The 57,671-nt window shown below is 45.2% G+C and carries 52 protein-coding genes (2 of these 52 cut by a window edge); 26 read left to right on the forward strand and 26 right to left on the reverse strand.

Annotated features, from left to right (window positions below; all coding sequences use genetic code 11):
• The 3 genes from AB6D07_RS03050 to aspA all read right to left on the reverse strand — a co-directional run.
• Positions 1–145 carry the beginning of a YfcC family protein gene (locus AB6D07_RS03050; protein ID WP_017103635.1) on the reverse strand. Its footprint begins 1,304 nt before the window's first position, so only the first 145 of its 1,449 coding nucleotides appear in the window; the start codon lies at positions 143–145; the stop codon falls past the left edge of the window.
• A 510-nt stretch (positions 146–655) separates the two neighbouring features.
• The gene (locus tag AB6D07_RS03055) at positions 656–1,963 is read right to left on the reverse strand and encodes an anaerobic C4-dicarboxylate transporter (protein WP_009844713.1); all 1,308 of its coding nucleotides are present in this window, start codon (positions 1,961–1,963) and stop codon (positions 656–658) included.
• A gap of 181 nt (positions 1,964–2,144) precedes the next feature.
• Positions 2,145–3,596: an aspartate ammonia-lyase gene (aspA, locus tag AB6D07_RS03060; protein WP_009844714.1), complete on the reverse strand. Its 1,452-nt coding sequence runs from the start codon at positions 3,594–3,596 to the stop codon at positions 2,145–2,147.
• A 284-nt stretch (positions 3,597–3,880) separates the two neighbouring features.
• On the opposite strand from aspA, the gene AB6D07_RS03065 reads away from it, so the two are divergent.
• Positions 3,881–4,405: an FxsA family protein gene (locus tag AB6D07_RS03065; RefSeq protein ID WP_012604974.1), complete on the forward strand. Its 525-nt coding sequence runs from the start codon at positions 3,881–3,883 to the stop codon at positions 4,403–4,405.
• Positions 4,406–4,541: 136 nt separating this feature from the next.
• On the opposite strand, the gene trmL is transcribed toward AB6D07_RS03065, so the two are convergent.
• The 4 genes from trmL to AB6D07_RS03085 all read right to left on the reverse strand — a co-directional run bounded on the left by trmL (position 4,542) and on the right by AB6D07_RS03085 (position 7,861).
• A complete protein-coding gene (gene trmL / locus AB6D07_RS03070) occupies positions 4,542–5,021 on the reverse strand; it encodes a tRNA (uridine(34)/cytosine(34)/5-carboxymethylaminomethyluridine(34)-2'-O)-methyltransferase TrmL (RefSeq protein ID WP_009844716.1) in 480 nt (159 codons plus the stop codon).
• A 77-nt stretch (positions 5,022–5,098) separates the two neighbouring features.
• Positions 5,099–5,716 (reverse strand): superoxide dismutase, encoded by a 618-nt coding sequence (locus AB6D07_RS03075; RefSeq protein ID WP_372091280.1) that lies wholly within the window; start codon positions 5,714–5,716, stop codon positions 5,099–5,101.
• Positions 5,717–5,792: 76 nt separating this feature from the next.
• Positions 5,793–7,172: an envelope stress sensor histidine kinase CpxA gene (gene cpxA, locus AB6D07_RS03080; RefSeq protein WP_012604972.1), complete on the reverse strand. Its 1,380-nt coding sequence runs from the start codon at positions 7,170–7,172 to the stop codon at positions 5,793–5,795.
• Complete coding sequence (locus tag AB6D07_RS03085) at positions 7,172–7,861, reverse strand: response regulator (protein ID WP_372091282.1); 690 nt, start codon at positions 7,859–7,861, stop codon at positions 7,172–7,174. The genes cpxA and AB6D07_RS03085 overlap by 1 nt, the downstream gene beginning before the upstream one ends.
• A 179-nt stretch (positions 7,862–8,040) precedes the next feature.
• Between AB6D07_RS03085 and AB6D07_RS03090 the strand changes: the two genes are divergently transcribed.
• From AB6D07_RS03090 to pfkA, 3 genes are all read left to right on the forward strand, one after another.
• Positions 8,041–8,550, forward strand: a complete 510-nt coding sequence (locus AB6D07_RS03090; RefSeq protein ID WP_372140700.1) for a CpxP family protein — start codon at positions 8,041–8,043, stop codon at positions 8,548–8,550.
• A gap of 163 nt (positions 8,551–8,713) precedes the next feature.
• Entirely contained in the window at positions 8,714–9,622 is a 909-nt protein-coding gene (gene fieF, locus AB6D07_RS03095; RefSeq protein WP_009848870.1) for a CDF family cation-efflux transporter FieF, read from the forward strand.
• A 316-nt stretch (positions 9,623–9,938) separates the two neighbouring features.
• Positions 9,939–10,901 carry a 6-phosphofructokinase gene (gene pfkA / locus AB6D07_RS03100; protein WP_009848871.1) on the forward strand — a complete coding sequence of 321 codons (963 nt, stop codon included), beginning with the start codon at positions 9,939–9,941 and terminating at the stop codon, positions 10,899–10,901.
• Between the two features lie 150 nt (positions 10,902–11,051).
• Here the strand turns inward: pfkA and tpiA are convergent, their stop codons facing one another.
• The gene (tpiA, locus tag AB6D07_RS03105) at positions 11,052–11,822 is read right to left on the reverse strand and encodes a triose-phosphate isomerase (protein ID WP_012604968.1); all 771 of its coding nucleotides are present in this window, start codon (positions 11,820–11,822) and stop codon (positions 11,052–11,054) included.
• A gap of 249 nt (positions 11,823–12,071) precedes the next feature.
• Between tpiA and AB6D07_RS03110 the strand changes: the two genes are divergently transcribed.
• Both AB6D07_RS03110 and AB6D07_RS03115 read left to right on the forward strand, forming a co-directional pair.
• On the forward strand, positions 12,072–12,419 hold the full coding sequence (locus tag AB6D07_RS03110; protein WP_004729703.1) for a 5-carboxymethyl-2-hydroxymuconate Delta-isomerase: 348 nt from the start codon (positions 12,072–12,074) through the stop codon (positions 12,417–12,419).
• Between the two features lie 86 nt (positions 12,420–12,505).
• A complete protein-coding gene (locus AB6D07_RS03115) occupies positions 12,506–12,928 on the forward strand; it encodes a DUF805 domain-containing protein (protein WP_009848873.1) in 423 nt (140 codons plus the stop codon).
• A 101-nt stretch (positions 12,929–13,029) separates the two neighbouring features.
• On the opposite strand, the gene AB6D07_RS03120 is transcribed toward AB6D07_RS03115, so the two are convergent.
• From AB6D07_RS03120 to glpX, 3 genes are all read right to left on the reverse strand, one after another.
• Positions 13,030–13,377, reverse strand: a complete 348-nt coding sequence (locus tag AB6D07_RS03120; protein ID WP_012604966.1) for a DUF3135 domain-containing protein — start codon at positions 13,375–13,377, stop codon at positions 13,030–13,032.
• A gap of 136 nt (positions 13,378–13,513) precedes the next feature.
• Positions 13,514–14,140, reverse strand: a complete 627-nt coding sequence (locus tag AB6D07_RS03125; RefSeq protein WP_017103632.1) for a metalloregulator ArsR/SmtB family transcription factor — start codon at positions 14,138–14,140, stop codon at positions 13,514–13,516.
• A 200-nt stretch (positions 14,141–14,340) separates the two neighbouring features.
• Positions 14,341–15,348 (reverse strand): class II fructose-bisphosphatase, encoded by a 1,008-nt coding sequence (gene glpX / locus AB6D07_RS03130; protein ID WP_009848876.1) that lies wholly within the window; start codon positions 15,346–15,348, stop codon positions 14,341–14,343.
• Positions 15,349–15,672: 324 nt separating this feature from the next.
• Between glpX and zapB the strand changes: the two genes are divergently transcribed.
• On the forward strand, positions 15,673–15,915 hold the full coding sequence (zapB, locus tag AB6D07_RS03135; protein WP_009848877.1) for a cell division protein ZapB: 243 nt from the start codon (positions 15,673–15,675) through the stop codon (positions 15,913–15,915).
• 109 nt (positions 15,916–16,024) lie between these two features.
• Here zapB and rraA read toward each other — a convergent pair whose 3' ends face one another.
• From rraA to priA, 7 genes are all read right to left on the reverse strand, one after another.
• Complete coding sequence (rraA, locus tag AB6D07_RS03140) at positions 16,025–16,540, reverse strand: ribonuclease E activity regulator RraA (RefSeq protein ID WP_017103631.1); 516 nt, start codon at positions 16,538–16,540, stop codon at positions 16,025–16,027.
• A gap of 73 nt (positions 16,541–16,613) precedes the next feature.
• Positions 16,614–17,531 carry a 1,4-dihydroxy-2-naphthoate polyprenyltransferase gene (locus AB6D07_RS03145; protein WP_009848879.1) on the reverse strand — a complete coding sequence of 306 codons (918 nt, stop codon included), beginning with the start codon at positions 17,529–17,531 and terminating at the stop codon, positions 16,614–16,616.
• Between the two features lie 155 nt (positions 17,532–17,686).
• Positions 17,687–19,027, reverse strand: a complete 1,341-nt coding sequence (gene hslU, locus AB6D07_RS03150; RefSeq protein ID WP_009848880.1) for an HslU--HslV peptidase ATPase subunit — start codon at positions 19,025–19,027, stop codon at positions 17,687–17,689.
• Between the two features lie 58 nt (positions 19,028–19,085).
• On the reverse strand, positions 19,086–19,634 hold the full coding sequence (hslV, locus tag AB6D07_RS03155; protein WP_004729692.1) for an ATP-dependent protease subunit HslV: 549 nt from the start codon (positions 19,632–19,634) through the stop codon (positions 19,086–19,088).
• Positions 19,635–19,862: 228 nt separating this feature from the next.
• Positions 19,863–20,402: an SPOR domain-containing protein gene (locus AB6D07_RS03160; protein ID WP_029223037.1), complete on the reverse strand. Its 540-nt coding sequence runs from the start codon at positions 20,400–20,402 to the stop codon at positions 19,863–19,865.
• A 122-nt stretch (positions 20,403–20,524) separates the two neighbouring features.
• Positions 20,525–21,529 (reverse strand): DNA-binding transcriptional regulator CytR, encoded by a 1,005-nt coding sequence (gene cytR / locus AB6D07_RS03165; RefSeq protein WP_017103629.1) that lies wholly within the window; start codon positions 21,527–21,529, stop codon positions 20,525–20,527.
• Between the two features lie 240 nt (positions 21,530–21,769).
• Positions 21,770–23,971, reverse strand: a complete 2,202-nt coding sequence (gene priA / locus AB6D07_RS03170) for a primosomal protein N' (RefSeq protein WP_017103628.1) — start codon at positions 23,969–23,971, stop codon at positions 21,770–21,772.
• A 330-nt stretch (positions 23,972–24,301) separates the two neighbouring features.
• On the opposite strand from priA, the gene rpmE reads away from it, so the two are divergent.
• Positions 24,302–24,520: a 50S ribosomal protein L31 gene (gene rpmE, locus AB6D07_RS03175; RefSeq protein ID WP_009848884.1), complete on the forward strand. Its 219-nt coding sequence runs from the start codon at positions 24,302–24,304 to the stop codon at positions 24,518–24,520.
• A 320-nt stretch (positions 24,521–24,840) separates the two neighbouring features.
• Positions 24,841–26,130, forward strand: a complete 1,290-nt coding sequence (locus tag AB6D07_RS03180; RefSeq protein WP_009848885.1) for a malic enzyme-like NAD(P)-binding protein — start codon at positions 24,841–24,843, stop codon at positions 26,128–26,130.
• Positions 26,131–26,362: 232 nt separating this feature from the next.
• Here the strand turns inward: AB6D07_RS03180 and metJ are convergent, their stop codons facing one another.
• Positions 26,363–26,683, reverse strand: a complete 321-nt coding sequence (gene metJ / locus AB6D07_RS03185; protein ID WP_004729686.1) for a met regulon transcriptional regulator MetJ — start codon at positions 26,681–26,683, stop codon at positions 26,363–26,365.
• Positions 26,684–26,891: 208 nt separating this feature from the next.
• Here metJ and AB6D07_RS03190 point away from each other — a divergent pair, with 208 nt between their 5' ends.
• From AB6D07_RS03190 to metF, 3 genes are all read left to right on the forward strand, one after another.
• On the forward strand, positions 26,892–28,073 hold the full coding sequence (locus tag AB6D07_RS03190) for an O-succinylhomoserine (thiol)-lyase (protein ID WP_029223036.1): 1,182 nt from the start codon (positions 26,892–26,894) through the stop codon (positions 28,071–28,073).
• Between the two features lie 2 nt (positions 28,074–28,075).
• Positions 28,076–30,487: a bifunctional aspartate kinase/homoserine dehydrogenase II gene (locus AB6D07_RS03195; protein WP_017103626.1), complete on the forward strand. Its 2,412-nt coding sequence runs from the start codon at positions 28,076–28,078 to the stop codon at positions 30,485–30,487.
• A 339-nt stretch (positions 30,488–30,826) separates the two neighbouring features.
• Positions 30,827–31,726 carry a methylenetetrahydrofolate reductase gene (gene metF, locus AB6D07_RS03200; RefSeq protein WP_009848888.1) on the forward strand — a complete coding sequence of 300 codons (900 nt, stop codon included), beginning with the start codon at positions 30,827–30,829 and terminating at the stop codon, positions 31,724–31,726.
• Positions 31,727–31,849: 123 nt separating this feature from the next.
• On the opposite strand, the gene AB6D07_RS03205 is transcribed toward metF, so the two are convergent.
• The 3 genes from AB6D07_RS03205 to argE form a co-directional block, all read right to left on the reverse strand.
• Positions 31,850–32,389: a PadR family transcriptional regulator gene (locus AB6D07_RS03205; protein WP_009848889.1), complete on the reverse strand. Its 540-nt coding sequence runs from the start codon at positions 32,387–32,389 to the stop codon at positions 31,850–31,852.
• Positions 32,390–32,736: 347 nt separating this feature from the next.
• Positions 32,737–35,373, reverse strand: coding sequence for a phosphoenolpyruvate carboxylase (gene ppc, locus AB6D07_RS03210; protein WP_017103624.1), 2,637 nt, complete (start codon positions 35,371–35,373; stop codon positions 32,737–32,739).
• Between the two features lie 251 nt (positions 35,374–35,624).
• Positions 35,625–36,761 (reverse strand): acetylornithine deacetylase, encoded by a 1,137-nt coding sequence (gene argE / locus AB6D07_RS03215; RefSeq protein WP_009848891.1) that lies wholly within the window; start codon positions 36,759–36,761, stop codon positions 35,625–35,627.
• A gap of 153 nt (positions 36,762–36,914) precedes the next feature.
• Here argE and argC point away from each other — a divergent pair, with 153 nt between their 5' ends.
• The 4 genes from argC (at position 36,915) to argH (ending at position 42,267) form a co-directional block, all read left to right on the forward strand.
• Entirely contained in the window at positions 36,915–37,919 is a 1,005-nt protein-coding gene (argC, locus tag AB6D07_RS03220; RefSeq protein WP_017103623.1) for an N-acetyl-gamma-glutamyl-phosphate reductase, read from the forward strand.
• 12 nt (positions 37,920–37,931) lie between these two features.
• A complete protein-coding gene (argB, locus tag AB6D07_RS03225; protein WP_017061138.1) occupies positions 37,932–38,720 on the forward strand; it encodes an acetylglutamate kinase in 789 nt (262 codons plus the stop codon).
• Between the two features lie 113 nt (positions 38,721–38,833).
• A complete protein-coding gene (locus AB6D07_RS03230) occupies positions 38,834–40,045 on the forward strand; it encodes an argininosuccinate synthase (RefSeq protein WP_009848894.1) in 1,212 nt (403 codons plus the stop codon).
• Positions 40,046–40,392: 347 nt separating this feature from the next.
• The gene (gene argH / locus AB6D07_RS03235; protein ID WP_017103622.1) at positions 40,393–42,267 is read left to right on the forward strand and encodes an argininosuccinate lyase; all 1,875 of its coding nucleotides are present in this window, start codon (positions 40,393–40,395) and stop codon (positions 42,265–42,267) included.
• A 255-nt stretch (positions 42,268–42,522) separates the two neighbouring features.
• On the opposite strand, the gene AB6D07_RS03240 is transcribed toward argH, so the two are convergent.
• Positions 42,523–42,771: a DUF3624 domain-containing protein gene (locus tag AB6D07_RS03240; RefSeq protein ID WP_029223035.1), complete on the reverse strand. Its 249-nt coding sequence runs from the start codon at positions 42,769–42,771 to the stop codon at positions 42,523–42,525.
• A gap of 87 nt (positions 42,772–42,858) precedes the next feature.
• On the opposite strand from AB6D07_RS03240, the gene AB6D07_RS03245 reads away from it, so the two are divergent.
• Positions 42,859–43,206 (forward strand): RidA family protein, encoded by a 348-nt coding sequence (locus AB6D07_RS03245; RefSeq protein ID WP_017103620.1) that lies wholly within the window; start codon positions 42,859–42,861, stop codon positions 43,204–43,206.
• A 193-nt stretch (positions 43,207–43,399) separates the two neighbouring features.
• On the opposite strand, the gene AB6D07_RS03250 is transcribed toward AB6D07_RS03245, so the two are convergent.
• Positions 43,400–44,866 (reverse strand): dihydrolipoyl dehydrogenase, encoded by a 1,467-nt coding sequence (locus tag AB6D07_RS03250; RefSeq protein WP_017103619.1) that lies wholly within the window; start codon positions 44,864–44,866, stop codon positions 43,400–43,402.
• Positions 44,867–45,171: 305 nt separating this feature from the next.
• Positions 45,172–45,900 carry a glutathione peroxidase gene (locus tag AB6D07_RS03255; protein ID WP_010435300.1) on the reverse strand — a complete coding sequence of 243 codons (729 nt, stop codon included), beginning with the start codon at positions 45,898–45,900 and terminating at the stop codon, positions 45,172–45,174.
• Positions 45,901–46,121: 221 nt separating this feature from the next.
• Between AB6D07_RS03255 and oxyR the strand changes: the two genes are divergently transcribed.
• The gene (oxyR, locus tag AB6D07_RS03260; protein WP_017103618.1) at positions 46,122–47,015 is read left to right on the forward strand and encodes a DNA-binding transcriptional regulator OxyR; all 894 of its coding nucleotides are present in this window, start codon (positions 46,122–46,124) and stop codon (positions 47,013–47,015) included.
• A gap of 107 nt (positions 47,016–47,122) precedes the next feature.
• On the opposite strand, the gene AB6D07_RS03265 is transcribed toward oxyR, so the two are convergent.
• On the reverse strand, positions 47,123–49,681 hold the full coding sequence (locus AB6D07_RS03265) for a penicillin-binding protein 1A (RefSeq protein WP_017103617.1): 2,559 nt from the start codon (positions 49,679–49,681) through the stop codon (positions 47,123–47,125).
• 151 nt (positions 49,682–49,832) lie between these two features.
• Here AB6D07_RS03265 and pilM point away from each other — a divergent pair, with 151 nt between their 5' ends.
• The 8 genes from pilM to AB6D07_RS03305 form a co-directional block, all read left to right on the forward strand.
• Positions 49,833–50,858 carry a type IV pilus assembly protein PilM gene (gene pilM / locus AB6D07_RS03270; RefSeq protein ID WP_029223034.1) on the forward strand — a complete coding sequence of 342 codons (1,026 nt, stop codon included), beginning with the start codon at positions 49,833–49,835 and terminating at the stop codon, positions 50,856–50,858.
• Positions 50,842–51,456, forward strand: coding sequence for a PilN domain-containing protein (locus tag AB6D07_RS03275; RefSeq protein ID WP_017103615.1), 615 nt, complete (start codon positions 50,842–50,844; stop codon positions 51,454–51,456). The genes pilM and AB6D07_RS03275 overlap by 17 nt, the downstream gene beginning before the upstream one ends.
• A complete protein-coding gene (locus AB6D07_RS03280; protein ID WP_017103614.1) occupies positions 51,449–52,078 on the forward strand; it encodes a type 4a pilus biogenesis protein PilO in 630 nt (209 codons plus the stop codon). Before AB6D07_RS03275 ends, AB6D07_RS03280 begins: the two co-directional genes overlap by 8 nt.
• Positions 52,065–52,583 carry a pilus assembly protein PilP gene (locus tag AB6D07_RS03285; protein WP_029223033.1) on the forward strand — a complete coding sequence of 173 codons (519 nt, stop codon included), beginning with the start codon at positions 52,065–52,067 and terminating at the stop codon, positions 52,581–52,583. Before AB6D07_RS03280 ends, AB6D07_RS03285 begins: the two co-directional genes overlap by 14 nt.
• Positions 52,584–52,618: 35 nt before the next feature.
• Positions 52,619–54,337, forward strand: coding sequence for a type IV pilus secretin PilQ (locus AB6D07_RS03290; protein ID WP_017103612.1), 1,719 nt, complete (start codon positions 52,619–52,621; stop codon positions 54,335–54,337).
• 176 nt (positions 54,338–54,513) lie between these two features.
• A complete protein-coding gene (gene aroK, locus AB6D07_RS03295) occupies positions 54,514–55,032 on the forward strand; it encodes a shikimate kinase AroK (RefSeq protein WP_009848907.1) in 519 nt (172 codons plus the stop codon).
• A 24-nt stretch (positions 55,033–55,056) separates the two neighbouring features.
• Positions 55,057–56,145 carry a 3-dehydroquinate synthase gene (gene aroB, locus AB6D07_RS03300; RefSeq protein ID WP_017103611.1) on the forward strand — a complete coding sequence of 363 codons (1,089 nt, stop codon included), beginning with the start codon at positions 55,057–55,059 and terminating at the stop codon, positions 56,143–56,145.
• A 79-nt stretch (positions 56,146–56,224) separates the two neighbouring features.
• Positions 56,225–57,671, forward strand: partial view of an SPOR domain-containing protein gene (locus tag AB6D07_RS03305; RefSeq protein WP_012604943.1) — the 5' portion only. 71 nt of this gene lie beyond the right edge of the window; only the first 1,447 of its 1,518 coding nucleotides appear in the window; it begins with the start codon at positions 56,225–56,227; its stop codon lies off the right edge, out of view.

Below are 57,671 nucleotides of genomic sequence, written 5' to 3' on the forward strand. Positions count from 1 at the left end.
GGTCGTATTGGCCTGCTGGAACAATCCAGGTAAGCAGCGCGACGAACGCAATCAGAATAAATAGAATGGTGTAGGCAGAAGGAAATTTAAAGTTGGCAAAGAAGCCGCCCTTTTTTTTCTCGCTTGGTATCGTTTGAGTTGTCATGGCTATCTCCTTACATCATCTTAAATAGAAGTGATGTGAATTAGCGACTAATGATTTATAGATTGTAAATACACGGACACTTATAAAGCACTCAACGATATAAAGTTGCTGACTTTAAATTAAGGTTGTTTTTATATTTACCAATCCAAATGAAGTTAGATTTAATTTAGCTGCGGTTATTTTATTCCTTACGTCAGTATTTAAGTTTGGTGCTGTTCACAAAAATAATGGCTAATGAAAGGGCTGAAAAATGGCAGAAAATTGGCAAGGTTTTTTGGTTAGTTAGCTTGGATTAATATTCGATGGGGATGACGGTAAATCAAAGGGAGATTGACTGGGTAGGCATTCCTAATTAATGGCCTGAATAATCCTGGAATTTTATTCAAACTTTATTTTTGGTTGGTTTTTGAATTTTATAACGGTTATTTGACGTGTATCAAATAACACATTGAGCAGAAAACAAAAAAGGAAGCCGAAGCTTCCTTTTTTAGTTTAGAACATTAGTGATTACTAGATGAATAGGCCGCCAAATGCGAAGCCGAGTGCAACCGCTGTACTGATTGTTACCACACCAGGAATGAAGAATGGGTGATTAAATACGTACTTACCAATACGCGTTGAGCCTGTGTCATCCATCTCAACCGCTGCCAGTAGCGTAGGGTAAGTTGGAAGTACGAACAGTGCACTTACTGCAGCAAAAGAAGCCACGGCTGTTAGTGGTGCTACGCCAATCGCTAGAGCTGCTGGCATTAGTGCAACTGTTGTTGCGCCTTGAGAGTAAAGCAGCATAGAAGCGAAGAACAAAACAAGAGCCAGCATCCATGGGTAGTCAGCCAGTAGAGCACCTGCTACGTCTTTGATCTCAGCAACGTGTGCGTTTACAAACGTTGAACCTAACCAAGCTACACCAAGTACACAAACACACGCTGTCATACCAGAGCGGAATGTTGGCGCTGAAGAAATCTTCGCAGCATCAATCTTAGTGAACATCACGATAGCCGCTGCTGCTGCTAGCATCACAGACATGATCGCTTCGTTACGACCAAGCGCTGGGTTTTCAATTAGGCCAACAGAGCTAGAGATAGCCGCTGCGTAGCAAACCACGAAACCAATTGCTGCTAGGAAGATGTACGTTGCTCTCTTCGCTGTTGGTAGAATTTCACGTTTCTCTTCTGTCGCCAGTTTGATTAGGCCTTTCTCTAGACGTTCTTGGTAAACAGGATCGTCTTTCAGTTCGCTACCCATGTAGTTAGCAACAACCGCACCAACCATACAAGCGATGAAGGTTGTTGGGATACAAACCATCAATAGCGTTAGGTAATCAACACCAAAGGGTGCCAGCATTGCTGCGAAAGCAACAACTGCAGCCGAGATTGGCGAAGCTGTGATAGCAATTTGAGAGGCGACAACTGCGATAGACAGTGGACGAGAAGGACGAACACCTTGGCCTTTCGCTACTTCTGCTATTACAGGAAGCGTAGAGAATGCTGTGTGACCAGTACCGGCCATTAGTGTCATTACAAAGGTCACAATCGGCGCGTAAAAGGTGATGCGTTCAGGGTGTTTACGCAAAAAATTTTCTGCAATTTGTACCAACCAGTCCATACCGCCCGCAACCTGCATAGCAGCAATTGCGGTGATAACCGACATGATGATCAAGATTACGTCGATCGGGATGAAAGACTGGCTTGTTGGAACGCCAAGAATCAGTGAAAGGGCAATAACACCAGCACCACCGGCAAAACCAATACCGATACCGCCAATTCTGGCCCCCAAAAAGATAAAGAGCAGGACGACAAATAGTTCTACTGCAATCATAAGTAACACCTCATTTTAGATTTTATTATGTGAACATTCGCCGCTGGAATGTTCACATAATAGTTCTATGGTTTAGATTCTATTTCGCAAAAGTGCAACCAACAGAAACCCACAAAATTAACATGGTTAACCGTATTGGAGCCTAAAAAAGGGCTCCGTTTGGAGCCCTTTTTCGCTAACGTTATTCGTAGCGTTTTGCTTTATACTGAGGATGCATCAAATTTTCAACAGAGAAAATGTCATCAAGTTCTTCTTCGGTTAATAACCCGCGTTCTAGAACTACATCACGAACGCTTTTACCTGTTTCAGCACAGATCTTACCAACAACATCACCCTCGTGGTGGCCAATGTATGGGTTTAGGTAAGTGACGATACCGATAGAGTTAAATACGTGAGATTCACACACTTCTTTGTTCACAGTAATGCCGTCTACACACTTGTCGCGTAGGTTCACACATGCGTTTGTTAGAATGTCTAGAGACTCAAACATGCTTTGTGCGATAACAGGTTCCATTACGTTCAGTTGAAGCTGACCGCCTTCTGCCGCGAAAGAAACCGTGTTGTCGTTACCTAGAACTTTAAAGCAAACTTGGTTTACTACTTCAGGCACAACTGGGTTTACTTTAGCTGGCATGATTGAAGAGCCAGCTTGCAGTTCAGGTAGGTTTAGTTCGTTAAAGCCAGTGCGTGGGCCTGAAGAAAGAAGACGTAAGTCGTTACAAATCTTAGACAGTTTAACCGCTAGGCGCTTAAGTGCACCGTGCGTCATTACGTATGCGCCACAGTCAGATGTTGCTTCGATAAGATCTTCAGCCGCTACACACTCTAGGCCAGTTACTTCCGCTAGGTGTTTAACTGCTAGGCCTTGGTAACCCGGTGCTGCATTCAGACCTGTACCGATAGCCGTTGCGCCTAGGTTAACTTCAAGCAATAGCTTTGAAGTGTATTCTAGGTTTTTGATTTCTTCGTTGATGGTTACAGCCCAAGCGTGGAACTCTTGGCCAACCGTCATAGGTACTGCATCTTGAAGTTGAGTACGACCCATCTTCAGGATTGTGTTGAATTCTTGGCTCTTAAGCTCGAATGCACCTTTTAGGTATTCGATAGCGTCAATCAGTTTACGAACGCTGTTGTAAACTGAGATACGGAAACCCGTAGGGTAAGCACAGTTAGTTGATTGGCTGCGGTTTACATGGTCATTTGGGTTTATGAACTCATATTGGCCTTTTTCTTTGCCCATAAGTTCAAGAGCCACGTTTGCCACTACTTCGTTAGCATTCATGTTTACAGAAGTACCAGCACCACCTTGGAATACATCCGATGGGAACTGATCCATGCACTTACCAGTGTCTAGAATGAGGTCACAAGCTTCGATGATGTATTTAGCTACTTCGCTTGGGATTACACCTAACTCTTTGTTTGCTAAAGCCGCTGCTTTCTTTGTCATCACCATACCGCGAACGAATTCAGGTACATCTGAGATCGTTACATTTGAGATGTTGAAGTTTTCAACTGCGCGTAGAGTGTGGATGCCGTAGTAAGCATCAGCCGGAACATGACGTTGACCTAGTAGATCTTCTTCGAGACGAGTAGCTTGAGGAGCTTCAACTTGAGCTTCTGATAGATTAGCCATAACAGGATCCTTAGAGAATTATTCTGATTATATAGTTAGTTATTAGCCTATTCTGTGTGCAAATACTCCGTTCGCTAGAATATTGGGCTGATAAATCCGTCCTGACTTATGTGGCACATGATACTGTACTTAGCGCATAAAAATATTAAGTTGATCACCTTTTTCGGTTTTGTTTCGTCAATATTTTGCAAAGTTATTCTCGGTCAATAAACACGCTTATTTACAGGATAAATTTGAGATTGATAGGGCTTTCAGCGTAAACTGGATGTAACAAAGGAGGGCGTGTGTTTCCTATCTTATTATTACTATTTATCTTCGTACCCATCATTGAGATTGGGCTATTTATTCAAGTTGGTGGCTTCTTAGGATTGTGGCCAACTATTGCGTTGGTTTTGATTACTGCATTTGTTGGTGCATCGCTTGTTCGTAGCCAAGGCATTCAAACACTTATGTCTGTACAAGGTCGATTACAACAAGGCGAAATGCCAGCACAACAGATTCTTGAAGGCGTGATGCTTGCGGTTGCTGGTGTATTGCTGCTGACTCCTGGCTTTATGACGGACGCACTCGGTATGTTGGTATTGCTACCAGCACCAAGAGCGATGATTGCTAAGAAAATGATGGAAAAAATGGTGGTGACCAATATGTCTGGCGGTTTCCATGCGGGTGGACAGGCTGGTTTTGGTCAGAGTCCATTTGGACAAGACCCATTCAATCGCGACCCATCAGATCAATCAAAAGACGGCAACACCTTTGAGGGTGAATTTGAGAAGAAAGACGATGACAACGATCGTAACCGCTTAAACTAATCCGTTTTTTCTCTTCTTTGTTTTTATCTCTTCTTTATATAGAGGGAAAAACAGAAAAGGCTCTTACCTTTATCCTTCGCAAGAAAGTGATAATGGTAAGAGCCTTTTTTATTGCTAGCAGGGGGGGAGCGTTCGGTTATACCGCGCCTTCAAAGCCCATTTGTCGCCACGCTTCGAATGCAATAATAGCAACCGCGTTAGATAGGTTGAGGCTACGCGCATCTGGCATCATTGGAATACGAATGCGTTGTTCCATTGGCATGCTTTCGATGAACTCTGCAGGCAGGCCACGTGTCTCAGGGCCAAACATCAACACATCACCTTGTTGGAATTTCGCATCCACGTGGTGACCTGTGGTCTTTGTCGTGCAAGCAAAGATGCGGAAGTCACCCTCGCGTTCATTCTCTAGATACTCAAGAAAGGCTTCTAGGTTCTTGTGACGCTTAACACGCGCTAGATCGTGGTAATCCAAGCCAGCACGACGAACTTTCTTCTCTTCAAAATCAAAGCCAAGCGGCTCAATCAGGTGCAGGTTTGCGCCGCAGTTAGCACATAGGCGGATGATGTTACCCGTATTGGGCGCAATTTCAGGTTCGTATAGAGCGATATCAAACATGTTGGTTCACAAGAATAATCAAAGATAGCCAGAGTATACGGTGGCAAGCTGAGTGAGTACAGTTCACCACCATTAGCTTACGCTTTATTCGCGAGTGCTTGTGCGTAGTTTTCAGAAACCGCATTCCAATTCACCACGTTCCACCATGCGTTGATGTAATCAGGGCGACGGTTTTGGTAGCTGATGTAGTAGGCGTGTTCCCAGACATCCAGTGCAAGAATCGGCTCACCGTTGCTGGCGATGGTATCCATCCACGGGTTGTCTTGGTTTGAGGTCGAGATGATTTTCAGTTGTCCTTCTTCTACTACCAACCAAGCAAAGCCTGAACCGAAGGTATTGATTGCCGCTTGAGCGAACTGATCTTGGAACGTCTCAAAATCTCCGAAAGTACTTTGGATCGCGTCGCCAAGTTTACCTGCTGGTTCACCCCCGCCATCTTGAGCCATGCAGTTCCAATATAAAATATGGTTGTAGTAACCGCCGCCATTGTTGCGAACGGCAGGGCTGTGCTGAGAGATGCTAGCGAAGATCTCGGTCAGAGATTGCTGCTCAAGTTCACTGCCAGAAATCGCCGCAACAAACTTATCGTAGTAGGTTCTATGGTGCTTGCTGTAGTGCACTTCCATCGTCTTAGCGTCAATGTAAGGTTCTAGGGCGTCGTAGGCGTAGGGTAGAGCAGGAAAAGAGTGTGACATGGTAAATCCTCCTTAATTAGAGGACTTACCATAATGATAATGGAAATCATTATCAACTGTGATCTTTGTAGGGGTATTACACTGGCAGGATAGGCAGGGTGATTTTGAGTTGTAATCCACCGAGCTGGCTACGGCTTGCAGTGATGGTTCCGCTGTGTTGACGAATCGCACTCTCTGTAATGGTTAGGCCAAGCCCTGTGCCGCCAGAGTTACGATCTCGCGCCGTTGAAACTCGGTAGAAAGGTCTAAAGATAGAATCCAGTTCGTCATCAGGCACACCATCGCCATTATCATTGACGCAAATCGTCAGCCGATCTTGGACAACATCGAATTGCACATCGACTTGGTCTTTACCGTAGTAGATAGCATTGCGCGTAATATTGTCCAAGGCACTCATCAGTAGCTTAGGGTTACCCGAAATAGAACGGTCTGGGATCTCTGAAAACGTCAGTAATTTACCCATCTGTTCAGCTTCAAATTCTGCATCTTTTAAAATCTCTTCCCATAAGCTCGAAATAGGCTGAACCTCACGAGTAATATGGCTGTCGACCTGCATGCGTGATAGCGTCAGTAGCTCACTGATCATTTGCTCTAATCGCTGAGCTTCCATATCAATACGTTCTAACTCTTGGCTCTCACCCTGTTTACGAATCGCAAGAGCATTGGCCATGCGAAGGCGGGTCAATGGCGATCGTAGCTCGTGTGAGATATCTGAAAGTAGGCGTTGTTGCCCCGAAATCATTTGATTAACCGCTTCGACCATCTGGTTAAAGCTCTCACCCGCTTGTCTGAATTCTGAGGTGCCTTTTTCGAGTGTGGGATCGACCTCAAACTGACCTTTCGCCACACGTTGTGCTGCGCGTTCAAGCCTACGAGCAGGTTGGCTCAATGCCCAAGCTAACCATAATAGCAGTGGGGTACTTGCTAGCATTACCGCAAGCAATAACTGTAAAGGTCTATCAAATAAGCGCAGCAAAAATGGAGGGGGTTGGTTCCATTTTACTCCGGCATACATCAGTAATTCTTCTCCAGCGAGTGTGATAGGGACTGGCCCTGCTACCATGTAATGTCCGTATAACTTTTGCTTGGGTAATTCAGGGTTATCTATCGAGGTAACAAAATTACGAATCGCTTTAAGTTTGTAATTTGAGTGTCTTTTCGATGTAAGGACCGCGCCTTCAAGGTCGGTTAGGTAAATACGAGCTCGAGAATCCTTGCGGCTACGCGGTGCCTCAAGTTGGAACACTATTTTTCCCAGGTTAGATTCTTTGGCGTAGCGCTTTTCTGTGAATTTAGCGATACGTTCGAGTTTATCGAGATGATCGGCAGGCACATCGCGCGCCACTCGCGGGTCTAAATGGGGAAGTGACAGTACCGACAAAAGCACCAGTAACATGGTGAACCAAAAGATAGCAAAGATACGTCCATATAAGCTGGTGATTTTAGGTATACGCATTAATCTTCCTCTACCAATAAGTAGCCACGGCCTCGTAATGTCTTGATGCGAGATTTACCGTCACTGCGTTCTGGGATTTTTTTACGTAGGTTGGATATGTGCATGTCTATCGCACGGTCAAATGCTGCAAGCCTTTTGCCCAGCACATCCAAACTCAACGCTTCCTTGGTGATCACTTGCCCTGGGTTCTGGATTAGGTGACTCAGCAAAGCGAACTCGGTGGTGGTAAGATCGATAAGCTGGCCATTACAATAAGTTTCTTGCTTGCCGGGGAACACTTCAATGTCTTGATATTGAACCTTATCACTGGTTGCTTTAGGTGCGGTGTTGATCTGCGTTCTACGTAAGATAGCACGAATACGAGCGAGCAGCTCTCGGTCACTGAAAGGCTTTGGCAAGTAATCATCTGCGCCAAGCTCAAGGCCAATAACACGGTCGATCTCTTCACCTTTAGCTGTCAGCATCAGTACTGGCGTTTCCCAATTTTCTCTTAGTTTCTTTAGCGTTTCCATACCGTTAAGGCGCGGCATCATCACGTCCAAAAGAATCAAATCTATCTCATCATTGATAGCTTCCAACCCCGCATAGCCGTCATTGGCTTCGGAAACAGTGAATCCCTCAAAGCTCAGTATGTCTTTAAGTAAGCCGGTTAGCTCGGTGTCGTCATCAATAAGAAGAATGTTCGCCATTGGGAAGCCTTAATCAGTTGTTTATAGGTTAATAATACTGCTAATTATTCGTCAACTTTCACTCTTTACGATTCTTTACGCTTTCTAAACGTCGCTTTACGAGGGAAAGACTAATCTATATCTAAGCGCTGAAAACAAACGCAACACATGACTGATTATACCGAATTGAGGCAAAAATTATGAAAATGACTAAGAAACTTGTACTAGTAGCTGCGGCACTTCCACTTATGTTAGGTACAGCAAGCGCGTTCGCATATGGCGGTGGCGATAAAGGGGACCACAAAAGCATGCACGGCAAGTGTGGCGGCTTTGACAAAAAAGTGATGCGTCAACTGGATCTGACGGATGCTCAAAAAGCAGAGCTAAAAGAGATGCGTGAAGCGAACCGTGCAGAGATGAAAGCAAAACATTCAGGTAATAAAGCGGACAAGATGGCGCAGATGAAAGCGCACCACGAGAAAGTTCAAGATTTAGTTCTAGCCGATACCTTTGATGAAGCGGCGGCAAACGACCTAGCAAGCCAAATGGTAGAGAAGCAAACAGAGCGTCGTTTAACCATGCTGAAGAAGCAACATCAAATGATGAGCGTACTAACACCTGAACAGAAGACTCAACTGAAAGAAATCCAGCAAGATCGCATGGCTAAATGTGCGGACAAAATGGAAAAACGCATGAGCAAAGATAAGTAATTCATGGTTTGAAAAAACTGGATTGATTGAAAGTGTTTAGAAAGAAGCGGCCTAGTGCCGCTTTTTTTGATCTTTAAAATGAATGTATTAGATCCTAGCTGTCATATTCAATCGGTGTTTTGCGGGTTATACTTTGTGCTATCAGTCACTTTATAGCCAATTTATGAAACAAGAATACGCACGTTTAGTTACGCTCGCCGCTTGGGCTGCCACCATCATTGCCTCCATATTATTGGTTGTGAAGGTTGCAGCGTGGTGGGTGACAGGCTCAGTCAGTTTATTAGCTTCTGTTGTTGACTCACTGTTGGATATCGCCGCTTCTGTCGTCAACCTTGTGGTGGTTCGTTACTCTCTGCAGCCCGCCGACAAAGAGCACACCTTTGGTCATGGCAAGGCCGAATCTCTTGCTGCATTAGCACAAGCGATGTTTATTTCTGGTTCAGCTTGTTTCCTTATTCTTAACGGTATTGAACGTTTCTTCCGACCGCATGAGCTGAACTCTCCTGAAATTGGTATTTATGTCAGCTTGTTCGCAATGGTCATGACCTTCGGTTTGGTTCGATTCCAAAAGCATGTTGTGAGCAAAACGGGTAGCCAAGCCATTGCGGCTGACTCACTGCATTATCAATCTGACCTCTATATGAATGCGGCGATTATGCTGGCGCTAGCACTGAGCTGGTTTGGTATCGGTCAAGCGGACTCGGTATTCGCGATTGGTATCGGCATCTACATTCTTTACAGTGCTTACCAAATGGCGATGGAAGCGGTGCAATCTCTACTTGATCACAAGCTACCCGATGAAGAGCTCAAGCAAATTAAAGAGGCATCGTTGAGTGTGGAAGGGGTACTGGGTGTACATCAACTAAGAACGCGCCGTTCTGGGCCTGTTCGTTTCATTCAATTGCATTTAGAACTCGAAGATAATATCCCACTGATTGAAGCACACCGCATTTCTGACGAAGTAGAGGACAAGCTTATTTCTGTGTTCCCTGATGCTGATGTATTAATTCATCAAGATCCATATTCGGTCGTATTTGGCCCAGAGAAGCAGCAGAAATTTCACTCATGGTAATGCGTCTAAAAATTAGGCAGCAAATGGCAAGTGAATGGCTTTTGAACTAAAGTGAGTAAAAATTGCTAACTCAAAGGTGATTCAAAAATCACCTTAGTAACAATTAATGTTGATTCTGATGTGAATCAACAAAGTTATTGAGTAAAACTGTAATACTCTTACAGAAGTAGAAATGTTACATAATTTTACGTGATTTAAGTGCTATTCCTGTTGAGGAAATGTAACATAACGTACAAATATAGATTTAAAATCTTGTTGATATACAATCAGCAAGAACAAGAATTGAATAATAGATTCCCAAAAATCGAGGGTGAGCATGATTAAGAAGATCGGTGTTTTGACCAGTGGTGGTGACGCTCCAGGCATGAACGCAGCAGTTCGCGGTGTAGTTCGTACTGCGCTATCAGTTGGCATTGAAGTTTACGGCATTTACGACGGCTACCAAGGCCTTGTGGAAGACCGTATCGAAAAGCTTGACCGTTCAAGCGTATCTGACGTGATCAACCGTGGTGGTACTTTCTTAGGTTCTGCACGTTTCCCTGAGTTCAAAGACGTGGCTGTTCGTGAGAAAGGCATCGAGAACCTTAAGAAGCACGGTATCGAAGCACTTGTTGTTATCGGTGGTGACGGTTCTTACATGGGTGCTAAGAAACTGACTGAGATGGGTTACCCATGTATCGGTCTTCCAGGCACAATCGATAATGATATCGCGGGTACTGATTACACTATCGGTTACCTAACTGCGCTTAACACTGTTATCGATTCAATCGACCGTCTACGTGATACGTCTTCTTCTCACCAACGTATTTCTATTGTTGAAATCATGGGCCGTCACTGTGGTGACCTTACGCTTATGTCAGCAATCGCGGGTGGTTGTGAGTACATCATTACACCTGAGACTGGCCTAGATAAAGATCAGCTAATCAGCAATATCCAAGATGGTATTGCGAAAGGCAAGAAGCACGCAATTATCGCTCTAACTGAACTAATGATGGACGCGAACGAATTGGCTAAAGAGATTGAAACGGCAACAGGTCGTGAGACTCGCGCAACCGTTCTTGGTCACATTCAACGTGGTGGTCGTCCTACTGCATTTGACCGTGTACTGGCTTCTCGTATGGGCAACTACGCTGTTCACCTTCTTCAAGAAGGTCAAGGTGGTCGTTGTGTTGGTATCGAGAAAGAAGCTCTTGTTCACCACGATATCATCGACTGTATCGAGAACATGCAGAACCCAGACCGTTCTGAGTTGTTCCGCGTTGCAGAAGAGTTATTCTAAGCCAAGCTTAGCGTTCGCTTAAAAAATATTAAAAACCGCTGATTGTTCAGCGGTTTTTTTGTGCCTGTCGTTTGAGTTTTTACAAACGGCAGGCACAAAAAAGGCCAACCTAAGTTGACCTTTCATCTAATCTAAACGGTGAAGTTTAAATTAAGCTTTTGCTTCAGCTGCTGCTTTAGCGATAGCTGCGAAGCTTTTCGCGTCAAGTGCTGCGCCGCCAACTAGAGCACCATCGATGTCTGGTTGTGCGAAGTAAGCTGCTGCGTTTTCTGGCTTAACAGAACCGCCGTATTGGATAACAACTTTCTTAGCAACGTCTTCAGATTTCTCTGCGATGTGTGCACGGATTTGAGCGTGGATGCGTTGTGCATCTTCAGCTGTAGCTGCTTTACCAGTACCGATAGCCCAGATTGGTTCGTAAGCGATGATAGCGCCTTCAAGAGCTTCAACACCTTGAGTGTTGATAACAGCGTCAAGTTGACGAGCACATACAGCAACAGTTTCGCCTGCTTCGTTTTGTGCTTCAGATTCACCGATACAAAGAACTGGAGTTAGGCCGTTCTCTTTTAGGAATGCGAATTTCTTAGCAACGAATTCGTCAGACTCAGCGTGGTATTCACGACGCTCAGAGTGACCGATGATGATGTGAGATGCGCCGAACTCTTTAAGCATTGCTGGAGACATGTCGCCAGTGAATGCACCGCTGTTGTTTAGGTCAGAGTTTTGAGCACCTAGGATGATAGCGCTGCCCGCTTCAGTAAGCGTACGCTCAGCAAGATCAACGAAAAGTGCTGGTGGAGCAACTGCTACGTCTACGCCTGTTACGCCTTCAAGTTCAGCGTTAAGACCGTTTAGTAGATCAACAACCATTTCTTTGCTGCCGTTTAGTTTCCAGTTACCCATAACTACAGGATGACGCATAGGAATATCTCCAAAGTATTTAAATAAATCGAATGTAAAAAAGTAAACTTTATTACGAAATAATATAACAGAATAATATCAACAGATCATGACTGTGGTCATGACTTTCTTGGATCTTACTCAATGGTCAGAGTAGATTTTGAGCAAATATCAGTGATCCGGCAGACAGAATAATAGCTAACTTCTCGGATTTTTCATCGTTAGTTGCTATTAAGGGACAAACGATTGCGTTAACAATAGGAAGTAATAATGCCGAATCTAGTTCTAGAGTACTCAAATTCAGTGGATGAGCGAGTGAATATCCAAGGTTTACTGGAAGACCTTCATCAAGTTACATTAAACTGTGGTTTGTTTGATGTACCTTCTGTGAAGTCTCGTTCACTACGCTGTCATAACTGGTTGGTCGGTGATGAAGAGGACAATGTAGATTTTGTTCATATTAGCTTCGAGTTACTTTCTGGACGTACTGAAGAACAGAAAAGAGAATTGTCGCGTTTGTTAATGCAAACCTTACAAGAACAGGCAAGCCATATCCGTAGCCTAACGGTCAACATACGGGATATGGATAAAAGTTGCTTTCAGAAAGTGATTAACTAGCTAAAAATAATCAACTAACTAAAAGTGATTCACTAACTATTTGCTGCTAACTTTTTGGTAGCGTATTAATTTTTGAGTGTTTTAAGATGTCGATGAAAGATTTACTGCTCTCTTTCAAAGGGAGAATTGGTCGTAAGACTTACTGGATTTGGAATATTTTCTACTACATAGCGATTACTGGTTTTGCTTCTGGTATCTCTGTGTTGTTCCCTGCTTACTCTTACATCCTACTGCCAGTATTCCTATTGCTGCTAGTGATCCCAGATCTTGCGGTCACCGCTAAGCGCTGGCACGACCGCAATAAGTCGAATTACTGGTTACTACTAAATGTGCCCCTAGTACTGGGTCGTTTGGCTTCGCCAATGGCTGCGACTACCACTGAGCCGGTATCGCCAATCCATATGGTTGCGACCGTTGCAGCGTTAGTGTGTGGCTTATGGATTCTGATTGAGTGTGGTTTGTTGAAAGGCACAGAAGGCCGTAATGATTACGGTGAAGATCCCGTTTAAAGATTGGATGATTCATCAGTAAAAAGGGAGCATTGCGCTCCCTTTTTTGTTCTAAGGCATTTTGTTTTTAATGCGTTTTTTTCACTAATACATTTTAGCTTTCAGTACATTTTTGGTTCTGTATTTGGCCTGAAAGGCACGACATTTTCAGGTTTAGGTTCTTCAAAACTACAGCGACCTTCGAGTGCATCTTGGAATTTACAGACCTGACAACGAAGCTCCTGCATGAGCACGACATTAACATGATGTGGATTTTTACAGCGACCGACCACCAAATCGATGTGACTTTGCTGAGCGCGTAGCCTGTCTTGCATAGTTTCCGAGGCCGAACAAATCATCTGCTCGCACATTTCGTGTTTGAATTGATTGAATGCTTTCGGATCGCTTTTGGCGAGTTGGACCAGTTCATCAAAGGGGGGCAGTTTTTGATTTGGCTGTGGCTGTGCCATGATTCCTTCCTTAGCATTAAGCATGTTTCATATGCTTTAAGCTTAAGAAATAAATTTGTACAAATTTTAATCTATTCTCATTTTCTCAATATTGAGACGGAATCGGTGGGTTGGGACTAGCCCTTAGCGCTTGGTATTACGATAAAGGCGTGGGCGTTAAGGTATAAGTACAGCGTCTCTCGCCGGCAATAATGTGTTCAGTGCGGCTTACATGACACTCATTTTTGAGCAGTTCAGTGAAAACATTGAGCTCAGATTGGCATAGGCTAGGGCAACGAGTTGCTGCTTTGCAGATGGGGCAGTGGTTCTCAATTAAGATGTAGTGCTCATCATGCTCTTGAAGTTCAGCCATGTAGCCTTCTTCTTCGCGAAGCTGTGTGAGTTTTTCAAGCTTACTCATGAGCGAATCACAGCCAGACAGTGCAGATTGATACTGCTTCAGAGTGTGTTGTTCTCGCTCGGCAGCAACCTTAGCCAACCCTTCTTTACCGAATAGATTTTCTACGGCATCAATTACTTGAATAGTGAGTTCACCGTGTCGGTCTGAAAATTGGCTATGGCCTTGTTGAGTCAGGGACCAGTGGCGAGTCGGGCGACCCACTTTCACTTTCACATCATGAAACGCAAGAATACCGTCATCTTCCAGACTTTGCAGATGTTGCCTTGCACCCATTGTCGTCATGCCAAACTCTTCTGACAATTGTTTCGCGGTTACCGCGCCTTGACGCTTAATGGTCTGTAAGATTTTGTCGCTTGTTTTCATACTATCCCTACCTCATCAACCTCACTATTATGAGGCAAGGTGTTTATAAAGCAAACCATTTACTATATTGATGGGGATTTACTATATAGACAGCGTTTTACTCTAGCGACAGCAAATGGTGAGATTCTGGTGCACTAATAAAACAAAAGGCTGATACTTGGTATCAGCCTTGGAACGTTTCTGTTAGAGCTAGTTTAGGTCTACAGGATGTGACCGATTACTTCTGGGTCTTTACGCTCTAGGTAGTGGATAGATTTGATGCGGCGAATCGTACGACAGCGACCACGGATAAGCAGAGTTTCTGTGGTTGCGATATTGCCTGTGCGAGTGATGCCCTCTAGAAGATCACCCTTAGTAATACCTGTTGCCGAGAACACAACATTATCGCTGCGTGCCATGTCTTCCATTTTCAAGACGATGCCCGCCGTTACACCCATTTCTGCACAACGCTCTAATTCAAGCTCACCGTGTTTGCGGTTCTCTTCTGTATCGCCTTTTACTTCATGACGAGGAAGCAGACGTGCGTGCATGTCGCCGTCGAGTGCGCGAATAACAGCAGCCGAAACGACACCTTCAGGCGCGCCGCCGATGCAGTACATTACGTCTACTTCGCTGTCTGGCATACACGTTAGGATAGAAGCAGCAACATCACCGTCTGGCACAGCAAATACACGAACGCCCATGGCTTGCATGTCGGCAATGACTTGATCGTGACGAGGCTTAGCCAGTGTGGTTACTACTAGCGTATCGAGTGTTTTACCTAGTGCTTTAGCGATGTTTTCTAGGTTTTCTGTTAGTGGCAGCTCTAGGTCAATTACGCCTTTAGCACCAGGGCCAACAACCAATTTTTCCATGTACATGTCAGGCGCTTTAAGGAAGCTGCCTTTTTCGCCTGCAGCCAATACCGCCAATGCATTTGATTGACCCATTGCTGTCATGCGAGTCCCTTCAATTGGGTCTACGGCGATATCGACAGCATCGCCGCCCACACCGACGTTTTCACCGATATATAGCATAGGTGCATCATCGATTTCACCTTCGCCGATAACAATCTCACCGCTAATTTCGGTTTTGTTTAGTAGGCTACGCATTACTTCTACAGCAGCGCCATCTGCAGCGTTTTTATCGCCACGACCAAGCCACTTGTAACCAGCTAGTGCTGCACCTTCTGTGACACGAGAGAATGACATTGCTAAATCGCGTTTCATGCGGACTCCAAAATTATCAAAGGGGGAATAGAAATTTCGCGGCGAATTTTACCATATCCCAAAGGAAACGTTTGCTTTTTTGTTTTTTGGAGATTGCTCTCGATCAATTCGCAGTGGAAAACAGTTATTATTCATCAAAATAATCGGTTTGCCCTTGTGGCGGTAATCACTCACGTCAATATTCGGTAAAAAGCGCTGTTTTTTTCATCGAATGGCGCAAAATATCGAATATATTGAGTGTTTATCCTTGCTCTGCTGAGTAGAATGGGGAAATAAGTGGAGTGAACCTTCACCATCAAACGGATAACTTAAAGGTAGGCCAGAATGTCTTTTGAAGTACTAGAGCAGCTAGAAGCAAAAATTCAAACAGCAGTAGATACAATTGCACTTCTTCAAATGGAAGTGGAAGAGCTTAAAGAAGAGAAACAAGCACTAGCAACAGAAGCTGGTGAGCTTAAAGCAAGCCGTCACGAGCTAGAGCAAAAAACTCAGCAAATGCAGGAAGAGCATTCAGCATGGCAAGATCGCATCCGTAACCTTCTTGGTAAAATGGATGACGTAGAGTAATCGACTCTTCAGATTTAAAAAAACGCCCGCTACTCAGTAGCGGGCGTTTTCGTTTGTATTCTTATGCTTTGTGTTCTATGGCTTGTTTTATTATTTGAAGCTGAGTGAGTTACTCGGCTTCTTCTTCAACATCCAGATCGAGTTCTACATCCAAAGGCTCTGCCGAAAGAATAATGCCAGTGTTGTCTGCATAGAGGTAATCTTCCGGTAAGAAGGTCACGCTGCCAAAGTTCACAGGTACATCCAATTCGCCGACACCTTCTTGGCTTGCACCCACAGGAATAGAGGCTAAAGCCTGAATACCAAGATTCATGTCTTCTAACTCATCGACTTCGCGTACGCAGCCGTAAACCACAATACCTTCCCACTCATTGTCTTCAGCAAGTAGGGCAATCTCAGCATCGATCAGCGCTTTACGCAGTGAGCCGCCACCATCGATTAACAACACACGCCCCAAACCATCTTGTTCTAATACGGAGCGAATTAAAGCATTGTCTTCAAAACACTTTAATGTCGTGATCTGTCCTGCGAAGGATGCACGTCCACCGAAGTTGCTGAACATTGGCTCCACGACATCAACTTGATCCAAATATATGTCGCACAGTGCTGAAGTGTTGTATTCCATTAGTATACCTTTTGAACAATGAGCTTACTTTGAGTATATCGGTGCTTGATCCCTTTGCAATGATTAGTCTCATTTAACTCAATAGAGTTTGAGCTACGACAACCCCTGCAAACAATAGGTTAGTGACCAGTGAACATTTCACTATCACGGGCATCATTGGTGCAATCTGCGCTGGCTTTTCGGTTTCCCAAACGGCCTTACCGTGCTTATAAACAATAATAATGCTTAGTAAAAACGGCAGGCTGATCCAGACCGGTTTTTCTTGAATCAGCAGGTAGATAGCGAAAGAGGCAAGGGCGAGCCCAAGCAGTGCAAAATGATAGTGCTTGGCTTTGCGTTGCCCTAGGCGAACCGCCATGGTGCGCTTACCACATTCGCTGTCGTTTTCGATATCACGCATGTTGTTGATATTGAGTACCGCAACCGCCATCAATCCGCAGCCTAGTGCAGGCAGAAACAGGCTTGGTTCAACATGGCCAGTGTGTAAGAAATAAGTCCCTGAAACGCCTAACAAACCGAAGAAGATAAATACCGATAAGTCACCAAGGCCAATATAACCATAAGGTTTATTGCCGACGGTGTAAGCGATGGCTGCAACAATGGCTAATACGCCTAACGCAATGAAAGATAAGATACTCTCAATCGAGGTTAAGGCATGAAAGATAAGAATCAGCCCAGCGAGCATGGTAAATACGATGTTGAGGATGATCGCTTGCTTCATGGTTTTCGCGGTCACCGCGCCAGATTGCATTGCACGTGTTGGCCCTAGACGGTTTTCGTTGTCTGTGCCTTTTACCGCGTCGCCATAGTCATTGGCTAAGTTCGACAGAATCTGTAATAGAGTGGCGGTTAAAAAAGCCAATAGTGCGATTGATAAAGAAAAATGACCACCAGCGAACGCTAAACTACTTCCTGTAAGAATAGAGACAAGTGCGAGAGGCAGAGTTTTTGGGCGTGCGGCATCAAGCCAAATCAGTAGAGATTGTTTCATCGTAGGTCTAATTCTTTGTAAGTCTTCGTTTCATACTGTGATTTGAGTATACGCCCATTTTTCGGGTAATAAAAAGCCCACTCGAAAGTGGGCCTTGAATTCGCTTATTAGCTGCTATTTCTTTGAGATAGAGCAATAAGTTGGAGTTTGGTGTGCTACAGGATGAAGCGGCTTAGGTCTTCGTCTTCTACGAGCTCGCCAAGCTTAGATATTACATAAGCCTCATCAATCACCAATTTGCTGCCTGCTCGGTCTGTTGCGTCGAATGAAATCTCATCCATTAGGCGCTCCATGACGGTATGTAGACGACGCGCACCGATGTTTTCAGTGGTTTCGTTCACACGCCATGCTGCGTCAGCAATTTGGTTGATGCCATCTTCAGTGAACTCAATGCCGACATCTTCTGTTTTCATCAGGGCAATGTACTGTTCTGTCAGTGATGCCTTTGGCTCAGTAAGAATACGTTTGAAATCATGTGCTGATAGTGCTTCTAGTTCGACACGGATTGGCAGACGACCTTGCAATTCAGGGATCAGATCAGATGGCTTAGCCACTTGGAATGCACCTGAAGTGATAAACAAGATGTGGTCAGTTTTAACCATACCGTGCTTAGTTGATACTGTGCTGCCTTCGATAAGAGGGAGCAGGTCACGCTGAACACCTTCACGAGATACGTCTGGGCCAGAGCTGTCGCCACGCTTACAGATTTTGTCGATCTCATCGATGAATACGATGCCGTTGTTTTCAGCGTTGAAGATCGCGCTCTCTTTTAGCTCTTCTTGGTTCACAAGCTTCGCAGCTTCTTCTTCCGTTAGTGCTTTGAATGCGTCTTTGATTTTCATCTTACGCTTTTTCTTGGTATCGCCAGCGAGGTTTTGGAACATGCCTTGTAGCTGGTTTGTCATCTCTTCCATGCCTGGAGGTGACATGATTTCAACACCCATTTGTGGCGCCGCTACATCAACTTCAATCTCTTTGTCATCTAGCTTACCTTCACGCAGTTTCTTGCGGAAAATCTGACGAGTGTTTGAAGAAGTGGTGTCTTCAGTTGATTGCTCGTTCTGACCCCAAGCATCACGTGCTGGTGGTAGAAGGGCATCAAGAATGCGTTCTTCAGCTTGTTCTTCAGCGCGGTACTGTACTTTTTCCATCGCTTGTTGGTGTGTCATCTTGATGGCAACGTCCGTTAGATCACGGATGATGGTCTCAACTTCTTTACCAACGTAGCCAACTTCAGTGAACTTAGTCGCTTCTACCTTGATGAAAGGCGCGTTTGCTAGTTTAGCTAGACGGCGAGCAATTTCAGTTTTACCTACACCGGTTGGGCCGATCATCAGGATGTTTTTTGGTGATACTTCAACACGCAGACTTTCTTCAAGCTGCATACGACGCCAGCGGTTACGAAGAGCGATAGCCACTGAGCGCTTAGCGTTGTCTTGGCCGATAATGTGGCGATTGAGTTCGTGAACAATTTCGCGAGGAGTCATCTCAGACATGGTTTTTCCTTAATTCTTTAATCACTGTTGAATACAACGTTATTGATGGAAGCGGTCGTTACTCTGGTTTTGGTAGCTCAACGGTGCTTTCTAGTTCTTCAATAGTGTGGTGATGGTTGGTGAATACACAGATATCGCCCGCAATGTTCAGCGACTTTTCTGCGATTTCACGCGCATCTAAATCTGTATTTTCTAATAGTGCAGTGGCTGCTGCTTGAGCGAAGTTACCGCCCGAACCGATAGCAATCAGGTCGTTCTCTGGTTGAACTACGTCACCGTTACCTGTGATGATCAATGAAGCAGTTTCATCCGCTACTGCTAGCAGTGCTTCTAATTTACGTAGAGCACGGTCGCTACGCCAATCCTTCGCCAGCTCAACGGCAGCTTTGGTTAGGTGGCCTTGGTGCATTTGCAGCTTGCTTTCAAATTTTTCGAATAGCGTGAAAGCATCTGCGGTACCGCCAGCAAAACCAGCCAGTACTTTGTTGTTGTATAGGCGACGTACTTTACGGGCATTGCCCTTCATTACGGTGTTGCCTAGAGATACTTGTCCATCACCCGCGATGACGACTTTATTATTACGACGTACAGATACAATGGTAGTCACGAGTAGGGCCTCTTAATATTTCTTATCTTTGGGTATAAAAAGTATATGAGGATGGTGCTCGGATAATTCAAGGAAGGTCGAGTGATGTCGCGCAACTTATCGGCGGAAGTTGTAAGGAAATTTGGCTAAAGGGTGTAGATAAAAGAAAACCTCCACAATGGGAGGCTTTCGGTGTTTGGTTTTCGGCTTTTGCTAAGATTAAGACTGCGACTGCCGCTGAATCTAAAACTACTCGGTGTCTTTCCAAATAGCACAAGGTTCGATTTTCGCTCGCTGCAGCTTATGGCGATCTCGCTCTGCATCACGCTTCAATTTATATGGCCCTAGAACCACACGGTACCAGCTACTTCCATCTTTTTTACGGATTGAACTTGAGATACCTTGGAAAGCAATATCCAACTTACGTGCTTCTGCCTGCGACGAGGTTTTGTAAGCGCCACACTGCATGATGTAAGGGATCTTAGAGATCTGTTGCTCTTTGGCTTTTACTTCAATCTCGCGGCTTGGCAGCGTTTCAACGTAGTCCCACTTCTCTTCAGGAGGCGGCGGAATCACTTTCGCTGGTTTTGGCTTAGGTTTTGGTTTGGTTGCCACAGGCGTTGGTGCTGGCGGCTCAGGATCATTACTCAATAGGTAAAGTCCGTAACCAAAACCACCGGCAAGGAGGATCGCCAAAAGACCACTGCGCCAAGGTTTACGGCGAGGGGCTTGTTTTTTGGTCGGTTTTTTCGTACCACGACCACGCTTTACATAATCTCTATTAGCCACAAGACAATTCAATAGTTGCTGATTCTGCCCTCATGGTAATCCAGATTGCGCGAGGATAATAGTGCAGAAATGGAAGCGGCACATCAAAATGTGCCGCAGATTTATAAGGGTATTTCTGAGGGTTACATTCGAGGTGGCGCTGTGCTGCCTCGAACCACCAATTTAGCTTCAAGCAGACGCGAACCTGCTTGCACATCGTTGCCCTTCAGTAGATCAAGCATCATCAACATCGCTTGGCGTCCAATCTCATAACGAGGCTGAGAAATAGTCGTTAGCGGTGGATCGCAGTATTGTGCAAATTGGATGTCATCGAAGCCGACAATCGATAGGTCTTGAGGAACGCGCAAGCCCAGCTTCTTCGCTTCTTGAATCGCACCAATCGCCATCGCATCGTTGTGACAGAAAATAGCGGTTGGCTGTTCAGGCAGAGCCAGCAATTGACGAACCGCTTGAGCGCCCGCTTCAAAGGTGAAGTCACCAACCGTGCTGTAGGCTGGATTCATAGAGACTCCAGCGCGGCGCAGCGCTTGTTGGTAGCCTTGTTGGCGGAACTTACACAGCGTTGCCGATACTGGGCCTGAGATTTGAGCGATACGTTTATGACCTAACTGAGCTAGGTAGTTAACCGCTTCAAAGGCAGAGGTCAGGTTATCAATGTGTACCGTAGGCAGTTCAAGCTCTGGTGCGAACTCACATGCCATTACCATCGGCGGTAAATTCTTTTGCTCAGGCTTGCTGACATCAAACGGATGGTCAGTGCCAAGCAGTAGCATGCCGTCGGCTTGTTTGGTGAAAACTAAGTTAACAAATGAAGACTCGCGCTTCTTTTGCTGGCCGCTATCACCCAGTAGAACAAGGTAATCATTTTCTACTGCGGCATCTTCGATACCACGAATGATCTCGGCGAAATAAGGGTCACAGATATCAGGAACAATAGTGATGATGGTTTTTGATTCGTTGCGACGTAAGTTTCTAGCTAATGTATTGGGTGAGTATCCAGCTTCAAGTACTGCTGTCTCCACTCGCTTACGAGTAGAAACCGAGACTTTTTCAGGGTTCATCAATGCACGTGATACCGTGGCTGTTGAAACGCCTGCTAGCTGGGCAACATCCTTCATTGTCGCCATAAATTAAACCCTCTTTTTAATTCCTTTGCTGCCTAAGTATCTAAGGCATGAATAATAAATGTAATCGAATAGATATTGTGAAAGTGTTGCTAACACTTTTTTTATTGCAATATTTTATTCGTTTCACCCATGTAAAGTTACGGCTAGATTAACAAAAATCACATGACTAGTGTGAAGTTGCTCACGAGAAATATGAAATATTTGTGAAAAAACTTATCATTAGTTTTAACCCAAGTGGGTTTAGCTCAGATCTTGCGGCTCAATATCGAGTGACCAACGGACTTTTTTCGCAGCAGGTAACATATTGATTGCTGGCTTGGCGCTCATTAATAGCTTTTGCATCAACGAGCGAGTCTGTGTTTGTAAAATAAGCTGCCAACGAGATTTACCTGCTCGTTTGGCTAGTGGTGCAGGGGTTGGCCCTAGCACCATACAATATTGGTCAAATAACGGATGCGATTCCAATGTGTGGCGTACTTGACGCAAAAACTCTTCCACTAAGCGAGTGTCATTGGCTTCCGCTCTAAACAGAGTCATGAAGGTATAAGGCGGCAACATCGCTTGTTTACGCTCTGCTAATGCAGTCTGAGCAAAGTGGTTGTAGTTTTTGTGCAGTAATGCCTGTAATAAGCCGTGTTCTGGATGGTGAGTTTGTAAGATCACTTCCCCCGGCTTACTGGCTCGTCCTGCTCGACCGGCGACTTGAGTAAACAATTGGGCCAATCGCTCAGAGGCGCGGAAGTCACTGCTATATAAAGAGGCATCAACGTCCAGCAATGCCACAAGTGTCACATCTGGAAAGTGATGCCCTTTAGCAAGCATCTGTGTACCAATCAGAATTTGGTATTCACCTTTACGAATCGATTCTAACGCGCTTTCTAAACTGCCTTTGCGGCGAGTGCTGTCTCGGTCAATACGGATGGTTTTGTATTCAGGGAATAGTTGACCCAGTTGAGCCTCTAACTGTTCGGTACCAACCCCCACTGTTACTAGATTCGCTGAACCACAACCTTGGCAATGATGCACGATATGCTGCTGCGAGCCACAGTGGTGGCAGCGCATCTCATTGCTGTATTGATGATAGGTGTAGTAGGCATCACAACGCTTACATTCCGCTGTCCAACCACAATCGTGACACATTAATGCGGGAGAAAACCCACGACGATTGAGGAACAACATCACTTGGTTGCCTGCTTTGAGGTGTCTTTGCATTTCAGCAATCAACGACGCAGATAAGCCACTTTCTAGATATTCACCCTTAACGTCCAACACTTTATTGGTGGTCGGCAGCGCGACACCTGCACGAGAGGTCAGGGTGAGGTAGCTGTATTTACCGATCTGAGCGTTGTGCAGCGTTTCAAAGGCCGGAGTCGCCGAGCCTAGCACAACCGGAATCTGCGCTTTATGAGCACGCATGATGGCAACATCACGAGCGTGGTAGCGTAGGCTATCTTGCTGCTTATAAGAGGCGTCGTGCTCTTCATCGACAATAATAATGCCCAGATCCGCGAACGGTGTGAACAGAGCTGAACGAGTACCGATCACAATGCCCGCTATTTTATCACGCGCCGATAACCAAGCATTTAGTCGCTCAGAATCGTTTAAACCAGAATGGATAACCTCAACTGGAACATTAAAGCGTCGCTTAAAGCGGTTAATCGTTTGAGGGGTTAGACCGATCTCGGGCACTAACACTAACGCTTGTTTACCTTGGTCGAGAATCGGCTTGATCATATTCAGGTAGACTTCGGTCTTACCTGAGCCAGTTACACCCTCTAGCAAGAAGCAACCAAAGTCGGTTTGACTATTTACTGTCGCTATTGCTATAGCCTGTTCTTCATTGAGTTTTGGCTTATCTTGATCGTTTTCGAGCTCAACTGGCCACGGTTGGCGCTTCGGCTTTTTCTCTACTGATTCAACCCAGCCTTTCTCTTCCAACGTCTTAAGTACCGCGCTGCCCACTTCTTCATCAATGAATTCTTGATGGGGAACTGGGCCGTGCTCAAGCATGTGCATTACTTTGGCTTGTTTGACGGCACGGCCAAAGCCCTGCATCAGTTGATCTCTACCTGACGGGGTCAGTTGCCATTCAACAAGCGTCGCGAAATCGGCCGCTTTGCCCTTTCGTAAGGCGCTTGGTAGTGCGTTGGCCAAGGTTTCACCTAGTGGATACTGATAGAACTGGCTGCACCATACCAAGAGTGAGTAGACCGATTCCGGCCAAACGGGTTGGTTGTCTAGTAAGGCTTTAATGGGCTTGAGTTTGTCTAACTCGAATTCAGATTCGTTAACCAGAGCCGTAACAATGCCTGTTAAGGTTTGTCGTCCAAAAGGCACAGAGACTCGACCGCCAATAATCGGAAATAGGTGGCTAGGAATCTTGTAATCGAACTGCTTGTCGAGTGGAACAGGCAGTGCCACACGGGCAATCATTGGACGCATAAAGGGACGGCTTTATCTGAGTTGACGAGAGCGAACAGTCTAATGGATAAGGGCGTTAAATTCGAGGAGCAGTTTAGATGACAGAGCTTACTTGAGGCTTGAATGCTACTGGAGCCAGAAAATAACGCTTAATAGAAGGTTTAAGGACGGTGTTGGTGAAAAATGTATCAAATCAGTTGATCCTACCTCACAGATTCATTACTATACTGCGCCTTAAAGGTATGGCTTTATCGCGGTTTAGTGATACAGCGGTGTCTTTATTTATTTTTTAACTACGTGTGGTGTCCGGCTTAGAATCGGATGGCGACGCGGCCTAATTGAGGTTTTCCCATGAAAGTTGGTATCCACCCAGAATACAAAGCAGTTTCTGCAACTTGTTCTTGCGGCAACACATTTGAGTTCAACTCAACGCTAGCAAAAGAATCAATCCACCTAGACGTATGTGACAAATGTCACCCGTTCTACACTGGTAAGCAACGTATCGTAGATACAGGCGGCCGTGTTGATCGCTTCAACAAGCGTTTCGGTGCTCTTTCTAGCAAGAAGTAATTCTCGCTATTTAGACATAAAAAGGACACTTCGGTGTCCTTTTTTGTTGCCTGAAATTTGAAAAAATACTGAATCGTATTTCATTATTAGATCTAGGTTACTGGCGTAAATTTTATTTCATCACTTACCCCAACACTCCTTCCTCGAAATTCGCTCTAAAGTTGAGCAGGCGACAGTAATTTCAACTGCCCACTGGTCTTATTAGTAGTGAAATCTCGTTTTTTAATGATACAGATGCTTCAACCGCCTAGGAACTTTGAAGTACATCCATTAACATGAACAAGATCCCCCAAATAATAATATCCTAGGAACCTACACCTATGTCTGAAGACAGCCGCCAAGATCAATCCCCTCAAGAATTATCGCCTCAAGAACAATTCCGTCAGCAAGCTCTTGATTATCATGAGTTCCCAATTCCAGGCAAAATTGCCGTAGAACTGACGAAGCCTGCAAACTCTGCAGAAGACCTAGCACTGGCATACAGCCCTGGCGTAGCTGAGCCTGTTCGCGAGATCGCACAGAATGTCGATAACGTTTATAAGTACACAGGTAAAGGCAACATGGTTGCAGTTATCTCTAACGGCACTGCAATTCTTGGCTTAGGTAACCTTGGTCCTATTGCTTCTAAACCAGTTATGGAAGGTAAAGCGCTACTGTTTAAGCGTTTTGCTGGTTTAGATTCTATCGATATTGAAGTAAAACACCGCACAATCGATGAGTTCGTTGATACGGTTGCGAATATCGCAGATACATTTGGTGGTATTAACCTAGAAGACATCAAAGCACCAGACTGTTTTGAAATCGAGCGTCGCCTGATTGAGCGTTGTGATGTACCTGTTTTCCATGATGATCAACACGGTACTGCGATTGTAACGGCAGCGGGTATGCTTAACGCGATCGAGCTTCAAGGTAAGAAACTGGAAGAGTGTAAGATCGTTTGTTTAGGTGCTGGCGCAGCAGCGGTCGCTTGTATGGAGCTACTGATTAAGTGTGGCGCTCAGCGTGAGAAGATCTACATGCTTGACCGTAAAGGTGTGATCCACACTCGTCGTGATGACTTGAATGAATACAAAGAGCTGTTCGCAAATAACACCGACAAGCGCACGCTTGAAGATGTTATCGAAGGCGCTGACCTGTTCTTGGGTGTATCGGGTCCTAATCTGCTACCAGCTAAGGCACTTACGCTGATGGCTGATAAGCCTGTTGTGTTTGCATGTTCAAACCCAGATCCAGAGATCAAGCCTGAGCTTGCACATGAAGTTCGTTCTGACCTAATCATGGGTACTGGCCGTAGTGATTACCCTAACCAAGTAAACAACGTACTTTGTTTCCCATTCATTTTCCGTGGTGCACTAGACGTGCGTGCGAGCGAAATCAATGACGAAATGAAGCTAGCGGCGGTTAAAGCGATTCGTGAACTAGCAAAAGAAGAAGTTCCAGCTGAAGTACTGGCAGCTGCGGGTGAGACTGCACTGGAGTTCGGTAAGGGTTACATCATTCCTAAGCCAATGGACCCGCGTCTGCTTCCTCGCGTTGCAAAAGCAGTTGCTGAAGCGGCTGTTGAGTCTGGCGTTGCTCGAATTGAGATGCCTGCCAACTATATGGCTTAATGCCTTAGTAGCTTAGTAGCTTAGTAGCTTAGTAGCTTAGTAGCTTAGTAGCTTAGTAGCTCAGTAGCTGTTGCTCTATTGAGCGAAAAAGAATAATAAAAAACCGACTCATAGGAGTCGGTTTTTTTTATGTCTATCATTCACAGCGCAGCTACAGATAACGTAGTGGGTGATGTGACAAATAGGGTTCAGCTATAGCGAATCAATAATGAAGGCGGTGACTGAGTTGTTTTTATTCTTCGTCAAACGCTTCGAACTCGATGCCCATCTCTGTCATCAGTTTTTTGACTTCAGTTGGGATGTCGTCTGGACGATCTTTACGAAGGTCTTCATCCGTTGGCAGTGGTTGGCCTGTGTACGCATGTAGAAAGGCTTCGCACAGTAGCTCACTGTTTGTTGCATGGCGTAGGTTATTGATCTGGCGGCGAGTGCGCTCGTCAGTAAGAACCTTTAACACTTTTAGAGGGATAGAAACTGTAATTTTCTTTACTTGTTCGCTTTTCTTTCCATGCTCAGCATATGGGCTTATGTATTCACCATTCCAGTCGGCCATTGCGTACCTTCATCACTTTAGTTGTTAGAATAAATTAATAGTGCTGATTTTAGCGGGATTTACTGCCATAAGCAAAGACATATAGACGTCCAGAAGTGTTGACGTCTCACGTTTATGAAAGTAAAGTGAGTAACATATATCTAACACAGCCACAAAATGCCGACAAGCAGCTGTGATTCTCAGACGCAAAACTTGTAAGGAAGCACCTATGAGCAGCCGGAAGCCAGCAACCATCGCAGTACGTACTGGCATCGAGTCAGACACGCAACACCATGCCGTTGTCCCACCTATTTATCTTTCGACTAACTATGGGTTTCCCGCTTTTGGTGAAGTGCCAAAGTATGATTATACCCGTTCTGGTAACCCAAACCGCGGTCTATTAGAAACGGCACTGTTTGAGCTTGAATCAGGCAAAGGCGCGGTTGTCACTAACTGTGGTACGTCGGCACTTAACTTATGGGTATCCGCTTTCTTAGGTGGCGATGATCTTATTATTGCACCGCACGACTGCTATGGCGGTACTTACCGTCTGTTTAACACACGCTCGCTCAAAGGTGACTTCAAAGTTCTATTTGTTGATCAATCGGATCAAGCTGCACTAGATGCGGCGATCGCGCTTAAGCCAAAGTTGATCTTAATCGAAACGCCATCGAATCCATTGGTTCGTGTGGTTGATATTGCAGAAACTTGCCGTAAAGCGAAAGAAGTAGGTGCTCTGGTTGCTGTCGACAACACGTTTTTGACGCCTGTGTTCCAAAAGCCTTTAGAGCTGGGTGCGGATTTTGTTATCCACTCAACCACTAAATACATCAACGGACACTCAGATGTCATTGGTGGTGTTGTAGTTACTAAGACAGAAGAGCACGCTGAAGAGCTAGCATGGTGGGGTAACTGTATTGGTGCAACCGGCACACCATTTGATAGCTACATGACGCTACGTGGTATTCGTACGCTAGGTGCACGTATGCGCGTTCACGAAGAGAGCTCACGTGAAATTCTGACGGCTCTGCAACAACAAGATCTGGTGGGTACGATTTACCACCCAAGCCTTCCTGAACATCCGGGTCACGAGATCGCGAAGAAACAGCAGTTGGGCTTTGGTTCCATGCTGAGCTTTGAATTTTCGGGATCTTTTGAAGCACTTAAATATTTTGTGGATAAATTAGAGCTATTTTCTTTGGCTGAATCATTGGGCGGTGTTGAAAGCCTGATTTGTCACCCAGCGTCGATGACTCACCGTGCTATGGGCGAAGCAGCATTAGCAGAAGCGGGTGTTTCTCAACAATTACTGCGCCTTTCTGTTGGCCTTGAAGATGCAGAAGACTTGATTGATGATCTCAAGCAAGCGTTTGAAAAAACACAAGGCTTTATCGCAGAAGGGGAGGTTTAATAATGACAACCTTTCGCCAGCTACATAAATTTGGTGGCAGCAGTTTAGCGAACCCTGAGTGTTACCAACGCGTGGTCAATATTCTTAGAGAATACTCGTCAGCTACTGACTTGGTCGTGGTATCGGCTGCGGGTAAAACAACTAACCGCTTGATTGAGTTTGTTGAAGCGCTCGACAAAGATGGTCGTATTGCGCATGAATGTCTACAAACCCTTCGTCAGTTCCAGCTTGAGCTGATTGAAGCGCTGCTTGAAGGTGAGTCTGCGGCTCAGCTAACGGCCACTATTCAACAAGAATTTACTGCTTTAGGTGAGCTAACTGCTCCTCTAAGCGAATCGCAAAAAGCACAGGTGTTAGGACACGGTGAGGTTTGGTCTTCACGTTTGTTAGCTGCTCTGTTGTGCCAACATGACTTACAAGCAGTTGCTCAAGATGCGCGTGCCTTTTTACGTGCAGAAGCGGGTGCTCAACCCGAAGTGGATCGCGCGCGTTCTTATCCTCTGATTAAAGAAGTTTTGGCTCAGCATACGCATTGCCGAGTGGTGATTACGGGCTTTATGGCTCAGAACTGCGAAGGTGAAACAGTACTGCTAGGTCGTAACGGCTCGGATTACTCAGCAACTGTGATTGGCGCCTTGGCTGAAGTTGAACGTGTGACGATTTGGAGTGACGTGGCGGGCGTATACAGCGCTGACCCTCGTTTGGTTTCGGATGCGTGTTTACTGCCTCTGCTTCGCCTTGATGAAGCGAGTGAACTCGCTCGTCTGGCGGCTCCAGTGCTCCATAGCCGAACGCTACAGCCTGTGGCTCAAAGTGCTATGGATCTCAGCTTGCGCTGCAGCTACCAGCCGGAGGCTGGCTCTACACAGATAGAGCGTGTACTGGCATCGGGTCGTGGCGCAAAAATCATTACCTCTCTGGATGAAGTTCTGATCGTGCAGCTGACTTTTGGTCACGGTCATGATTTTGACCGTCTAGAAAGTGAAGTACTGGAAGGGCTTAAGCGCGCTCAACTTGAGCCGCTTGCTTATGAGCTTGAACCCGATCAGCACTGTTTGCGCCTTGCTTATACAGAAGAGATCGCTGGTGGCGCTTTAGAATATCTACAAGATCACGCGATTGAAGCGGAAATTAAGCTCAAAGAAGGTTTCTCTCTAATTGCAGCAGTGGGTGCTGGTGTGACTAAGAACCCGAACCATTGCTACGGTTTCTACCAGCAGCTTAAGAGCTCGCCGGTTGAGTTCATTTCAGAAGCGAACTCTGGCTTAAGCTTGGTGGCTGTGATTCGTAAGAGTGAAACATCAAGCCTAGTGAAAGGCATTCACTCTCAACTGTTCCAAGCGCAAAAGCGTGTTGCGATTGCCTTGTGTGGTAAGGGCAACATTGGTTCAAGTTGGTTAAGCTTGTTTGCTGAACAAAAGGCTGAACTTGAAAAGCGCCGTGGGATGAACTTTGAATTGGTTGCGGTTGTTGATAGCCAAACTTATTGGTTCGACGATCAAGGCATTGATGCGACTTCAGTTGGTAAACGCTTTGATGACGAAGCGATTGCCAACAATGGTAACGACTGGTTAGAGCGTTTGGGTTCTATTCAGGGTTACGATGAAGCTGTAGTACTCGATGTCACCGCAAGCCCTCTGCTTGCAGCAAAGTACCTGCAAATTGCACAACAAGGTATCCACCTGATCTCAGCTAACAAGGTGGCAGGCTCTGCATCAAGCGAGTATTACCATCAGGTACAAGATGCTTTCGCTAAGATAAGCCGTCATTGGCTGTACAATGCGACAGTGGGTGCCGGCTTACCGATTAACCACACGGTACGTGACCTGCGCGAAAGCGGTGACGATATTATTGCTCTGTCAGGTATATTCTCGGGCACTCTATCTTGGTTATTCCAACAGTTTGATGGCACGGTGTCATTCAGCGAGTTGGTTGATTTAGCGTGGCAACAAGGCCTGACGGAACCGGATCCTCGTGCTGACCTCGATGGCTCTGACGTGATGCGTAAGCTAGTGATTCTGGCGCGTGAATCGGGTTTAGATATTGAGCCTGAAAACGTCAAAGTAGAATCATTGGTACCTGAAGAATTACAAGATCTGTCAGTGGATGACTTCTTTGATAAAGCTTCTGTACTGAGTGAAGAGTTGGCCGAGCGTTTAGAGAAAGCGCAGTCTCAACAGAAGGTTCTTCGTTACGTAGCGCGTTTAGAGAAGAATGGTAAGGCAACGGTAGGCGTTGAAGCGTTATCTAAAGAACACGCTCTGGCGAACTTACTGCCTTGCGACAACATCTTTGCGATTGAGAGCAAATGGTACAAAGATAATCCATTGGTTATTCGTGGCCCAGGTGCTGGTCGTGAAGTGACAGCTGGTGCAATTCAGTCTGATTTAAACAGAATGTCTAGCCTGTTTTAATACTTAGAGCGGTTGGTTTAATACTTAGAGCGATTGGCTTAATAGTCAGATCAATTGCTTTAATACTCAGATTAATTGTTTAAATGCGTAAATAGCATACTATCCACTAAGATAAATAAGGCTGAAAGCACGATGTGTTTTCAGCCTTTTTTCTACATTATTTCTTCTTTGCGACCCACCTATCGGCTTGAGCTTTTCTCACTATCTACTTGAAAAAAATTCATAATGGATCTGTTGACATTAAATCGTATTCAATTCATTCTGGAGACATATAGACGTCTAAACGTCGCTAGGGATTTGAGATTATTTAGTGGTTGCTTTTGCCACAGGGAGAGTAAGATGGGATACACACACGCAAGTCATATCGACGCTTTAAATCAGAATATTGCAGAGCTTTCTGACAACATCAATGTGTCATTTGAATTTTTCCCACCAAGCAGTGAGAAGATGGAAGAGACCCTGTGGAATTCTGTTCACCGTCTTAAAACACTTCAACCTAAATTTGTATCAGTAACCTATGGTGCAAACTCGGGTGAGCGTGATCGTACCCACTCAATCATTAAAGAAATTAAGAACCAAACAGGCTTAGTTGCTGCACCACACTTAACGTGTATTGATGCTAGCCGCGAAGAGCTGATTCAAATTGCCGACGATTACTGGGCAAATGGCATTGAAAGTATTGTTGCGTTGCGCGGTGATATTCCAGCAGGCGGTGGTGCGCCAGATATGTATGCGTCTGATTTAGTCGAGCTGCTTAAATCTCGTCACGACTTTGATATATCAGTAGCGGCATTCCCTGAGGTTCACCCTGAAGCAAAAAGCGCTCAATCTGATCTTATTAACCTAAAGCGTAAAGTGGATGCGGGTGCAAACCGTGCAATCACTCAGTTCTTCTTCGATGTCGAAAGCTACTTACGTTTTCGTGACCGTTGTGTGGCGGCTGGCGTTGACGTAGAGATTGTGCCGGGTATCTTGCCGGTTTCTAACTTCAAGCAAGCGTCTCGTTTTGCTGCGATGAATAACGTAAAAGTACCAGGTTGGATGGCGAAGCAGTTCGAAGGCTTGGATGATGATCCAACAACTCGTCAGTTAGTCGGTGCTAGCCAAGCGATCGATATGGTTCGTACGCTAAGCCGTGAAGGTGTGAAAGATTTCCACTTTTACACGCTAAACCGTGCAGAAATGACTTATGCACTTTGCCATACGCTAGGTGTTCGCCCACAGGTTGCTGCGCTGTAAGTAAAGCCCAAGCGCTTGTAAAAGCTTCTGGTAGTAACATTTCAAATCCTATAGATACAAAAAAGGCTTGGACTCTAAGAGTTCAAGCCTTTTGCTTTTCTAGCTTCTAGCTTCTAGTTTAACTTAAGCAAGAGCGCCAAGTTCAAGCAGTACTTCGTCAGCCCATACAATCCATGCTTCACGGATCAGTAGGTTACGACGAAGCGTTAGACGCTCTAGGCGTGCTTGCTTATCTAGTGTAGATGGCGTTGCGTAGTAAGCCGCTTCGATTTCTTTGTAGTGAGAAACCAGTTTGCGAGACTCTTCTACTAGTTCAGCAAGTTGTACACGGTACGCATCAGAAGGTTGTACAGCACAAGCGATTAACTTAGCTGAGAACTCGTCACGAACTGTTGGGTGTGCAGTTGGTTGTTCAAACCATTCACCTAGCGCGCCACGGCCAGCATCGGTGATAGAGTAAACTTTACGATCAGGTTTGCCTTCTTGAGGCTCAAGTACGCAAGTTACCTGGTCGTTCTGAGCCATTTTATTTAGCTCGCGGTAAACTTGTTGGTGGCTAGCTTTCCAGAAGTAACCAATGCTTGCGGAGAATTCTTTTGTGATATCGTAACCAGTAGCATCGCGTGTACTTAAAACGGTTAAAATTACGTGTGGTAATGACATGTCTGAAATCCAAATGGTAAACAGTAAACAAATACTTGAACAACAAGTGTGCTTCTATGGCACGTTATATTGGTTATGTTCAAGTAGCACCAACTCAATCGTTGGTTATGTCACCTTACAAAGCCGTTTATCACCTAGGTTGACCAGTTTATTGGTCGAGTGCCGCAGATTATTATTTTGGAGTGTTTCTGCAGCGGAGCAGTAGTATATCTAAATAATAAGCATAAAGTAGAATACATGGACAAAATAACCCAAAAAACTGACAAAATACTCACTAGTGGTCGTTTGGCAAAACAAAAAGGTCGCCAATGGCGACCTTTTGTTTCTTTTGTAGATGGAATCACTAATTAACCAGTGTTTCGCATACCTGCTGCAATACCTGCAATTGTCACCATTAGCGCTTCTTCTAGCTCTGCTGGTGGTGTTTCACACTTACGAGTACGGTAAAGCAGTTCCGCTTGAAGCATGTTTAGTGGCTCAACATAGATGTTACGTAGACGAATTGACTCAAGTCCCCAAGGGTCGCTTTGCATCAAGTTCTCGTTATTTTCTACATTCAGCACCGCTTTGATGTCTTTTTGCAGTTGTTCACGCAGTAACTCACCTAACGGCAGTAGTTCTTTATCAACAAGACGTTGGTCGTAGTACTTCGCAATTTCCATGTTGCACTTCGAGTACACCATTTCCAACATACCTAGACGAGTAGAGAAGAATGGCCATTCACGACACATCTCTTCAAGTAGCGCTTGATGGCCTTGATCGACAGAGTATTGAATCGCTTCACCTGCACCTAACCAAGCTGGAAGTACCAAGCGGTTTTGGCTCCATGAGAAGATCCATGGAATCGCACGTAAGCTTTCTACGCCGCCGTTCGGGTTACGTTTCGCAGGACGAGAACCAAGAGGTAATTTGCCTAACTCTAGCTCTGGCGTCGCTTGGCGGAAGTAAGGAACAAACTTCTCTTCACCACGAACGACGTTGCGGTAAGCTTCGCAAGATACTTCAGACAGCACTTCCATTAGGTCGCGCCATTCTTGTTTTGGCTCTGGTGGTGGCAGAAGGTTCGCCTCTAGAATAGCACTTGCGTATAGGTTGAAGCTATTAACTGCAACATCTGGCAAGCCAAGTTTAAAGCGGATCATTTCGCCTTGTTCAGTTACACGTAAGCCGCCTTTCAAGCTTTTAGGTGGCTGAGAAAGAAGAGCTGCGTGCGCTGGCGCACCACCACGACCAACCGTACCACCACGACCGTGGAATAGAGTCAATTCAATGCCTTCTTCTTCACAAGCCTTAACTAGCTTGTCCATTGCATCGTATTGCGCCCAGCCTGCAGACATTACACCGGCATCTTTAGCTGAGTCAGAATATCCGATCATCACCATTTGGTGGTTCTGGATAAAGCCACGGTATAAATCGATGCTCATTAGCTGTTTCATTACGGCTTCTGAGTTGTTCAAGTCGTCTAGCGTTTCGAACAATGGACATACGTCCATGCGGTACGGGCAACCACATTCTTGTAGAAGCAAATGTACAGCCAATACATCCGAGGCAGTACGAGCCATAGAAATCACGTAAGCACCAAAGGCTTCACGAGGTTGAGCAGCAACGACCTTACAGGTGTCTAAAACCTCTTTGACCTGCTCAGATGGCTCCCAGTCGCGTGGTAACAGTGGGCGCTTTGAGCTTAATTCATTGGTTAAGAAAGCAACCTTATCTTGCTCGCTCCATTGGTCGTAATCACCAATGCCTAGGTAGCGAGTCAATTCAGATAGCACATCTGAGTGACGAGTACTTTCTTGACGAACATCGAGACGAACCAAATGCACGCCGAATGCTTTTAGGCGGCGTAGCGTATCAAGTAGAGAACCGTCCGCGATTACGCCCATGCCACATTCGTGCAGTGATTGGTAACATGCGTAAAGTGGTGTCCAAAGTTGGTCTATGTTCTGGAGAGTTTCTTTCTTCGGTACTTCTGCGTCGTGCAGTTTTGCATCAAGCACTTCTAGCGTGTTGTTGAGCAGAGTACGTAGGCTCTTCAGGATTGCACGGTAAGCTTCGTGCTCATCGCCAGCCAATTCACGAACGGCATCATTACACTTGGTCATCGACAGTTCGGTAATCAACTCGTTCACGTCACCTAGGTATAGATCAGCGGCTTTCCAGCGAGACAGACGCAGTACTTCTTTAGTGATGGTGTGCGTTACGAATGGGTTACCATCGCGGTCACCACCCATCCAAGATGAGAAATGAACAGGGCGCGCATCAATTGGCAGGCCTTCACCAAGGTAACCTTTTAATCGACCATCCATTTCACGTAGGAAATCAGGCACAGCTTCCCAAAGTGAGTTTTCGACAACCGCAAAGCCCCACTTAGCTTCATCAAGTGGCGTTGGGCGCTGCTGACGAATTACATCAGAGTGCCAACCTTGAGCGATCAGTTGCTCTAGGCGGCGTTCGGTTTTCACGCGCTCTTTGTGTGATAGGTCGCTTAATTCTAATTTAGACAGACACTCGTTGATCTTTACCAGCTTGTTGATCATGGTGCGACGAGTGATTTCTGTTGGGTGTGCAGTCAGAACGAGTTCAATGTTCAGGTCGCGAACGGCTTGAGCCGCGTCTAGCTTGCTGATGTCATTCTGATTTAATTTGGAAAATAGAGATTGCAGCACATCTGGTTCACAAACATGCTCCTCACAGTGGCGAGAGATAGTATGGTATTGCTCTGCCATGTTGGTGAGGTTGAGAAATTGGTTAAATGCACGAGCAACAGGAGTGAGTTGTTCGTTCGGCAGGTTTTTGATTTCTTCAACTAGGCTGTCACGGTCAGCTTTGTTGCCTGCGCGGGCGGATTTGGAAAGTTTACGGATAGTCTCCACTTTCTCTAAGATAACGTCACCATGTGCATCTTGGATTGTGTTACCTAGCAAGCGTCCCAGCATGCTTACGTTACTCTTGAGAGCGGCGTATTTCTCGTTCATTGTCATCCTGCCTCGTAAAAAAATTACATCCATTGTTCCTTGTTAAGTACACAATCTAGCGAAAAGTGCTGTATCTAGTCAAATAAAGCATTCTAAGTTTGCAATTATTAGGTTTAAAAATGCGGGAGAAGTAAATTTTTCAAAACTTAGGGAAAAAGTGAAATTTAATTACAAGATCGGGCTGTGTCAGGGATAACAGAATAAAAGCCACCTTTTCGGGTGGCTTTTATATGAAAATATCGGAAGGAAAGTAATAACTAGAAACAATATTTACGGATCGATTTACTCAGAACATCAATTGTAGGGTCAATAAAATCGAAGCTTAAGAACTCATCCGGTTGGTGAGCTTGGTCGATTGAGCCTGGGCCTAACACTAAGGTTGGACATAACTCCTGAAGGAAAGGTGCTTCAGTACAATAGTTCACAGTTTGAGATTCGGTTTCACACACTGATTCCATGCCACCGATAAATGGATGATCGTGCTGACATTCGTAACCCGGAATCGGCTCATGCAGGGGAGTAATCTCAATCCTGCCCGGCCATTTTGCTTCTACTTCCTTGAGCGCGCTGCGTAGCATGTTATCCAAACCATCTAAGCTGATGCCCGGTAAAGGACGAACGTCGTAGTGTAATTCACAACAACCACAGATTCGGTTAGCACTATCTCCTCCGTGAATATGCCCAAGATTTAGAGTCGGGCTTGGAATCGCGAAACCCGGGTGATGGTACTCTTTGACTAACTTGTCACGCAGCTGCATTAAAGCAAACAGCACTTCATGCATGATCTCGATGGCGTTAACGCCTAATGCAGGATCAGAAGAGTGACCTGATTTACCCGTTACTCGCACAGCATTAGCGACGTGACCTTTATGACCGCGAATAGGCACTAGGCTGGTCGGTTCACCAATAATGCAGTAGTCCGGTTTAAACGGCGCATTTTCAGTGAAATGACGTGCACCTAGCATAGTGGTTTCTTCGTCACACGTAGCTAAAACATAAAGCGGCTTGGTTTGCTTGCTCCAATCCATTTTCTTAGCAGCTTCATAAACGAAGGCAAAAAAGCCTTTCATATCGGCGGTGCCTAATCCGTAGAAGCGGTTGTTGTGTTCTGTCAATGCGTGAGGGTCGAAGTTCCAACGTCCTTCATCGAATGGCACGGTGTCGCTGTGTCCTGCAAGCAATAAGCCCCCTTCGCCAGAACCCATCTTTGCGACCATATTATGCTTGCCGGGTTCGACTTCCACGACCTCAACGCTAAAGCCTACGTCTTTAAACCATTGAGCCATTTTTTCGATCACTTTCTCGTTGCCATGATCCCAGCTTGGATCTGTTGAGCTAATGGAGTCGGTGGAAATTAGGCCTTTATAGACCTCAAGGAAACTCGGTAATTGCATAATATCTTCACTTCTACTATTGACAGGAAAACCATAAGTCGGTAAAACACATATTAAATCATATTTAATGCATAAGAAATCAAATATAGCTAAAAATTAAGTATGAATAGTCAAATTTGAAATATAACTTACCTCAAGAATGGATGTGTTGAGATGTTGAAAACCACGATCATTGGTGCAAGCGGCTACACAGGAGCAGAACTGGCTCTAATGATAAACAGACACCCTGAGCTCACGCTATCAGGTTTATATGTCTCAGCCAATAGTGTAGATGCGGGCAAACCTATCGCTGCACTGCACGGTAAGTTAGCTGGCCTGATTGATATGCCAGTACAACCTTTAACAAATCCGGAAGAAGTGGCTAAACAGTCTGATGTGATTTTTCTAGCAACGGCACACGAAGTCAGTCACGACCTAGCGCCCATTTTTCTAGAGAACGATTGCCAAGTCTTCGACCTATCGGGTGCATTCAGAGTTAAAGGTGAAAACTTCTATCAAGAGTTTTACGGTTTTGAACATCAACACGAGCAATGTCTAGACAAAGCGGCTTACGGTTTAGCGGAATGGAACGAACAAGAAATCAAAGAAGCTCAGCTTGTTGCGGTAGCGGGTTGTTACCCAACGGCATCACAACTGGCGATTAAGCCTTTGGTTGAAGCCAAGCTACTTGATGAGAACCAATGGCCAGTGATTAATGCAACCAGCGGTGTGACTGGTGCAGGCCGCAAGGCGACCATGGTTAACAGCTTCTGCGAAGTGAGCCTGCAAGCTTATGGCGTCTTCAATCACCGTCATCAACCTGAAATGGCCGCACATTTAGGACGTGATGTGATTTTCACCCCGCACCTCGGCAACTTTAAGCGTGGCATTTTAGCGACCATTACCATGAAACTGGCTGACGGTGTGGCAGAACAACAGATACAAGATGCCTTCGAGCAAGCTTATCAAGGTAAGCCAGCTGTGAGATTGCTCGAAGAGACATTGCCAAGAATTCAAGATGTAGAACAGACACCTTTCTGCGATTTAGGCTGGAAGGTACAAGGTCAGCACATCATCGTTGTTTCAGCGATTGATAACTTATTAAAGGGTGCATCTAGCCAAGCGATGCAGTGTTTAAATTTACGTTATGGTTTTGCGCCATTAACTGCGTTAGTGTAAGGAAATCTAGATATGAGCCTTAATAATCAACCATTAATCATAAAGTTAGGTGGCGCTGCGCTATCTTGTGGTGAAACACTTAGCAAGTTATTTGGTGCGATTTCAGCTTACCAACAACAGGCACAGCGACCAATCGTGATTGTTCACGGCGGCGGTTACCTTGTTGATGATTTGATGAATAAGTTGAACCTCGAAACCGTTAAGAAAGAGGGGCTACGTGTTACTCCTTATGATCAGATCCCTGTTATCGCTGGCGCGCTAGCGGGCACGGCCAACAAACTACTTCAAGGTCAGGCAATTAAAGACGGTATCAATGCCGTTGGTTTGAGCCTTGCAGATGGTGGTTTATGCAAAGTGAGCGAACTGAACCCTGAACTGGGCGCGGTAGGAAAAGCGGAGCCGGGCGACTCAACCGTTCTGCAAGCGATTCTTAATGCGGGCGCACTGCCAATCATTAGCTCAATTGGTCTGACTGAGCAAGGCCAACTGATGAATGTGAATGCCGACCAAGCTGCGGTTGCCGTTGCAGGCGCGCTTGATGCTGAACTGGTACTGCTTTCTGATGTAAGCGGTGTGTTGGATGGCAAAGGTCACCTGATTCCAAGCCTTAATCAACAACAAGCTGATGACCTTATTACAGGCAAAGTGATTACCGATGGCATGATCGTTAAGGTTCAAGCCGCACTAGAAGCCGCTAACGACCTTGGGCGACCAATCGAAGTTGCCACTTGGCGATACCCAGAAAAGCTAACACAACTGTTTTCAGGTAAAAGCATAGGAACGCAGTTTTTACCTCAGTAGACCTCACAACGAGTTACTACTTAAAGAATTTAGACAAATAAATTTAACACATAATAATGAAGTCATTTCCAACGCTGACCGCCATGTGCAGTATGGAAACTAGGAGAAAGAAAATGAGCAAAGTTAACGTAAAGAAAGTTGTAGTAGCCTACTCTGGCGGTCTAGACACATCAGTAATTATTCCATGGTTGAAAGAGAACTATGATTGCGAAGTTATCGCATTTGTTGCAGATGTAGGCCAAGGCGATGAAGAGCTGATTGGTATTGAAGAGAAAGCAAAAGCTTCTGGTGCATCTGAGTGCTACATCGCAGACCTTAAAGAAGAGATGGTGGCTGACTACATCTACCCAACGCTAAAAACTGGCGCTTACTACGAAGGTAAATACCTACTAGGTACTTCGATGGCTCGTCCAATTATCGCGAAAGCTCAGGTTGAGGTTGCACGTAAAGTCGGTGCAGACGCACTGTGTCACGGCTGTACAGGTAAGGGTAACGACCAAGTTCGTTTTGAAGGCGCATTTGCTGCACTAGCACCGGATCTACACGTAATTGCACCTTGGCGTGAATGGGATCTAGTGAGCCGTGAAGAGTGTCTAGATTACCTAGCTGAACGTAACATCCCTTGTACGGCTTCTCTTACTAAGATCTACTCGCGTGATGCAAACGCATGGCATATATCTACAGAGGGCGGCGTGCTAGAAAATACATGGAACGCACCGGATGAAGATTGCTGGGCTTGGACTGTAGACCCAGAGCAAGCGCCAAACGAATCTGAAACTGTGACGCTTAAAGTTGAAAAAGGTGAAGTGGTAGCGGTTGATGGCGAAACAATGACGCCATACAACGCACTGGTTTACCTAAATGAGAAGGGTGCGAAGCACGGTGTTGGTCGTATCGATATCGTAGAGAACCGTCTTGTTGGCATGAAGTCTCGTGGTTGTTACGAAACTCCAGGTGGCACAATCATGATGGAAGCACTGCGTGCAGTAGAGCAACTGGTTCTTGATAAAGCGGCATTCGAATTCCGTGAAGAGCTAGGTGTTAAAGCTTCTCACCTTGTATACGACGGTCGTTGGTTCACTCCGCTATGTAAGTCAATTCTTGCGGCAACAGATGAACTAGCACAAGACGTAAATGGTGAAGTGGTTATCAAACTTTACAAAGGCCATGCAACGGTGACTCAGAAGCGTTCTGACAACAGCCTGTACTCAGAAGAGTTTGCAACCTTTGGTGAAGATGAAGTTTACGACCAAAGCCACGCTGAAGGCTTTATCCGTCTTTACTCGCTATCAAGCCGTATCCGTGCTCTGAATAGTCAAAAGTAATCCTAACCATGAGTTAGTAAGCTAGCCTTTTACGAATAACGGAAGGTTAGCAAATAGACATTATTATGCAAAGCCCATCCACTATTGACTAGTGAATGGGCTTTTTTCTATCTATTAGCCTAATAAATCAGCTTCGGTTTTTATCATTGAATGGCATATAATTCGCGAATCACGCTGAAAATAAATAGTGGATTAAATCATTGGTGAATAAATATGTGAAAATAATGAATTAATACTTTATTTTCATTTTGAATTGCCGTAAGTTTAAACCATCAGAAAAATACTGAATTTTAATCAGAATTATCATTTGCAAAAACAGTGAGCACTGTGCAATTAGGAGATACACAATGGCATTATGGGGCGGTAGATTTACCCAAGCAGCAGACACCCGGTTTAAAGATTTTAACGATTCTCTTCGTTTTGATTACCGATTGGCTGAGCAAGACATTGTGGGCTCAATTGCCTGGTCTAAAGCTCTACTGTCGGTCAACGTATTAACCGAAGAAGAGCAACAGAAGCTTGAGTTAGCGTTGAATGAGCTAAAACTTGAGGTGATGGAAGATCCTGAACAGATTCTACGTTCTGATGCAGAAGATATTCACAGCTGGGTCGAGCAACAACTTATCGGCAAAGTCGGTGACTTGGGCAAAAAACTTCACACTGGCCGTTCTCGTAATGACCAAGTGGCGACAGACCTTAAACTATGGTGTCGTCAGCAAGGTAACCAACTGCTACTTGCATTGGATCGCCTACAAAGCCAAATGGTGAACGTCGCTTCTCAGCATCAAGAAACCGTACTTCCTGGCTACACTCACTTACAACGTGCTCAGCCGGTAACTTTTGCTCACTGGTGCTTGGCTTACGTTGAAATGCTTGAGCGTGATTATTCTCGTTTGAATGATGCGATTAAGCGTCTAGATACATGTCCGCTGGGTTCTGGTGCCCTTGCTGGAACTGCTTACCCGATGGACCGTGAAGAGTTAGCTCACAACTTAGGTTTCCATCGTGCAACGCGTAACTCTCTAGATTCAGTATCTGACCGTGATCATGTGATGGAGCTGATGTCGATTGCATCTATTTCTATGCTTCACCTTTCACGTCTTGCAGAAGATATGATTTTCTACAACTCGGGTGAATCGAACTTCATCGAGTTAGCCGATACAGTGACGTCAGGTTCATCTCTGATGCCACAAAAGAAAAACCCAGATGCGCTAGAGCTAATCCGTGGCAAAACTGGCCGTGTGTACGGTTCATTAGCTGCAATGATGATGACTGTAAAAGCTCTGCCTTTGGCGTACAACAAAGACATGCAAGAAGATAAAGAAGGTCTGTTCGACGCTTTAGATACTTGGAATGATTGTATGGAAATGGCTGCTCTTTGTTTTGATGGCATTAAAGTGAACGGCGAACGTACACTTGAAGCAGCGAAGCAAGGTTATGCGAACTCAACAGAATTGGCTGATTACTTAGTAGCGAAAGGCATTCCTTTCCGTGAAGCTCACCATATTGTTGGTGTGACGGTAGTTGCTGCGATTGCTAAAGGCTGCGCATTAGAAGAATTAACCATCGCGGAGATGAAAGAGTTCTCTGAGGTGATTGAAGAGGATGTGTATGACATCCTGACCATTGAGTCGTGTCTTGAAAAACGTAGTGCGCTAGGTGGTGTATCACCACAACAAGTGGCTTACGCGGTTGACCAAGCAGAGAAGCGTTTATCACAGCGTGATACTTCTATCGTTAAGGTTCGTTCTGCTCGTCTGACCGATATTGAAGCGTTGGAAGGCATGGTGGCCTACTGGGCGAATATGGGTGAAAACCTACCTCGTTCTCGTAATGAACTGGTGCGTGATATTGGTTCGTTTGCCGTCGCAGAGCATCATGGTGAGGTGACAGGTTGTGCATCACTCTATGTGTATGACTCTGGCTTAGCGGAAATTCGTTCGTTAGGTGTTGAAGCTGGTTGGCAAGGCCAAGGGCAGGGCACCGCGATTGTGCAGCACTTGGTTGATAAAGCGCGACAAATAGCGATCAAGAAGGTGTTTGTGCTGACTCGTACCCCAGAGTTCTTTATGAAGCATGACTTCTTACCAACATCAAAATCTCTGTTGCCTGAGAAGGTACTGAAAGATTGTGATCAGTGTCCTCGCCAACATGCATGTGATGAAGTGGCGTTGGAAGTGAACTTGGTTGAACAGATCATCGCAAAGGTGAATGTTGCATAAAGCATTGATTTTATAGCCCCTAAAAAAAAGATCAAAAATCTGATCTTTTTTGGGAACAAACTAAGAAAAGTCCGGTCTATTAAAGTACCACTGCTTTTTCTTAGAATTTTCTAAGAAAGCCCTAGAATCGATTGGTTCTGGGGCTTTTTTCTATCTGCTGTTTGGGAAATGATGATGGCTCGATAATTATGACGAATTATCGGATTATTTAGCTCGGTCTCTAATCACTACTCTTTATCCAGTAAAGATTTCCAGCTAACGCTTTTTGTTCCTTAAAGGCAGCACGAAAAATTTCATTATCCAATGCAACCACAACAACCCACTGAACGCGAAAGCGGCCATCATCAACGCGATGGCATTGATGGTTTTTGGGTCTTCTTTGAAAAATAACCACCACGCTCCCCAACTTAAAATCGACAACACCATCAGTTGGTTCATACAACGTTGGCAGCGGCCGAGTTTGTTACGGATTTTTTCACTTTTATTGCAATGAATGCATGTCATCTTAGGTTTGATTCGCGTTATGCTTGTTGCCCTGATAATAACACGTCACAAGATATTGGATCACGGTGACACAGAGAGAGAAAGTCGATGATTGAGCGCCAAGAAACCAAACAACGCATGAGCCGTATTGTTAAACACAACGGCACTATCTACCTATGTGGCCAGGTGTGTGCTGATGCAACTAAAGACATCACAGAACAAACACAAACGATGCTAGATAAAGTGGAAGCCCTACTTGAGCAAGCGGGCAGCGATAAAGAGCACATGCTGTCAGCAACGATTTACTTGAAAGACATGAAAGACTTCCAAGAAATGAACGCAGTATGGGATACATGGGTTCCTGAAGGTCACGCTCCAGCTCGCGCATGTGTAACGGGTGATATGGCTCGTGAAGCGCTACTTGTTGAGATCTCTGTGATTGCTGCTGAGAAGTAATTGCTTAAAGCTTTTAGTGACGCAATGGCTTCAAGAGATTCCAGATACCTTGTCCCTCGGTTCTGAAATGACGAGTTTAACTTTGATTAGCTGATGCGTTCAGCCAAAAGAAAAAGGAAAGCCACTGGCTTTCCTTTTTAGTATCTAGTTTCTGTTAATAGAGCAAGCTGCTATCTTTCCTGATGATCTGCGATTAACAACCAGGGCCACAATCTAGACAGTGTTTCACCATCTCTGGACCTAGGTGCAGTTTCGCATTGAGGTCACGTAGCGCTGTTCGTACACCTTCTTCAATTACTGGGTGGTAGAACGGCATGTCTAGCATTTCAGAAACCGTCATCTTGTTCTGGTGTGCCCAAGCTAATAGGTGAGCTAAGTGTTCTGCGTTTGGTCCCATCATTTCAGCACCAAGGAAGCGGCCTGTACCTTGCTCGCCGTATACGTGCAGAATACCTTTGTTACGCAGCATGACTCGTGAACGACCTTGGTTCTCGAAAGACACTTCACCTGTTGCGAAACAACCACATGTGCCTAAGCGTGTGGTGATCTCTTTGTAAGTTTCACCAACCATAGCGATTTGTGGGTCAGAGAATACCGCAGAGATTTTAGAGCGGCGTAGGCCTGCACGAATCTCAGGGAAGCGACCTGCATTATCACCGGCAATACGTGCTTGGTCTGCTGCTTCATGCAGTAGAGGCAGTTGGTTACTTGCGTCACCGGCAATAAATACTGATGGTAGCGATGTTTGTAGTGTGTAGTGGTCTGCGATAGGAACACCACGTTCATCAAGTTCTAGAGAGGTATTCTCTAGGCCAAGCTTATCAGTGTTTGGACGACGACCTGTTGCTGCAAGTACATATTCAACGACGTTAGTTTCTAGTTCACCTTCTTTATTGATGAACTGGATCTCGACGCGATCTTCACCCGATTCAGTAGTAATACGTTTCATGCTTTCGATTTTTACATCAGCATCTAGGTAGAACTCTTCATTGAAGGCTTTGTCTGCGTAAGCCATGATCTCTGGGTCGGTTACTGGGCCTACTTGACCACCTAAACCGAACAGTTTTGTTTTTACACCCAAGCGGTGCAGTGACTGACCAAGCTCTAGACCAATAACGCCCGGGCCAAATACCGCCACTGATTCTGGTAAATCATCCCAGCTGAATACGTCATCATTAATGATCAGACGGTCGCCAAGTTCATTCCAAACTGCAGGGTATGCAGGGCGAGAACCTGTTGCGATAACAATACGCTTAGCCGTCACAACTGTGTGGTCATCGATTTGTAGCGTGTTGTCATCTAAGAACTTTGCGTAGCCAGAGATCTTGTCTTGCGCTGGGATTTCATCAACACCTTCTAAAACAAAACCAACAAAACGGTCACGTTCAAACTTCACTCGGTCCATCACTTCACGGCCGTTAATCACGATGTCACCTTGTGGGTGAACGCCAAAAGCCGGAGCTTTCTCAATTTGGTGTACACTTTCAGCCGCTGCAATAAGCAGTTTAGATGGCATACAACCAACACGAGCACAGGTTGTACCGTAAGGGCCGCCTTCAATCATCACAACACTGTCAGTGTGTGCTTTTGCAGCGCGGTAAGAACCTAAACCTGCCGTACCACCCCCGATAACTGCTACATCTACATTGACTTGTTTCATAATAATTTTCTCGCAATAGCTAAATTTAGTTTGAACGAACCCCTCCAACTCTGGTGATTTTTTAAGAGTCAGGATTGCGGGTCAGTTTTGTGATTCTGTTTTATTAGGTTTAGCTTGTCGCTCTGCCTTTATTGCTATCTGCTTCTTGTTACTAACTATAGGTTAGTTAAAGACGGGCGAGTCACAAGCTATATTCTTTTCCAAAGCTCAGATAAGAGTGTTTGGAATAGCTAACCCACAAGAGGGTGGGTTAGCTGATATTGCTTAGTTAACTTAACGGTTAAGCTTATATCGATGGTAAGTCATTAACCTAGGAAAGCTTCAAGTTCTTCGCTACCACCGATGTGTTTGCCACCGATGAATACTTGTGGAACCGTTGTACGACCAGAGATTGCACGTAGGCTTACTGTTGTCGCGTCTTTACCTAGTACTACTTCTTCGTAGTTCAAACCTTTGTCGATTAGGTTCTGCTTCGCTTTCATACAGAAAGGACAGCCTGGCTTAGTGAATACTGTGATTGACTCTTGCTCTTTGTGCTCAGGAGCAATGTAGTTAAGCATAGTATCTGCATCAGAAACCTTGAACGGGTCGCCTGGTACGTCTTCTTCGATGAACATTTTTTCTACCACGCCGTTTTTAACCAGCATGCTGTAGCGCCATGAACGTTTGCCGAAGCCGATGTCGTTTTTCTCAACTAGCATGCCCATACCGTCTGTGAAATCACCGTTACCATCTGGGATGAATGTGATTTTTTCAGCTTCTTGGTCTGCTTTCCAAGCGTTCATTACGAATGTGTCGTTTACTGAAACACATAGAATGTCATCAACACCGTTTTCTTTGAATACAGAATGTAGCTCGTTGTAACGAGGTAGGTGGCTTGAAGAACATGTCGGTGTAAACGCACCTGGTAGGCTGAATACGATAACTGTCTTGTCTTTGAATAGCTCTTCTGTCGTTACGTTAACCCATGCATCACCTTGGCGAGTTGGGAATGTTACTTGAGGGATTGATTGACCTTCTTTAGATGCAAACATATTGATTTCCTTAAATAGTATTTTGAATTTTGTTCTATCAGAGCTTAACGTTTTTCTTTGCTCTGTTTCGTTTCGTTGAGCCCATTATTAGACAAATCCTTTGATAGCTCTAATCGTTTGATGTTATGGTTTTGATAGGTAAATTCTATCAAGAGCATTTTTCTTTTAAATGTTTCTATGAAACCCCTTGTTCTTATTAAACCAGAGGTAAGAGACTGATCATGAACATTCGTGACTTTGAATACTTGGTGGCGCTCGCAGAGCACAAACACTTCCGAAAAGCGGCAGAAGCGTGCTTTGTCAGTCAGCCGACACTAAGCGGTCAAATACGCAAACTAGAAGATGAAATTGGACTTCAGTTAACCGAGCGTAGTCCAAGGAAGGTCATATTTACAGAATCAGGGTTACAACTTGTTGAACAAGCCAAGCGTATTCTCAATGAAGTAAAGACTTTTAAGGATATGGCAAGTGGACACGGTGAAGCGATGACAGGGCCGATGCACATTGGTTTTATTCCGACCGTTGGCCCTTATATTTTACCTAAGATCATTCCTCACCTTAAAGAGTGCTTTCCCGATCTTGAGCTTTACCTGCATGAAGCGCAGACCCATCAGCTAGTGAGTCAACTTGAAGATGGCAAGCTTGATTGCTTGGTATTGGCTGCAGTTGATGAAACGGCGGCGTTCAAAGAGATTGATGTGTATAACGAACCGTTAAGCGTCGCAGTACCGTGTGATCATGAGTGGGCTAAGCAAGACACTGTTGATATGCTGCAGTTAAATGGACAAACCGTACTTGCACTGGGCGATGGCCACTGCTTGCGAGACCAAGCCTTAGGCTTCTGTTTTGCTGCGGGTGCAAAAGATGATGAGCGCTTTAAAGCGACCAGCTTAGAAACGCTGCGTAACATGGTGGCGGCAGGGGCAGGTATTACCTTGCTTCCTCAGCTATCGGTACCGAAGGAAAAACAGAAAGATGGTGTGTGTTACGTTCCAGCGGTGAACCCAACACCTTCACGTCGCATTGTTGTTGCCTACCGACCGGGCTCTCCGTTAAAGGGGCGCTTTGAGCAATTGGCTGAGGCTATCCGAACTCAATTAGATAAAGCTGTTTAGTAATTTAAATCGTAGATAGCTCTGATTATAGACACAAAAAAAGGGTTGATATGAATACATATCAACCCTTTTTGTTGGTTCATGTTACTTGGTTCAACAAACCCTAACTAGAACAGCTCTTCTACTGCTTCACCTGATGACGTTGAGTAGATGTCATCATTGAAACGTTCAGTAATGTACTCGGTTGGCTCAGTGCCTTTCTCGAAATACTCGAACATTGATGAGCTGTCGAACTTGTTGGTCAGTAAGCCAGTTTCACGGTCGATACGAACGCGAACGATATTCTCTGGAAGCTCTTTACGTTGTGCCGGAACACCCGCTAACGCTGTGCCCATGAAATCAACCCATGCCGGCTCTGCTGTTTTAGCGCCCGCTTCTGCACCTGTAATTTGATTTTTACCAAGGTTAGAGTTCGCTTTGGTTCGACCTAGGTTACGGTTGTGGTTGTCAAAGCCAACCCATACCGTTGCAACCATGCCAGGGCCGTAACCGCTGTACCAAGTATCTTTCGAGTCATTGGTGGTACCGGTTTTTCCGCCAATATCGCGACGCTTCAGCGGTTGAGCACGCCAACCTGTACCATTCCAGCCTGTGCCAGCACTCCAGTCACCGCCGCCCCAGATATTGCTGTACATCATTTCACGAACAAGGAACGCGTTCTGCTCAGTGATCACTTGGGGTGCGTACTGTACTTGGGCATCCACATCTTGCTCGGCAAACTCATCAGCCATTGAATCTGAGGTCATTGGCTGTTGGCAATCGTCTTTACACACTACTTTCGGTGTCGCTTGGAATTCAGTCTCACCAAATGGTGTTTCAATGCGGCTGATGTAGAAAGGTTCAACGTAGTAGCCGCCATTCGCAAATACTGAGTAACCTTGAGCTACCTTCATTGGCGTTAAGCTACCCGCACCCAGAGCAATGGTTTCAGAGCGCGGTACTTCGTCAATATCAAAACCAAATCGAGTTAGGTAGTTACGAGTATCATCCAAGCCCACTTCGCGCAGTACACGTACTGCCATTACGTTTTTAGATTGAGCTAAGCCAATACGTAAACGAGTTGGACCCACATAGGTCGGTGGTGAGTTCTTTGGTCGCCATGCCGTGCCTTGGCTCTTATCCCATTGATTGATAGGCGCATCGTTGATCAGTGATGCTAGCGTTAAGCCTTTCTCAATCGCTGCTGAGTAGATAAATGGTTTGATACCAGAACCCACCTGACGAATAGATTGCGTTGCACGGTTGAACTTGTTGTGTACAAAGTTAAAGCCACCCACCATTGACAATACCGCGCCGTTGTTCGGGTTCATGGCAACAAATGCGGTGTTCGCATTCGGTACTTGGCTTAGTCGCCATACAATCGGTGTTTCAGGTTCAGTTGTTGTTTCTTCGGTAGGCTCTTCAGATACTTCATCGCCTGTTACTGCTTCATGGCGAACCCAAATTTGCTCACCCACAGCCAAAATCTCTTTCGCTTGAGAAGGCGCTGGACCTTGGCGGTTGTCCGTTAGGAATTTACGCGCCCAATTCATGCCTTGCCACTCGATAATGCCTTCACCTTGGTTCTTAACCCAAACTTGAGCGCTTTTCGAATCAACAGCGGTTACAACTGCTGGTACTAAGTCACCATAGGTTGGTTGAGATTTAAGGTGCTTAACGATTTGTTCATGATCCCAAGCTGATTGCGCCGTTTGCCACAATACTTTTTCAGCACCGCGGTAGCCATGACGCTCATCGTAGCCAAGGAGGTTTTTAATCGCGGCTTGGTTCGCTGCTTTTTGCAGTTTTGAATCAACGGTGGTGTAGACCTTCATGCCTGATGTGTAAGCGGCTTCACCATAGCGTTCCACCATCCAAGATCGCGCAACTTCTGCTACATATGGTGCGCTCAGTTCAATCTCGGCACCGTGATATTTCGAGATAAGTTCTTCACTGCGAGCGTCATCGTACTCTGATTGAGTGATGTATTTTTCGTCTAGCATACGACGTAACACCACGTTACGACGGTTGGTCGCACGCTCAACAGAATAAATAGGGTTCATAGTTGAAGGTGCTTTTGGCATGCCCGCAAGCGTAGCCAATTCACTTAAGGTGAGCTCAGGAAGATCCTTACCAAAATAAACACGCGCTGCTGCGCCGAAACCATATGAACGGTGACCAAGGAAGATCTTGTTTACGTAAAGCTCCATGATTTCTTCTTTACTCAGAAGCTGCTCTATGTGGATCGCAATGAAGATCTCTTTGATTTTACGCATGATCTTTTTCTCATTAGATAAGAAGAAGTTACGCGCAAGCTGCTGAGTAATGGTACTTGCCCCTTGTTTGGCTGAACCGGACATAGCAACCACGAGTGCTGCTCGAGTGATACCAATTGGATCAATACCAGGGTGCTCGTAAAAGCGGCTATCTTCGGTAGCAATCAAAGCTTCAACTAGGTGGCGAGGAATCTCGTCATAAGTCACTGGATTACGACGTTTTTCACCAAATTGAGAGATCAATTTACCGTCTTGACTGAAGACTTGCATTGGCGTTTGGAGTTCTACGTCACGCAAAGTGGCAACATCAGGCAACTCTGGTTTTACGTAATAGTAAAACCCGAAAATTGTACTGACTCCAAGAATCATGCAAATCAATGTAAATATGAATAATCGCTTTATGAACTTCACCGGATAATCCCTGATTAGTTAAGGCTGATAAGCAGCAAACCCTTGTACTCTAGGTTAAAAACTTAGCTTTCGTTTATTAACGCTTATTTAACTAATAATCACAACCCCTAGATAATCAACGAAATGCTTGGCACTTCAGGAGCTAGGTCACATGGGTTCATCATTAATTACAGGTATAGATATAAATCATCACAGCATCAAAGCCGTGGTACTAAAACCCGTGGGGGAGTTGTATGCCCTAGTGGGATACAAAGAGCTGCCGATTTCGGACGACATTTTTACAGCTAACCATACTTTGGAGTATCAGAAAACTGTTAAGAAACTTAAAGAACTTAGGAAAGGACTGCCTTTTGGCTGTCGCAACGTCGCCATTTCGGTACCCGATAACACGGTGATCAGCAAAGTACTGCAAATAGAGAGTGACTTAGAAGACAGAGAAAAGGAGTTTTCTATCTATCAAACCTTTGCTCATCAATCTCCCTTTCCTATCGAGGAGCTGAGTTTAGATTTTGTAAAGCTGGAAGACAAACGATTTGGTAAAGGATCGACAACTAGCTATCAGATATATGCGACTCGTAAGGAAGTTGTAGACAGTCGAGCGGATGCTTTAAATAAAGCCGGATTTAAACCTGTTGTCATCGACACCCAAGCACATGGACTGCTCAATATTTGGCAGTTGGCTTCACGCCTTTATCCTGAAAAAAGTAACTGGTTGCTGGTGGACGTGGGAGTTGACCAAACGTCGTTAGGCATTATCCCGCAGGATTCGGCACCTTTCTATAAAGACATCGCCTTTGGTACTCAAGATCTTCGCGGCACTGACAGCCCGAGTTATACAGAAGGTGTGTTCGGCAACGCAGAGGACACACATCGGTTTATTGTCAATTTGGTTGAAAAGCTTAAGCGACAGTTGCAACTCTATTCCTCAGTGAATGCACTTGAGCCGATATCCGGGATCTGGCTGATGGGCGAAGGAGTCAGCATTCCGATGGTAGTTGAAGATCTAGAGCGCCATTTTCAGATGAGTTGTGAATCGCTCAATCCTTTATCGTTATTTGAGAACAAGGTGGCGAAGCGGCACCAACTGCCGATGAACTGGCAACATTTCGGCATTGCCGCGGGTATGGCGATGAGTGGACTCAAGTGGCAAGGAGAGAAGCATGTTGCATCAAATTAACCTGCTGCCGTGGCGTGATGAGATTCGCGCTCAGCACAAAAAGCGCTTTGTTCATCTGGTCATTCTTGGCGTCATCATCGCGCTTGCAGGGCAATGGGCGGTGGGCAACTATCTCCATGCTCAGCAAGACAAGCAGCAAGCACGTCTTACTTACCTAAAGCAATATATTGCCGAGCTCGACCGACAAATCCAATCACTGAAAGTCGCGGAGCAAGAACATAAAGCGATCCTGACTCGACTTGATGTGGTGGAATCCTTACAGCTTGGCCGTAATAAGACCACCGACTTTATGAATCTAATGCCGGAGCTGATTCCTGAGGGCGTGTATGTCGACAAGATAAAGATGAATGGTCAGGAGATTGAGATGGCAGGTATCAGCGACAGTACGGCTCGCCTCGCCACAATGTTGGACAATCTAGAGCGTTCTGATTCTCTTAAAGGGGTCGAGATGCACTCTATTATCCATAACCGAAAGCGCTTCAATAAAGAGTTTCAGACCTTCAAGGTCTCTTTTGTGTTTAGCCCTGTTTCTTTAGAAAACACAACCGCAGAGAGCGCAACCGCGAGCAGAAAAGAGAAGGGGGCAAATCATGGCTAACCTTCAAAGTAGGATTAGCTGGCAAAATAGTGTGAGCTTGCAAGATCTCGATGCTGATGAGATCACCGAATGGCCGTTGTTGCCCCAACTGCTCGTTATTCTGTTGCTGGTGATATTAATCCAAGGTGTCGGGACTTGGCTGTATGTGCTGCCTTTAGACGATGAACTGCAGCAGATGAAGCAGCAAGAGCAGACTTTGAAAGCAACATTAAGGATAAAAGCGAACAAGGTTGCGGCTTTGCCTAAGCTTCAGAGTCAGTTGGATGAGCTAACCAGTCGCTACGACTATCTGTTAGAACAGTTGCCAGTTCAAAAGGAGCTCGCCAGTATGTTGGCCTCAGTGAATGAACTTGGTTTGGATAATGCGCTGACCTTTACGCGCATTGATTGGGGGCAAAAGCAGAACAAGGAATTCCTCTATCGGTTACCCCTCAATATTGAGCTAACCGGTGATTACCACGAGATTGGCGATTTCTCCGCGGCCATCGCGAAACTGCCGCGCATTATTAGCTTCGATGATGTGAATTGGCAGCGAGTCAGTCAAGAAAGTAGCACGCTACATTTCAGGGTTCGAGCTTACACCTATCAGTTTAAATCGGAGGTGAATGATGAAATTCAGTAGCGCCCTTTTGTCCCTATTGTTACTGCTTGTGCTTTCAGGCTGTAAATCCAATCAGGATTCGTTAGAAGATTTTGTAAGGCAAGTTGAAGCTAAGGCGAGAAAAGAGGTAGAAAAACTTGTCCCAGAAACGGAGTTCTTAGCCGCAACTTATCAACGCCACGCCTTTCGTCCTCCCTTTGAGCTCCCTAAAGAAGCCATGGTACAAAACCAACCCTTGGTGAAGAAAGACTGTTGGCAACCAAGCGCACGCTCTCGCAATGGCAAGCTAGAAAAATACCCGCTGAGTAAGCTGCGTTTAAGAGGCGTAATGGGCAGTGGAACAAGCGTTTCAGGGTTAGTACAAACCCCGAAAGGGAACGTGGTCAATGTGAAAAAAGGTCAGTTTATTGGCTTAAACAATGGTCGAGTTACTAAGGTGACGAGCCAGTACGTACAGATTAATGAAACCCTTCCAGATGGTTTAGGTTGTTGGCATAAGCGCAACGTTAAGCTCGCTCTGAAGTAAACCAATGTCACATGATGTGGATATGAGATGTAAATATGATTAAAGGACTAAGTAAGTTAATAAACAAAGGGCTGCAAAGCCTAGTTGTGTCTGTGATGTTGGTGGTTAGCGTGTTCAGCTATGCCGAGAGCTTGCCAAATCAATTGGAAAATATTGATTTTAGGGTCAACAAGGAGAAAGACGCCGTCATCATTATCGAATTGGCAACCAGCACTGCTGTGGTGGATGTTCAACGTGCTCAGGAAGGTTTAAGTATCGAGTTACTCAATACTCAGGTGAATGACGATAAGCTTTACCTCCTAGATGTGAAGGACTTCGCGACCTCAGTTGAAGGCATTGAGGTGTATAAGGAAACGCCCAGTACGCGATTGTTGGCAACGATCGCTGGTGACTATCAATATGAATACAACTTAAAAGGTCGCTTTATTGAGGTAGTGATCAGTAGGCCTACTATTGATGAAGTGACAATAGAGAAAAATGTTTTAGAAAAAGAAGGCAAGGTGATATCGATTAACTTCCAAGATATCCCTGTACGTAATGTTTTGCAGCTTATTGCTGATTACAACGATTTCAATCTCGTTGTTTCTGATTCAGTCACGGGTAATCTGACTTTACGTTTAGATGGTGTGCCTTGGCAGCAAGTTCTCGACATTATCTTGCAAGTTAAGGGGTTGGATAAGCGTGTTGATGGCAACGTTATCTTGGTGGCACCTAAAGCTGAACTCGACCTTAGAGAGCAACAAGCGCTAGAGAAATCTCGTTTGGAAGAAGAGCTAGGTGAACTCAAGTCGGAAATCATCAAGATTAACTTTGCCAAAGCCACCGACATTGCCGACATGATTGGTGGGGAAGGGGCGGTAAGCATGTTGTCCGAGCGAGGCTCGATTACCATTGATGAGCGAACTAACTCCCTGTTGATCCGTGAATTGGAAGAAAACATTGCGGTGATACGAGGCATTATTGAATCGCTAGACATTCCCGTGAAGCAAGTTCAGATAGAAGCACGTATTGTCACTGTTACTGAGGGTAATCTTGATGAACTAGGAGTGCGTTGGGGCGTTTCCTCGACTAACGGAAGCTTCAAAGTTGGCGGCTCGATAGAGGGCAACCATCCATCGCAAATTACGCCGTATGACGATAATGGTGGGAATAGTGCGATTGACGATTTCCTCAACGTTAATTTAGGAGCAACTTCCCCGAGCGCGTCGAGTATTGCGTTTCAGGTAGCCAAGCTGGGTTCTGATACCTTGCTCGATCTTGAATTGTCAGCACTGCAACAAGAGTCGAAAGCAGAGATTATTTCTAGCCCACGCTTAATTACCACCAATAAAAAACCCGCTTATATTGAGCAAGGTACTGAAATCCCTTATTTAGAGTCTTCTTCAAGTGGTGCTACTTCAGTCGCATTTAAGAAAGCGGTATTGAGTCTCAAGGTGACTCCGCAGATCACACCCGACAATCGTTTGGTATTGGATTTGAGCGTGACTCAAGATAGGCCGGGGCAAGTGGTGAAAACCGGCACCGGTGAAGCTGTCGCCATTGACACGCAAAGAATTGGAACGCAAGTGCTTGTTAATAATGGTGAAACGGTCGTGTTAGGTGGTATTTTTCAACACAGTGTGAGCAGCCAAGTTGATAAAGTTCCACTATTAGGAGACCTTCCTGTTCTTGGCGCATTGTTCCGTCGTAGCTATGAAAATGTAGGCAAAAGTGAACTACTTATTTTTGTTACACCTAAAGTTGTGATTCAGTAATGAGCAATTAGATTAAAAATAAAGTTGCATTAGTGGCACCTAACCTTGATAATTTCGGGTCTTATCACGAATTATCTGTGAGGAATCGGTGCCACGGGCCTTTTAATTTCAGTACTTGTACTGACCTACCTTGTGGCGATGTCATTGAATTAACGTTGTAAATTACTGCTAAAAACATGGCTGAGAAACGCAATATTTTTCTTGTTGGCCCAATGGGCGCCGGCAAAAGTACAATTGGTAGACACCTAGCTTCCCAACTTCATATGGAGTTTCTAGACTCTGACACTGTGATCGAAGAGCGCACTGGCGCAGACATCGCATGGGTTTTTGATGTTGAGGGCGAAGATGGTTTCCGTAAGCGCGAAGAATCTGTAATCAACGATCTGACAGAAGAACAAGGTATTGTTCTTGCGACAGGTGGTGGTTCAGTGCTGAGCAAAGAAAACCGTAACCGTCTATCTGCACGAGGCATTGTTGTATACCTAGAGACAACAATTGAAAAGCAACTTGCTCGCACTAACCGCGACAAGAAACGCCCTCTACTTCAAACAGACAACCCGCGTGATGTGCTAGAAGATCTAGCTGTATCTCGCAACGCACTATACGAAGAAGTGGCGGACTACACAGTTCGTACTGACGACCAAAGTGCAAAAGTGGTAGCCAACCAGATCGTAAAAATGCTAGAAGAACGTTAAGTTCATTTTTCGGAGAGCAAACCCATGGAACGGATTACGGTCAATCTAGCTGAGCGTAGCTACCCTATCTCTATTGGCGCCGGGTTATTTGAAGACCCGGCGTACCTTTCTTTTTTATCAGGTAAGCAGAAAGTTGTTGTTATCAGTAATGTGACAGTAGCGCCTCTTTATGCTGATAAAATTTTATCGCTATTGGATCAAGTCGGCTGTCAGACATCTCTTCTCGAGCTGCCAGACGGTGAACAGTACAAAAACCTTGAAACGTTCAACTCAGTGATGAGCTACATGCTTGAAGGAAATTACAGCCGCGATGTGGTGGTAATTGCTTTGGGTGGTGGTGTTATCGGTGATTTGGTCGGTTTTGCTGCCTCTTGCTACCAGCGCGGTATTGATTTCATTCAAATCCCGACGACCCTTCTTTCTCAAGTGGACTCCTCTGTAGGTGGTAAAACTGCAGTGAACCATCCCCTTGGCAAGAATATGATCGGCGCTTTTTACCAACCAAAATCTGTCATCATCGATACTAACTGCCTATCAACGCTTCCAGAGCGTGAGTTTGCAGCGGGCATGGCTGAGGTGATCAAATACGGCATCATTTACGATGAAGCCTTTTTTGGCTGGTTGGAACAGAATCTAGATAAACTGTATCAACTTGATGAAGACGCACTGATTACCGCGATTGCTCGTTGTTGTGCAATTAAGGCTGAAGTGGTTGCTATCGATGAAAAAGAGTCAGGAATCAGAGCGTTATTGAACCTAGGTCATACATTTGGTCATGCGATTGAAGCAGAACTAGGCTATGGTAATTGGCTACATGGTGAAGCTGTGTCGTCAGGCACTGTAATGGCAGCAAAAACCGCCCAATTACAGGGACTGATTTCTCAGCAGCAACTTGAGCGAATTATTTCTATACTCAAGAATGCGAAACTACCAATCCATACGCCAGAAAGCATGTCTTTTGAAGACTTTATGAAGCACATGATGCGCGATAAAAAAGTGCTGTCTGGTCAGTTGCGTCTGGTATTACCAACAAGTATTGGTACTGCTGAAGTGGTTGCTGATGTACCTCAAGACATCATTAAACAAGCGATTGATTTCTGCCGTACTCTTTAAATTCGGTTATGAGGTTGCCTAGCTAAACTCTAGGCAACTCAAGCGCTTTACAGATCGAACTTATCAGTAGGGATCCCCAATGAGTTTGGCTCATGATTTAAGAGTATTGGAGTTAGAGTCTCAAGTTGAGTTGCTAGAGCGTTTACAGCTTTTAACTAACTTTGGTTCAAACTTTGTAAATGTTGCTGGTAAAACGGGTTCTGGCCGATCTTGGTTAGCTCAGCGTTATCTTGAAGCATGGTCGACAGAAAAAAATCAGTGTTTACTGCTTTGTCACCCAAGCCAAGACGATCAACAGCGCCGCGCACTTATTCTTAGTCAGATTGTTTCTGACCCACTCTTTAATCAACATGATTCTTTATCTGATAGCCTTGCTAGGTTGCTGGATGGAGATACGTGTAATGTGCTTATTGTCATTGATGACGCCCACCGACTGTCTGAGCTACTGGTATCAGAATTATGGATGTTGGTACTTGAATCTCAATCAAACCCTCAATGGACGATTAATATCGTTCTGTTCTCGCAAACTGGTCACCTAGACACGTTATTAACACGACTTAGTTACGGTCAGCCGCACAAACCTATCGCCCTTGAGATCGATGATCTTTCGCAACCAGAAGCTGAACATTTCTTTGAGTCACTGGTGATTCGATATGTCGATGATGAGTCAGAATCTCGGGTGCGAAATGCATTTAAAAAAGCGCAACCTTTGCCCGGTGAGCTAATGGCCTTAGGAGAATTGAAAGTGGAAAAAAGGATTATTATTCGCTCAATCATTGGTTCACCTATCAATATTGCGATTGTGGTGGCGTTGTTGTTGCTTGTTATCGGCGGCGGTTACTGGTGGATGTTTAATCAACCAACGCCTGACGATAAAGCGCAATCTATTATCGCCCCTATTGAGCAGACAGTTATTCCAACGTTGGAAGTGGAAAATGTAACTGAGCAAGCCACAATCGACGGAACTGTCGATTCTGAAGCCGAAGTTGATATGAGTTATCAAGGTGCTGACGATGACAGCTCTTCTCTGCCGCCGGTCGTGGTTGAAGAGACAGCCAGTGTTGGTCAGGTAGAACAAGATCAGCAACGTGTGGTGATCACCTCTGATGTGGTCGATGCTTTGCTTGATGATAAACCTGAGAGTGTTGATACCAGTGCAATTGAAGCTGTAGTTGAAGAAAAAACAGATGCAGTCGTTATCCCGCAGCCTGATGTTGTGGAACGTGAGTCATTACCGGCAACGAATGAAGGTTCAGAGCTAACACAATCAGCACCTCCGACAAAAAAAATCACATTCTCATTTGCACGCGAAGAGCTACAAGCTATCTCGCCGCGCGCTTATACCCTGCAGTTGAGTGCGATGACATCATTGGAAGATGTACAATCTTTCATTGAAGAGTATGAGCTTGAGAACAAGGTTCGTATTTACCCAACACTTCGTAACGACACCAAGTGGTTTATTATCACTTATCAAGATTACCCAACGATTCAAGTGGCGCGAGATGCGGCAAGTGCGTTATCAAAAC

Source organism: Vibrio sp. 10N.239.312.C11, from assembly GCF_041466065.1.
Lineage (GTDB): Bacteria > Pseudomonadota > Gammaproteobacteria > Enterobacterales > Vibrionaceae > Vibrio > Vibrio tasmaniensis_A.

Coding starts and splice junctions, on each gene's coding strand:
- AB6D07_RS03055 (WP_009844713.1), bottom strand. CDS start 1,963: ATGATTGCAGTAGAACTATTTGTCGTCCTGCTCTTTATCTTTTTGGGG.
- aspA (WP_009844714.1), bottom strand. CDS start 3,596: ATGGCTAATCTATCAGAAGCTCAAGTTGAAGCTCCTCAAGCTACTCGT.
- trmL (WP_009844716.1), bottom strand. CDS start 5,021: ATGTTTGATATCGCTCTATACGAACCTGAAATTGCGCCCAATACGGGT.
- AB6D07_RS03075 (WP_372091280.1), bottom strand. CDS start 5,716: ATGTCACACTCTTTTCCTGCTCTACCCTACGCCTACGACGCCCTAGAA.
- cpxA (WP_012604972.1), bottom strand. CDS start 7,172: ATGCGTATACCTAAAATCACCAGCTTATATGGACGTATCTTTGCTATC.
- AB6D07_RS03085 (WP_372091282.1), bottom strand. CDS start 7,861: ATGGCGAACATTCTTCTTATTGATGACGACACCGAGCTAACCGGCTTA.
- AB6D07_RS03090 (WP_372140700.1), top strand. CDS start 8,041: ATGAAAATGACTAAGAAACTTGTACTAGTAGCTGCGGCACTTCCACTT.
- fieF (WP_009848870.1), top strand. CDS start 8,714: ATGAAACAAGAATACGCACGTTTAGTTACGCTCGCCGCTTGGGCTGCC.
- pfkA (WP_009848871.1), top strand. CDS start 9,939: ATGATTAAGAAGATCGGTGTTTTGACCAGTGGTGGTGACGCTCCAGGC.
- tpiA (WP_012604968.1), bottom strand. CDS start 11,822: ATGCGTCATCCTGTAGTTATGGGTAACTGGAAACTAAACGGCAGCAAA.
- AB6D07_RS03110 (WP_004729703.1), top strand. CDS start 12,072: ATGCCGAATCTAGTTCTAGAGTACTCAAATTCAGTGGATGAGCGAGTG.
- AB6D07_RS03115 (WP_009848873.1), top strand. CDS start 12,506: ATGTCGATGAAAGATTTACTGCTCTCTTTCAAAGGGAGAATTGGTCGT.
- AB6D07_RS03120 (WP_012604966.1), bottom strand. CDS start 13,377: ATGGCACAGCCACAGCCAAATCAAAAACTGCCCCCCTTTGATGAACTG.
- AB6D07_RS03125 (WP_017103632.1), bottom strand. CDS start 14,140: ATGAAAACAAGCGACAAAATCTTACAGACCATTAAGCGTCAAGGCGCG.
- glpX (WP_009848876.1), bottom strand. CDS start 15,348: ATGAAACGCGATTTAGCAATGTCATTCTCTCGTGTCACAGAAGGTGCA.
- zapB (WP_009848877.1), top strand. CDS start 15,673: ATGTCTTTTGAAGTACTAGAGCAGCTAGAAGCAAAAATTCAAACAGCA.
- rraA (WP_017103631.1), bottom strand. CDS start 16,540: ATGGAATACAACACTTCAGCACTGTGCGACATATATTTGGATCAAGTT.
- AB6D07_RS03145 (WP_009848879.1), bottom strand. CDS start 17,531: ATGAAACAATCTCTACTGATTTGGCTTGATGCCGCACGCCCAAAAACT.
- hslU (WP_009848880.1), bottom strand. CDS start 19,027: ATGTCTGAGATGACTCCTCGCGAAATTGTTCACGAACTCAATCGCCAC.
- cytR (WP_017103629.1), bottom strand. CDS start 21,529: ATGGCGACAATGAAGGATGTTGCCCAGCTAGCAGGCGTTTCAACAGCC.
- priA (WP_017103628.1), bottom strand. CDS start 23,971: ATGCGTCCAATGATTGCCCGTGTGGCACTGCCTGTTCCACTCGACAAG.
- rpmE (WP_009848884.1), top strand. CDS start 24,302: ATGAAAGTTGGTATCCACCCAGAATACAAAGCAGTTTCTGCAACTTGT.
- AB6D07_RS03180 (WP_009848885.1), top strand. CDS start 24,841: ATGTCTGAAGACAGCCGCCAAGATCAATCCCCTCAAGAATTATCGCCT.
- metJ (WP_004729686.1), bottom strand. CDS start 26,683: ATGGCCGACTGGAATGGTGAATACATAAGCCCATATGCTGAGCATGGA.
- AB6D07_RS03190 (WP_029223036.1), top strand. CDS start 26,892: ATGAGCAGCCGGAAGCCAGCAACCATCGCAGTACGTACTGGCATCGAG.
- AB6D07_RS03195 (WP_017103626.1), top strand. CDS start 28,076: ATGACAACCTTTCGCCAGCTACATAAATTTGGTGGCAGCAGTTTAGCG.
- metF (WP_009848888.1), top strand. CDS start 30,827: ATGGGATACACACACGCAAGTCATATCGACGCTTTAAATCAGAATATT.
- AB6D07_RS03205 (WP_009848889.1), bottom strand. CDS start 32,389: ATGTCATTACCACACGTAATTTTAACCGTTTTAAGTACACGCGATGCT.
- ppc (WP_017103624.1), bottom strand. CDS start 35,373: ATGACAATGAACGAGAAATACGCCGCTCTCAAGAGTAACGTAAGCATG.
- argE (WP_009848891.1), bottom strand. CDS start 36,761: ATGCAATTACCGAGTTTCCTTGAGGTCTATAAAGGCCTAATTTCCACC.
- argC (WP_017103623.1), top strand. CDS start 36,915: ATGTTGAAAACCACGATCATTGGTGCAAGCGGCTACACAGGAGCAGAA.
- argB (WP_017061138.1), top strand. CDS start 37,932: ATGAGCCTTAATAATCAACCATTAATCATAAAGTTAGGTGGCGCTGCG.
- AB6D07_RS03230 (WP_009848894.1), top strand. CDS start 38,834: ATGAGCAAAGTTAACGTAAAGAAAGTTGTAGTAGCCTACTCTGGCGGT.
- argH (WP_017103622.1), top strand. CDS start 40,393: ATGGCATTATGGGGCGGTAGATTTACCCAAGCAGCAGACACCCGGTTT.
- AB6D07_RS03240 (WP_029223035.1), bottom strand. CDS start 42,771: ATGACATGCATTCATTGCAATAAAAGTGAAAAAATCCGTAACAAACTC.
- AB6D07_RS03245 (WP_017103620.1), top strand. CDS start 42,859: ATGATTGAGCGCCAAGAAACCAAACAACGCATGAGCCGTATTGTTAAA.
- AB6D07_RS03250 (WP_017103619.1), bottom strand. CDS start 44,866: ATGAAACAAGTCAATGTAGATGTAGCAGTTATCGGGGGTGGTACGGCA.
- AB6D07_RS03255 (WP_010435300.1), bottom strand. CDS start 45,900: ATGTTTGCATCTAAAGAAGGTCAATCAATCCCTCAAGTAACATTCCCA.
- oxyR (WP_017103618.1), top strand. CDS start 46,122: ATGAACATTCGTGACTTTGAATACTTGGTGGCGCTCGCAGAGCACAAA.
- pilM (WP_029223034.1), top strand. CDS start 49,833: ATGGGTTCATCATTAATTACAGGTATAGATATAAATCATCACAGCATC.
- AB6D07_RS03275 (WP_017103615.1), top strand. CDS start 50,842: ATGTTGCATCAAATTAACCTGCTGCCGTGGCGTGATGAGATTCGCGCT.
- AB6D07_RS03280 (WP_017103614.1), top strand. CDS start 51,449: ATGGCTAACCTTCAAAGTAGGATTAGCTGGCAAAATAGTGTGAGCTTG.
- AB6D07_RS03285 (WP_029223033.1), top strand. CDS start 52,065: ATGAAATTCAGTAGCGCCCTTTTGTCCCTATTGTTACTGCTTGTGCTT.
- AB6D07_RS03290 (WP_017103612.1), top strand. CDS start 52,619: ATGATTAAAGGACTAAGTAAGTTAATAAACAAAGGGCTGCAAAGCCTA.
- aroK (WP_009848907.1), top strand. CDS start 54,514: ATGGCTGAGAAACGCAATATTTTTCTTGTTGGCCCAATGGGCGCCGGC.
- aroB (WP_017103611.1), top strand. CDS start 55,057: ATGGAACGGATTACGGTCAATCTAGCTGAGCGTAGCTACCCTATCTCT.